Annotated in this window: 48 protein-coding genes (1 of these 48 running past the window's edge); 30 read left to right on the top strand and 18 right to left on the bottom strand. The window is 38.5% G+C overall.

What is annotated here, in order from left to right:
• The 4 genes from AB669_RS20755 to AB669_RS20740 form a co-directional block, all read left to right on the top strand.
• A protein-coding gene (locus tag AB669_RS20755; protein ID WP_197082462.1) for a SusC/RagA family TonB-linked outer membrane protein crosses the window boundary here: on the top strand, window positions 1-1982 show its 3' portion. 1312 nt of this gene lie to the left of the window's left edge; only the last 1982 of its 3294 coding nucleotides appear in the window; the start codon falls outside the window, past its left edge; its stop codon occupies window positions 1980-1982.
• Window positions 1983-1994: 12 nt separating this feature from the next.
• Entirely contained in the window at window positions 1995-3380 is a 1386-nt protein-coding gene (locus AB669_RS20750) for a RagB/SusD family nutrient uptake outer membrane protein (protein ID WP_053058521.1), read from the top strand.
• Between the two features lie 68 nt (window positions 3381-3448).
• Window positions 3449-4939, top strand: coding sequence for a TlpA disulfide reductase family protein (locus AB669_RS21695; RefSeq protein WP_197082461.1), 1491 nt, complete (start codon window positions 3449-3451; stop codon window positions 4937-4939).
• A gap of 150 nt (window positions 4940-5089) precedes the next feature.
• Window positions 5090-6061, top strand: a complete 972-nt coding sequence (locus AB669_RS20740; protein ID WP_047801288.1) for a Gfo/Idh/MocA family protein — start codon at window positions 5090-5092, stop codon at window positions 6059-6061.
• A gap of 86 nt (window positions 6062-6147) precedes the next feature.
• Here AB669_RS20740 and AB669_RS20735 read toward each other — a convergent pair whose 3' ends face one another.
• The 3 genes from AB669_RS20735 to AB669_RS20725 form a co-directional block, all read right to left on the bottom strand.
• The gene (locus AB669_RS20735) at window positions 6148-7347 is read right to left on the bottom strand and encodes an acetate/propionate family kinase (protein WP_047801287.1); all 1200 of its coding nucleotides are present in this window, start codon (window positions 7345-7347) and stop codon (window positions 6148-6150) included.
• A gap of 3 nt (window positions 7348-7350) precedes the next feature.
• Complete coding sequence (pta, locus tag AB669_RS20730) at window positions 7351-9438, bottom strand: phosphate acetyltransferase (protein ID WP_047801286.1); 2088 nt, start codon at window positions 9436-9438, stop codon at window positions 7351-7353.
• Between the two features lie 137 nt (window positions 9439-9575).
• Complete coding sequence (locus AB669_RS20725) at window positions 9576-10274, bottom strand: NUDIX domain-containing protein (RefSeq protein WP_047801285.1); 699 nt, start codon at window positions 10272-10274, stop codon at window positions 9576-9578.
• Window positions 10275-10431: 157 nt separating this feature from the next.
• Between AB669_RS20725 and AB669_RS20720 the strand changes: the two genes are divergently transcribed.
• Genes AB669_RS20720 through AB669_RS20710 form a run of 3 tightly spaced genes read left to right on the top strand, consistent with a single transcriptional unit; the run spans window position 10432 to window position 14362 of the window.
• The gene (locus AB669_RS20720) at window positions 10432-11493 is read left to right on the top strand and encodes a UDP-glucose--hexose-1-phosphate uridylyltransferase (protein ID WP_047801284.1); all 1062 of its coding nucleotides are present in this window, start codon (window positions 10432-10434) and stop codon (window positions 11491-11493) included.
• 11 nt (window positions 11494-11504) lie between these two features.
• Complete coding sequence (locus tag AB669_RS20715; RefSeq protein ID WP_047801283.1) at window positions 11505-12656, top strand: galactokinase; 1152 nt, start codon at window positions 11505-11507, stop codon at window positions 12654-12656.
• A gap of 29 nt (window positions 12657-12685) precedes the next feature.
• Window positions 12686-14362, top strand: coding sequence for a sodium/solute symporter (locus tag AB669_RS20710; protein WP_047801282.1), 1677 nt, complete (start codon window positions 12686-12688; stop codon window positions 14360-14362).
• A gap of 235 nt (window positions 14363-14597) precedes the next feature.
• Here AB669_RS20710 and AB669_RS20705 read toward each other — a convergent pair whose 3' ends face one another.
• Window positions 14598-14921 (bottom strand): RNA-binding protein, encoded by a 324-nt coding sequence (locus AB669_RS20705; RefSeq protein ID WP_047801281.1) that lies wholly within the window; start codon window positions 14919-14921, stop codon window positions 14598-14600.
• Between the two features lie 344 nt (window positions 14922-15265).
• Here AB669_RS20705 and AB669_RS20700 point away from each other — a divergent pair, with 344 nt between their 5' ends.
• The 7 genes from AB669_RS20700 (at window position 15266) to AB669_RS20670 (ending at window position 24228) form a co-directional block, all read left to right on the top strand.
• Window positions 15266-17779, top strand: a complete 2514-nt coding sequence (locus AB669_RS20700; protein ID WP_053058519.1) for a beta-L-arabinofuranosidase domain-containing protein — start codon at window positions 15266-15268, stop codon at window positions 17777-17779.
• A 72-nt stretch (window positions 17780-17851) separates the two neighbouring features.
• Window positions 17852-18715 carry an OmpA family protein gene (locus AB669_RS20695; protein ID WP_047801280.1) on the top strand — a complete coding sequence of 288 codons (864 nt, stop codon included), beginning with the start codon at window positions 17852-17854 and terminating at the stop codon, window positions 18713-18715.
• 297 nt (window positions 18716-19012) lie between these two features.
• Complete coding sequence (locus tag AB669_RS20690; protein ID WP_047801279.1) at window positions 19013-19660, top strand: Crp/Fnr family transcriptional regulator; 648 nt, start codon at window positions 19013-19015, stop codon at window positions 19658-19660.
• 481 nt (window positions 19661-20141) lie between these two features.
• Entirely contained in the window at window positions 20142-20717 is a 576-nt protein-coding gene (locus AB669_RS20685) for a UbiX family flavin prenyltransferase (protein ID WP_047801278.1), read from the top strand.
• A gap of 106 nt (window positions 20718-20823) precedes the next feature.
• The gene (gene mtaB, locus AB669_RS20680) at window positions 20824-22152 is read left to right on the top strand and encodes a tRNA (N(6)-L-threonylcarbamoyladenosine(37)-C(2))-methylthiotransferase MtaB (RefSeq protein WP_047801277.1); all 1329 of its coding nucleotides are present in this window, start codon (window positions 20824-20826) and stop codon (window positions 22150-22152) included.
• An 86-nt stretch (window positions 22153-22238) separates the two neighbouring features.
• On the top strand, window positions 22239-23390 hold the full coding sequence (locus AB669_RS20675; RefSeq protein WP_047801276.1) for a prolipoprotein diacylglyceryl transferase: 1152 nt from the start codon (window positions 22239-22241) through the stop codon (window positions 23388-23390).
• Between the two features lie 46 nt (window positions 23391-23436).
• Window positions 23437-24228, top strand: a complete 792-nt coding sequence (locus tag AB669_RS20670) for an inositol monophosphatase family protein (protein ID WP_047801275.1) — start codon at window positions 23437-23439, stop codon at window positions 24226-24228.
• Between the two features lie 122 nt (window positions 24229-24350).
• Here the strand turns inward: AB669_RS20670 and AB669_RS20665 are convergent, their stop codons facing one another.
• The 6 genes from AB669_RS20665 to AB669_RS22440 all read right to left on the bottom strand — a co-directional run bounded on the left by AB669_RS20665 (window position 24351) and on the right by AB669_RS22440 (window position 27998).
• Window positions 24351-24902, bottom strand: a complete 552-nt coding sequence (locus AB669_RS20665) for a NifU family protein (RefSeq protein ID WP_047801274.1) — start codon at window positions 24900-24902, stop codon at window positions 24351-24353.
• An 87-nt stretch (window positions 24903-24989) separates the two neighbouring features.
• The gene (gene purB, locus AB669_RS20660; RefSeq protein ID WP_047801273.1) at window positions 24990-26336 is read right to left on the bottom strand and encodes an adenylosuccinate lyase; all 1347 of its coding nucleotides are present in this window, start codon (window positions 26334-26336) and stop codon (window positions 24990-24992) included.
• Window positions 26337-26459: 123 nt separating this feature from the next.
• Window positions 26460-26660, bottom strand: a complete 201-nt coding sequence (locus AB669_RS20655) for a hypothetical protein (RefSeq protein WP_047801272.1) — start codon at window positions 26658-26660, stop codon at window positions 26460-26462.
• Window positions 26661-26919: 259 nt separating this feature from the next.
• Window positions 26920-27138: a hypothetical protein gene (locus AB669_RS20650; protein ID WP_047801271.1), complete on the bottom strand. Its 219-nt coding sequence runs from the start codon at window positions 27136-27138 to the stop codon at window positions 26920-26922.
• 146 nt (window positions 27139-27284) lie between these two features.
• Window positions 27285-27506, bottom strand: a complete 222-nt coding sequence (locus tag AB669_RS20645) for a hypothetical protein (protein WP_047801270.1) — start codon at window positions 27504-27506, stop codon at window positions 27285-27287.
• A gap of 144 nt (window positions 27507-27650) precedes the next feature.
• Complete coding sequence (locus tag AB669_RS22440) at window positions 27651-27998, bottom strand: hypothetical protein (protein ID WP_231582726.1); 348 nt, start codon at window positions 27996-27998, stop codon at window positions 27651-27653.
• An 81-nt stretch (window positions 27999-28079) separates the two neighbouring features.
• Here AB669_RS22440 and AB669_RS20635 point away from each other — a divergent pair, with 81 nt between their 5' ends.
• The 4 genes from AB669_RS20635 to AB669_RS20620 all read left to right on the top strand — a co-directional run bounded on the left by AB669_RS20635 (window position 28080) and on the right by AB669_RS20620 (window position 30944).
• On the top strand, window positions 28080-28646 hold the full coding sequence (locus tag AB669_RS20635; protein ID WP_047801269.1) for an RNA polymerase sigma factor: 567 nt from the start codon (window positions 28080-28082) through the stop codon (window positions 28644-28646).
• An 8-nt stretch (window positions 28647-28654) separates the two neighbouring features.
• Window positions 28655-29752, top strand: coding sequence for a serine protease (locus AB669_RS20630; RefSeq protein ID WP_047801268.1), 1098 nt, complete (start codon window positions 28655-28657; stop codon window positions 29750-29752).
• A 160-nt stretch (window positions 29753-29912) separates the two neighbouring features.
• Complete coding sequence (locus AB669_RS20625) at window positions 29913-30548, top strand: peroxiredoxin (RefSeq protein WP_047801267.1); 636 nt, start codon at window positions 29913-29915, stop codon at window positions 30546-30548.
• A 198-nt stretch (window positions 30549-30746) separates the two neighbouring features.
• The gene (locus AB669_RS20620; RefSeq protein ID WP_047801266.1) at window positions 30747-30944 is read left to right on the top strand and encodes a cold-shock protein; all 198 of its coding nucleotides are present in this window, start codon (window positions 30747-30749) and stop codon (window positions 30942-30944) included.
• 60 nt (window positions 30945-31004) lie between these two features.
• Here AB669_RS20620 and AB669_RS20615 read toward each other — a convergent pair whose 3' ends face one another.
• The 4 genes from AB669_RS20615 to AB669_RS20600 are packed head-to-tail and all read right to left on the bottom strand — an operon-like array spanning window position 31005 to window position 34633.
• On the bottom strand, window positions 31005-32189 hold the full coding sequence (locus tag AB669_RS20615; RefSeq protein WP_047801265.1) for a class I SAM-dependent methyltransferase: 1185 nt from the start codon (window positions 32187-32189) through the stop codon (window positions 31005-31007).
• Between the two features lie 2 nt (window positions 32190-32191).
• Window positions 32192-33463, bottom strand: a complete 1272-nt coding sequence (locus tag AB669_RS20610; protein WP_047801264.1) for an aspartate kinase — start codon at window positions 33461-33463, stop codon at window positions 32192-32194.
• Window positions 33464-33466: 3 nt separating this feature from the next.
• On the bottom strand, window positions 33467-33934 hold the full coding sequence (locus AB669_RS20605) for a GNAT family N-acetyltransferase (protein WP_047801263.1): 468 nt from the start codon (window positions 33932-33934) through the stop codon (window positions 33467-33469).
• Window positions 33935-34633 (bottom strand): YggS family pyridoxal phosphate-dependent enzyme, encoded by a 699-nt coding sequence (locus AB669_RS20600; protein WP_047801262.1) that lies wholly within the window; start codon window positions 34631-34633, stop codon window positions 33935-33937.
• Window positions 34634-34701: 68 nt separating this feature from the next.
• Here AB669_RS20600 and AB669_RS20595 point away from each other — a divergent pair, with 68 nt between their 5' ends.
• From AB669_RS20595 to AB669_RS20580, 4 genes are all read left to right on the top strand, one after another.
• Window positions 34702-35256 (top strand): DUF4296 domain-containing protein, encoded by a 555-nt coding sequence (locus tag AB669_RS20595; RefSeq protein WP_047801261.1) that lies wholly within the window; start codon window positions 34702-34704, stop codon window positions 35254-35256.
• A gap of 1 nt (window position 35257) precedes the next feature.
• Window positions 35258-37636, top strand: a complete 2379-nt coding sequence (locus AB669_RS20590; protein ID WP_047801260.1) for an endonuclease MutS2 — start codon at window positions 35258-35260, stop codon at window positions 37634-37636.
• 359 nt (window positions 37637-37995) lie between these two features.
• Window positions 37996-38709 (top strand): CoA transferase subunit A, encoded by a 714-nt coding sequence (locus AB669_RS20585; RefSeq protein WP_047801259.1) that lies wholly within the window; start codon window positions 37996-37998, stop codon window positions 38707-38709.
• A gap of 30 nt (window positions 38710-38739) precedes the next feature.
• Complete coding sequence (locus AB669_RS20580) at window positions 38740-39402, top strand: CoA transferase subunit B (protein ID WP_047801258.1); 663 nt, start codon at window positions 38740-38742, stop codon at window positions 39400-39402.
• Window positions 39403-39446: 44 nt separating this feature from the next.
• Here AB669_RS20580 and AB669_RS20575 read toward each other — a convergent pair whose 3' ends face one another.
• Both AB669_RS20575 and AB669_RS20570 read right to left on the bottom strand, forming a co-directional pair.
• Window positions 39447-40094: a uridine kinase gene (locus AB669_RS20575; RefSeq protein WP_047801257.1), complete on the bottom strand. Its 648-nt coding sequence runs from the start codon at window positions 40092-40094 to the stop codon at window positions 39447-39449.
• Window positions 40091-41611 carry a LysM peptidoglycan-binding domain-containing protein gene (locus AB669_RS20570; RefSeq protein WP_047801256.1) on the bottom strand — a complete coding sequence of 507 codons (1521 nt, stop codon included), beginning with the start codon at window positions 41609-41611 and terminating at the stop codon, window positions 40091-40093. The genes AB669_RS20575 and AB669_RS20570 overlap by 4 nt, the downstream gene beginning before the upstream one ends.
• 281 nt (window positions 41612-41892) lie before the next feature.
• On the opposite strand from AB669_RS20570, the gene AB669_RS20565 reads away from it, so the two are divergent.
• The 3 genes from AB669_RS20565 (at window position 41893) to AB669_RS20555 (ending at window position 46767) form a co-directional block, all read left to right on the top strand.
• Window positions 41893-42372 (top strand): Dps family protein, encoded by a 480-nt coding sequence (locus AB669_RS20565; RefSeq protein WP_047801255.1) that lies wholly within the window; start codon window positions 41893-41895, stop codon window positions 42370-42372.
• A gap of 105 nt (window positions 42373-42477) precedes the next feature.
• Complete coding sequence (locus AB669_RS20560; protein WP_047801254.1) at window positions 42478-44313, top strand: UbiD family decarboxylase; 1836 nt, start codon at window positions 42478-42480, stop codon at window positions 44311-44313.
• A gap of 48 nt (window positions 44314-44361) precedes the next feature.
• The gene (locus tag AB669_RS20555) at window positions 44362-46767 is read left to right on the top strand and encodes a hypothetical protein (RefSeq protein ID WP_047801253.1); all 2406 of its coding nucleotides are present in this window, start codon (window positions 44362-44364) and stop codon (window positions 46765-46767) included.
• A gap of 72 nt (window positions 46768-46839) precedes the next feature.
• Here AB669_RS20555 and AB669_RS21690 read toward each other — a convergent pair whose 3' ends face one another.
• Entirely contained in the window at window positions 46840-48342 is a 1503-nt protein-coding gene (locus AB669_RS21690) for an OmpP1/FadL family transporter (RefSeq protein WP_053058518.1), read from the bottom strand.
• A gap of 18 nt (window positions 48343-48360) precedes the next feature.
• Entirely contained in the window at window positions 48361-49311 is a 951-nt protein-coding gene (locus tag AB669_RS20545; protein WP_047801251.1) for a hypothetical protein, read from the bottom strand.
• 194 nt (window positions 49312-49505) lie between these two features.
• Here AB669_RS20545 and proS point away from each other — a divergent pair, with 194 nt between their 5' ends.
• The 5 genes from proS to AB669_RS20515 all read left to right on the top strand — a co-directional run.
• Window positions 49506-50978: a proline--tRNA ligase gene (gene proS, locus AB669_RS20540; protein WP_047801250.1), complete on the top strand. Its 1473-nt coding sequence runs from the start codon at window positions 49506-49508 to the stop codon at window positions 50976-50978.
• 83 nt (window positions 50979-51061) lie between these two features.
• Complete coding sequence (locus tag AB669_RS20535) at window positions 51062-52201, top strand: cystathionine gamma-synthase (protein ID WP_047801249.1); 1140 nt, start codon at window positions 51062-51064, stop codon at window positions 52199-52201.
• Between the two features lie 91 nt (window positions 52202-52292).
• Window positions 52293-53060 carry a TIGR02757 family protein gene (locus AB669_RS20530; RefSeq protein WP_047801248.1) on the top strand — a complete coding sequence of 256 codons (768 nt, stop codon included), beginning with the start codon at window positions 52293-52295 and terminating at the stop codon, window positions 53058-53060.
• A 117-nt stretch (window positions 53061-53177) separates the two neighbouring features.
• Window positions 53178-53792 carry a Crp/Fnr family transcriptional regulator gene (locus tag AB669_RS20525; protein ID WP_053058517.1) on the top strand — a complete coding sequence of 205 codons (615 nt, stop codon included), beginning with the start codon at window positions 53178-53180 and terminating at the stop codon, window positions 53790-53792.
• A 493-nt stretch (window positions 53793-54285) separates the two neighbouring features.
• Window positions 54286-57671: hypothetical protein (locus AB669_RS20515; protein ID WP_047801246.1), on the top strand; the 3386-nt coding region annotated here is incomplete at its 3' end.

Raw genomic sequence — 57671 nt, 5'->3', positions numbered from 1 at the left:
AAAATTCTTTCATGTTCTCATCAACCTATCGCAAACAGGGTACAGTATATGGAGGCGATTTTGGTGCCACGACATTTTCAAGCAGGTTGAGTGCAGGACACAAAAGTGCAGATGGTAAGTTCAATATTGACGGCTCGGTTAACTATGCCTACATGAAAAACCTGATGCCGAATACAGATTTAAGTACCATCTATACCTTAGCACCAAATTATCCATTATACAATGCAAACGGGTCGGTAAACTGGACTTCAACCAGTCCACTGTCTTATTACCCTAAAACTACTGATGCACAAACAAGTAACCTGATCTCTAACGTTAATCTTTCGTATAAGATTATTAATGAATTGACAGTAAAAGCTAATTTAGGCTACAGTACCACGAGATTGAGGCAGCAGCAAATTAATCCTGCCAGCTCTCAGAATCCTGCGGCTTCACAGATAAGTTCGTTAAGATATACAGATAATAGCAATACGAACTATATTATAGAACCTCAGTTGCTTTATAATAAAAAAATAGGGGAAGGAAGTTTTGAAGCGTTAATAGGTATTACATTTCAGCAAACCAATACCGAGGGGATTTCATTAACTGGTACAGGTTATAGTAACGAAGCTCTGATTAATTCCCTTTTAGGTGCCTCTGCTGTTACTACAAATCTAAATTCCAATTCCATTTACAAATACAATGCAGTTTTTGGTCGTTTAAACTATAACTGGAAAGGGAAGTATATCGTTGACGGCACTTTCAGAAGAGATGGTTCTTCACGCTTTGGTAACAATAACAAATTCGGGAATTTTGGTGCTTTAGGAGCTTCATGGATATTTACTGAAGAAAACTTTATGAAAGATTTAACCTTTTTAAGTTTTGGTAAATTAAGAGCCAGTTACGGTGTAACAGGTAATGATCAGATTCCAAATTACCTGTATTATTCGCTTTATACGACATCGGGAACAAGCAGCAATTATGATGGAAACTCAACGTATGTTGCTTCAAATATTGAAAATCAGGACTTGAAATGGGAAAGCACTAAAAAGCTTGACATTGCTATCGAATTGGGATTTCTTAAGGACAGAATTTTACTAAAGGCCGATTATTATCGCAACAGGACTTCTAATATGTTGAACTATATCAGTACTCCTCTGCAAATTGGAACTTCAGGATATTATGCAAATCTTGATGCAACTGTTCAGAATAAAGGCTTCGAGTTTGAGTTGAATACCGTAAATGTTGCATCAGGCGACTTCAGATGGTCGACCAATATCAACATGACCATGTTGCGCAACAAGTTGCTGAAATTTGATAATCTGGCGAATACATCTTATGCCAGCAGTTATGTAATTGGTTTGCCGGTAGATATAACAAAAAGATACCAATACAATGGAGTAAATCCTCAAACGGGCTTGCCCACTTATCAGGACATAAATGGTGATGGTACCATTACTTTTGCAGGTGACAGGTATATTGTAAAATATGGACATCCTTATTTTGGTGGCATCAATAATAGTTTTAGCTATAAAGGATTAACGCTTGATTTTATGTTTCAATACAATCATCGTTATGGTGTGCTTAACCCAACTTTAACCTCAAGCCCTGCCGGTATTAATTATGTAAATCAAAGTACTGCAATATTGAACCGCTGGTCGGCCGTTGGTGATGTGGCATTGTATCCTGCGGCATCAACTTCTTCTGATGCGTCATATAATAACTTAACCTCATCAGATTTAAACTGGGGTGATGCTTCTTACTGGAAATTAAAGACTGTGAGCTTAAACTATACGCTTCCAAAGCAAATTGTGAGCAAGCTTAAATTATCAAACCTTAGTGTCTATGTACAGGGACAAAATATTTATACCTGGGCGAAACAAAAGTATGTATATGATCCGGATACGACGGTTCCGGGTACAGGTTCTGGTTTAGGAACAGGACAATATACCGCTATACCTCAGGTCAGAACAATTGTTTTCGGTATAAATTGCTCACTTTAATCTTAAGAAATCATGAAAATTAAATTTAATTTATACATCATAGCTGCTTCACTGTCACTTGTATTGTTGTCTTTTTCATCGTGCAAGAAATATGTTGAGGCAAAGCTGGCTACTAACTTAATTTCAAAAGATGATGCTTTTGCCAGTGATAACTCTGCAACCAGTGCAACATTGTCTCTTTACTCTAATTACTCATTCCTTAATTCTATTCAGTACGAAACATGGGCTTCGGGATTATCGGCTGATGAGTTGCAGAACACAACAGCAGTTTCTGATTATGTTCAATTCACACAAAATGTTGTTTCAACCACAAACGGAACATCCTCAAACTACATTTGGGGTTATTCTTATCAGGTGATCAGGTATGCTAATCTCATTATTGACGGATTGGATAAGACAAGCGGTGTGAGTGCTACTGTAAAAAATCAGCTTACCGGTGAAGCTAAGTTCTTCCGTGCATTTATGTTTCTTAACCTTGTTAATTTGTACGGAGGAGTTCCATTAACCACAGATCCGGTTGAGCTAAACAACGCCACTAAACCCAGGGCTTCTGTAGCTGAGGTTTATGCTCAGGTGATTAGTGATTTGAAGGATGCACAAAATCTGCTTCCAACAGCTTACGTGGGAACTGCTGCGCTTAGGGTGAGGGTAAATAAATGGGCAGCAACTGCACTTCTTGCAAGGGCATATCTTTACAATAAAGATTATGTAAATGCGGAAGCTGAAGCGACAAAAGTAATTGGCGCCGGTACTTATACTATGGCTACAACTGCAAATGCTTTTATAAATACCAGTAGTGAGACCATTTTACAATTATCTTCGTTATACGGTGCATCAGGGTTTACATCATACCGTACTACGAGTTCTGCGAACAACATTGTGCCTCCAATCTTTGTTTTGTCTGGTGCGTTCACAAAAGATTTTGAAATGAATGACAATCGTAAAACAACCTGGGTTGACTCTACCACTTATAACGCGGTAAAATATTACAGAATTAATAAATACAAGGTTCAAACGGCTACGGCGTCCACTTTAGGTAATGAATATACTGTGTTATTGCGTTTAGCAGAGCAATATTTAATCAGGGCAGAGGCCAGAGCGCAACAATCGAATATCACAGGTGCACAGGCTGATATTAACATTATTAGAGCCAGAGCTGGTTTAGGTAATACAACCGCATCTACTACCGCAGGATTACTTACCGCAGTGGCCAAGGAAAGAAAATTGGAATTATTCGGTGAATATAGTCACAGATGGTTTGATTTAAAAAGAATGGGATTAGCAGATGCTGTTTTGGGTTCGTTAAAGACCACGTATAAATCGAGCGCCCAATTATTCCCAATCCCATCAGACCAGATATTGCTAAACGCTAACCTTACCCAAAACCCGGGATATTAAATATTCTTCCCGCCGTTCTGTAATGATTGAATGGCGGGTTTTTAAATCAACTCTAAATGAAAAATAATATGAAACTCTTAAGAACCACCGGCTTGTATCTACTGGCAAATGCTGTATTGATTTCAGTGAATGCACAGGATAAAAAAACTACGGATACTACAGCACAGTACCTCAATAAACTGGTTTTATCAAAAGATACAGCCGATAAAATACAGCTGAGAAGTAAACTTGCCGAATTATCTGATGGCAAAACAGAAGCTACCGTATTAATGGCAGCAAATTACTACTATCGGATTGGAGATCAGAAAAGATCAGAGCAGTTATATAATGATGTAGTGACGCGTTTTCCTTTAGGCACACAGGCCAGAAGTGCAGCATCCAAAGATTTTTACCTGCTAAAAACAGCTAATGAAGCAGAATCTGCCTACAAAGGCTGGATTAAAAAATTTCCACCGGCTAATTATCCCAATGTAAAAGTTGATGATCGTTTGGCATATGATTATGTAAGAGCAAATGTAGCCGGTAAATTTGCCGCAGAAAAAAATGTTGTCAAGGCAAATGAATATGCAAATATGCTTGAAGTAGACTTTTGGAAAGGCAATGCCTACTCTGGCATCACTACTGCTTTTTATAAAAATGGTGATCTTGCGAATGCAGAGATCTATGCGAAGAAAGCAATGGATAATGCTTTTTCTTATATTGATGGCAAAAAGGGAAATGAAAACTGGGCAAAGTTCTCTGCTTCGGGTTATCCGGGATTAACGAGTACTTATGCTAATATTTTGTTCGAAAGGAAAAAGTATGATGAGGCATTGAAATATTCTGAAATGGCCTATGCTAAATCGCAGGGTTTAAACCCACCTTTAAATTATCGCTATGCTCAGATTTTGATGGGATTGAACAGAAATCAGGAAGCTTATGATAAACTGGAAGAAGTGGTAAAGGCAGGAAAAGCTACTCCGGCAATGGCCGATGACTTTAAAAAGCTTTATGTGAAAGTTAAAGGAAGTGATAAAGGATACGAAGAGTACGCTGCTGCAACCCGTAAAAGTTATCTCGAAGCTTTAAGCAAAAAACTGACTAAAGACATGGTTAACGAAACGGCAGCAGGTTTTACGCTAACAGATTTAAATGGTAAACAGGTTTCTTTAGCCGACTACAAAGGTAAAACAGTGATTCTGGATTTCTGGGCAACCTGGTGTGGGCCATGTAAAGCCTCTTTCCCGGCAATGCAGATGGCTGTTGATAAATACAAAGCAGATGATAACGTGAAGTTTTTATTCATTCATACGTGGGAAAAAGTAGCCGACCCTGTTAAAGATGCCGGAGATTATATCAAAAGCATGAAATATAATTTTGAAGTGTTGATGGATTTAAAAGATGCACAAACTAAAGTAAATAAGGTAGTAAGTAGTTATAAGGTTAACGGAATCCCAGCCAAATTTGTTATTGATGCCAATGGAAATGTAAGGTTTAAATTAACCGGTTTTGATGGAAGTAATGAAGCTGCCGTTGATGAGCTTACCATGATGATTAATATGTGTAAAACCGGGTCATAGCTAAATTGATCGCTGGTGATCCACAAATTAGGTTAGCCACGGAAGCACAGAATACACGGAGTTTGTTAGTTTTTCGTGGTTTCTGTGTTTCAGTGGCTATTTTATTTGCAGTACAATGAATCTGCGGCTTTCATTTATTAACTTGCCTTTATGAGTTTAAAAGAAATAAAGTGGGGCATTATTGGTTGTGGCGATGTGACCGAAGTTAAAAGTGGTCCCGCTTTCAATAAAATAAAAAATTCTTCCTTAGTGGCAGTGATGCGGAGAGATGCCGCAAAGGCGGAAGATTATGCTAAACGTCATGGTGTGCCGACATGGTATATTAATGCAGATGATCTGATTAATGATACTGAAGTAAATGCCATTTACATTGCAACGCCTCCAGGAAGTCATGAAGAATATACTTTAAAAGCGATTGCGTCTGGAAAACCGGTTTACGTGGAAAAGCCAATGACGCTTAATGCAGAATCTGCAAAGCGAATGACAGAAGCCGCAAATGGAAGCGGCATCAAGCTTACCATCGCACATTACAGGCGGGCGCAACCCATGTTTCTAAAAATAAAAAAACTTATTGATGAAGCTGTAATAGGCGATATCCGTTTTGTAAAACTGGAAATGTATCAAAGCTCCACTAATGAACTGATTGCCAAAAGCGATGAAGACTGGCGAAGAAATCCTGAGGTTTCAGGTGGCGGACTTTTTCATGATCTTGCACCACATCAGCTAGACCTAATGTATTATTTCTTTGGGGAAATCGAGTCGTTTAGTGGATTGGAACTCAATCAGGCCCGTTTATCTGCTGCGGATGATTTTGTAACCCGGCAAATTAAATTTAAAAATGGTGTGGTATTCAATGGAACCTGGTGTTTTACTGTGGCAGCTGCAGATCAAAATGATGTTTGCGAAATCTATGGTTCACAAGGAAAAATCAGTTTTTCCATATTCGGGAATACCGTTACCGTATCTGTTCGTGAAAAAAAAGAAAATATTGTATTCGATTCTATTCCTCATGTTGAGCAACCCATGATCGAAAAAGTGGTAAATTATTTTCTGGAGCAAGGCCCCAATCCATGTCCACCGGAAGATGGAGTGCTATCCATGATTCTGTTGGATGGTAGGTAAAGAGTGCCTGCGAAAGCCTGGAAGATGTCAAAAAAAATAGCCCCAGATTCACAGATATTGGGAGACTGCGGCAAAAATTAAAATATTTATTCAGCCAGTAATTTATAGCTTTGGTGAGCAATTTCATATTCTTCATTAGTAGGAACAACCAGGATTTTTGCTTTTGAACCTAATGAGCTTACATCCATAATGCCGCCTGAGTAGCTATTGTTCTTTGCTACGTCAAGCTCAATCCCCAGATAATCCAATTCGCCGCAAGCGGCTTCGCGCATGGCTTTATCATTTTCGCCAACACCGGCAGTAAAAATCAATGCATCTACACCATTAAGGATAGCGGTATAGGTACCAATAAATTTCTTAATGCGGTAGGCATAAAGTGCTAAAGCCAGAATAGCTCCTTCATTACCTTCAGCAGCTAGCTTCCTGATGTCGCGCATGTCGCTTGAACCACCAACGCCGAGTAATCCCGACTGTTTGTTAAACAATGCACTCAACTGTGCATGGGTATATCCGGCATGTTCAATCAGGTGAAATATTACCGAAGGATCGATGTCGCCCGATCTGGTACCCATTACCAGTCCGCTTAAAGGGCCAAAGCCCATGCTGGTGTCAATTGATTTTCCGTTTCTGATTGCTGTCATACTGCATCCGTTTCCTAAATGAATACTGATGATTTTAGCCTCTTTTTTATCCAGCCAATTGATAGCTTGTTCACTAACATACTTATGGCTGGTACCATGAAAGCCATAAACGCGAATCCCATCTTCCTTATAATATTTCTCAGGGATAGCATATCTGAAGGCTTCAACCGGAATGGTCTGGTGAAAAGCAGTATCAAAAACAGCTATCTGTTTAGCTTTTGGAAAGGTTTGTTCAGCAACTTCAATACAGGTTAAATTCACAGGATTATGCAAAGGTGCAAGGGAAAATAATTTTCTGATTAATGACTTAACTTCTGCTGTAATTAAGGTAGGCCCTGAAAAGTGTTCACCACCATGCACTACACGGTGACCTACGGCAGCAATATCATCTGAACTACTAATTACCGACTGATCCCCCTCGATGAGCATGAATAAAACCTGGCTAAGGGCTTCGTTATGATCGCTGATAAAGCCAGACTTTTCGTTTACTGACTTTTTACCTCCGTTGAATACGGTATGTTTGATATAGGAACCCTCAATGCCAATCCGTTCTACCAATCCGCTACAAACCGGTGATGGGTTGGGCATATTGAAGAGCTGGTATTTGAGGGAACTACTTCCAGAGTTGATGACTAAAATATTCATTTATTAGATTTCCTGACATTGAATGGCTGTAATGACAACCGTGTTAAATATATCGTCGACTGTACAGCCGCGGCTTAAATCGTTGATGGGTTTGTTCAATCCTTGTAGCATAGGGCCAATGGCTAATGCACCTGTTTCCCTTTGAACGGCTTTGTAAGTGTTATTTCCGGTATTTAGATCGGGAAATATTAAAACACTGGCGCGGCCGGCAACTTCAGAATCGGGTAGTTTCTGACGGCCAATTGCGGGATCTACAGCGGCATCATACTGTATAGGGCCTTCAATTTTTAACTCCGGGAAACGCTCGCGCACAATTGCTGTGGCTTCGCGAACCCTTTCTACATCCTCACCTTCTCCGGACGTACCTGAAGAGTAGGAGAGCATGGCAATCCGGGGCTCTATTCCGAACCGGGCACTACTTTCTGCAGATGAAATGGCAATTTCTGCGAGTTGCTGGGCTGTTGGATTCGGATTTACAGCGCAGTCGCCGAATATGGCTACCCGTTCAGGGAGGCACATAAAAAAGATCGATGATACAACAGATACACCTGGCTTGGTTTTTACAAATTGCAGGGCCGGCCTGATGGTATGTTGAGTTGTGTGCACCGCTCCGGAAACCATTCCGTCGGCATCCCCTTTGTAAACCATCATGGTACCGAAATATGAAACATCGGTCATCATATCTGTGGCCATTTCCATGTTTACATTTTTTGCTTTGCGCAATTCGTATAGCGTTTCAACATATTGATCATAGTGTGGCGAATGGGTAGGTTGATGAATCTGAATGGCGTTGATATCGAGGTTTAAGCCCAGTCGCTTGATGGAGTTACCAATTTCAAGCGGATCACCCAGCAGGGTAATGTCTACAATGTCCTGAGCGATCAGTTTTTCTGTTGCCTTTAAAATGCGGTCGTCGTTTCCTTCGGGTAAAACAATATGCTTTTTCTCCCGCTTAGCCCATTTGACCAGCTGATACTGGAACATATGAGGGGTAATGCCCTGATAACTGAAGGTGATTATTTTATCATCGAGCGCTTTAAGGTCGACATGCCTCTCGAAAATATCTATGGCCAACTCAATCTTCTTTTTATTATCAATGGTGATTTTCGAATGAATACTACCAATGGTTGTTGTGGTTTCAAATGTACCCTTCTGCACGGAAATAATCGGAATGATGGTTTGCAGACCTTCAATCAGTTTAATCATGGGTTCATCCGGTAAACTTCCTGCAGTGAGTACAATCCCGGCAATTTTTGGATAATTGGCTGATAGGTTGGCCTGCAGGGATCCAATAATAATGTCGCCACGATCGCCTGGGGTTACAATAAGCAGGTTATCTTTAATGTGCCTTAAAAAGTTTGGCAACATCATTGCGCCAGTAACAAAGTTATCTACCTGGTTATCGAGCAAATCGGCACCAAAAAGAATGTCAGCATCCAGCGCGGTAGCAATTTCTTTCATGGTCGGACTTTGAAGTCCGCTTTCTATAGGAATCACTGCAATTAGCAATTCTGGTGGTAGCTGGTTGGTGAGTGCTTGTTTAATTCTTTCTGCTTCTTCAGGGTTAACCATGTTGGCTACTACACCCAATACCTGCACGTCTCTAAGTAAGAAATTACGGTAAATATTAATAGCAGATTTAAACAGCTGGCTGGCAGTTTTATTTTTCCCAGATACCACAATTAAAACAGGTGCCCCCAGGTTTTTGGCCATTAATGCGTTTGATTCAAACTCAAAGGCGCTGCCTTCACCTAAAAAGTCGCTTCCCTCGATAACAGTGAAGTCATAGTTATCTTCCAGCTTTTTGTATTTACTGATGATGGTATTAATAATGCTGCCACTATCTTCTGACTGGTGCAACATATCCTGACGGGTGAAGGCAAATGCATCTTCATAAGGTAAGGGAAGTGAGAAGTAATCGAGCATAGCCTGAACGTGCTCATCCTTTTGATTTGGATCTTCCTGTGCGATAATAGGTTTGAAATAACCAACCTTCTGGGTTTTAGCCAGAAGCATATTGATCATCCCAAACGCAATAACCGATTTTCCGGTATAGGGTTCTGCTGATGCTATAAAGATGTTCTTCGTCATGATTTTGATAGTAAGTGATATTAACCAACAACGACGAAGATAGTTGTTATAAAACTAAATTTATTACAGTATTGTCAGGGATTGGTCTTATTTTAGATCGATTCTAAATAGCATGAATGCTATTTATATAGATTTTTTTAAGTCTTTGCGTTTGGAATTAAGCTTAAATATGCCTGGGCATTCGCTGCATATTTCTTTTTATCAAGCTTAAAATAGTAAGCCCCCTTTTTTGATCCTGTTTTATCTTTTTCATCTAATTTGATGAGCAAGCCTGTGGACGTAATTTTTCGACTAAAATTTCGGGTATCTATTTTGGTATCGTTTACTTCTTCAAAAAGGATATGAAGCTGTGGAATAGTAAACTTTTTGGGTAGCATTTCGAATAGGATAGGGTGTTGAGCGGCTTTGTATCTGAGTTTTTTACGGGCATCGGAAACCATCTGTTCGTGATCGAAAATTAGTTTAGGACGATCGTTGATCAGAAACCATTCCGCTTTATGGTCATTGTTCAGCTGCGCTTCATATTTATGAATATCAATCAGTGCGAAGTAGCCCACTGAAAGTGTACGTTCGATTGGATCCCGGTCTGGCGCTCCATAAACCTGGAGCTGTTCCAGATAAACACCTTCCAAACCTGTGGTTTTTTTAAGTACCCTATTGGCCGCATCGTCTGGAGTTTCATCTGGCCCGAGAAATCCGCCCATTAAACTCCATTTGTTTATTTCAGGTTCAAGCCCCCTTTTTACCAATAGAATTTTCAGGTGTTCGCCATCAAATCCAAATACAATGCAATCTACAGCAACAAGGTAATGTGGCTGCTTAGAATACTCTTTCATTTAACAATACTATTTTGAAAGCTTTAAGATGTTCATTTTTTTACGAATATAAAAATTATTATTAAATGTCTGCTTGACAATTAATAATAATTTTATAATTTGCGCCATAGATATTTTAACCAAAAAAGAGGCTAAATTCTGACAGCACAAACACAATATGAATTCTACATTTGAATTAGACAACAATCCGCATACCCGTTTAAATATTTTAACAGGCGAATGGGTTTTGGTTTCACCACACCGCACTAAAAGGCCCTGGCAAGGAAAAGTTGAGGATTTAACACCAGACAACCGTCCGGAATATGACCCAAAATGCTACTTATGTCCGGGAAATGGCAGGGCTGATGGGGATACCAATCCCGATTATAAGGAAAGTTTTGTTTTTAACAACGATTTCGCAGCATTGCTATCTGATACGCCTGATGGTGGACTAAATGAAGATAACCTTTTGGTTGCCAACAACCAGAAAGGTATATGCAGGGTGATCAGTTTCAGTCCGAAGCATAACCTAACCTTACCTGAAATGAGTGCTGAGGGGATTACGGCAGTTGTTGAAGTGTGGCAGAATGAATTCAATAAGCTTGCAGAGCAGGAGTGGATTAAATATATTCAGATTTTTGAAAACAAGGGTGAGATTATGGGTTGCAGCAATCCGCATCCACATGGTCAAATATGGTCGCAAAGCGATATCCCATTGGAAATTGTGAAGGAGACTGGTCGTCAGAAAACACATTTTGCCGTTCACCGCAGAAGTTTGTTAGGGGATTATTTGAAACTGGAGCTTAAAAAATCGGAACGTATTGTATTTGAGAATGATCATTTCGTTGCGCTCGTTCCATTTTGGGCAGTTTGGCCATACGAGGTGATGATTGTGAGCAAACGCCATATCAATAGCATTAAACTCTTTACCAATGCTGAAAAGAGAGCGTTGGCCGAAACCATCAAAGTGGTGACTACTAAGTACGATAATTTATTCGAAGCCTCATTTCCTTATTCAGCCGGTATGCATCAGGCGCCCGTAAATAATGGCGACTACCCTGAATGGCACTGGCATATGCATTTCTATCCACCACTTTTACGCTCAGCAAGTGTGAAGAAATTTATGGTGGGTTATGAGATGCTGGCAAACCCTCAGCGTGATATTACACCTGAATTTGCTGCAAACCGACTAAGAGAAATGTCAACAGTTCATTATAAAACCAGCAAAGCTGAAAACTAAATATTTCAAATATGAATTTGGAAAATCTTAAATCTATATTTAAAGGCATTTTTAATGCTGATCCATTAATAGTACGTTCTCCTGGCAGAATTAACATTATCGGAGAACACACTGATTACAACGAGGGTTTTGTAATGCCAGCAGCCATAGATAAGGCCATTTATGTAGGGATTTCTAAGCGGGATGATCATGAAGTTCACCTCTTCTCTGAGGGCTATCAGCAGCTTGATGTTTCATCAATTAAGGATCTGAAAAAATCTGAAAACGATTGGGCTAATTACATTCTTGGTGTTGCGGATCAAATCCAAAAAAGAGGTTACAGTCTTGGAGGCTTCAACTTCTATATTGATGGAAATGTGCCATTAGGAGCCGGTTTATCTTCATCGGCCGCAGTGGAATGTGCTACAGGTTATGCACTTGATCAATTGTTCAATCTGGAAATTCCGAAAATGGATATCGCCCTTATCGGGCAAAAGGCTGAGCATACGTTTGCAGGTGTAAACTGTGGGATAATGGATCAGTTTGCTTCGGTGTTTGGAAAGAAAGACCATGCGGTTATGCTCGATTGCCGTTCGATGAAATACATTTATATTCCTTTAAAACTGGATGGATATAAGTTGGTATTATTGAACACTAACGTTAAGCACTCTTTAGCCGATTCGGCCTATAATAAAAGAAGAGCCTCATGCGAGCAGGGGGTGGCATGGGTAAAAGAAGCCTACCCAAGTGTAAACAGCCTGCGCGACGTTGATTTAGCCATGCTGGAACAATATGTGAAACCCAAAGACCTGGATGTTTACAATAAGTGCCGTTTCGTGATTGAAGAGATTGAACGCTTGCTTACCGCTGCAGAGCAACTTAAGAATGGCAACCTTGATGGCCTTGGTCAGCTGATGTATCAAACCCATCACGGATTGAGTGTTGATTACGAAGTGAGCTGTGCCGAGCTCGATTTTCTTGTTGATTCGGTAAAAGAGCTTGATTATGTTTTGGGGGCCAGAATGATGGGTGGCGGTTTTGGAGGCTGTACCATTAACATCGTTAGGGATGAAAAGATTGATGATCTGATTGAAAACCTCAGCTCCAGATATGAAGAGAAATTCGGTCTCAGCCTTGCAGCATATGTAGTTACGACAGATCAGGGAACTAGTGTAATTAGCTAGAAATAAATAAAAATAACCAAATAAATAAAATGAAAGAAAACATCTTGGACACTAAGGATTACATTGTTTTTGCAGTGTATTTCATCATTGTGGGCGCTTACGGACTTTACATCTACAACAAAAAGAAATCAGAATCTACAGGTTCTAAAGATTATTTTTTAGCTGAAGGATCTTTAACATGGTGGGCGATCGGGGCATCACTTATCGCATCGAACATATCTGCTGAGCAGTTTATCGGCATGAGCGGCTCGGGTTTTAAAATGGGTTTGGCCATCGCATCTTACGAATGGATGGGGGCAGTTACCTTGCTCGTGGTAGCTGTATTTTTTATGCCGGTTTACCTGAAGAATAAAATTGCAACTATGCCGCAGTTCCTCCACGAACGTTATAATGGCACTGTAGCTATGATTATGGCGGTGTTTTGGCTATTACTTTATGTAGTGGTGAATTTAACCTCCATCCTATACTTAGGTGCCCTGGCAGTAAGTAGTATTTCAGGATTCAATCTGGAATTCTGTATGTATGCCATTGCCGTTTTTGCTATCATTATTACCCTTGGGGGGATGAAGGTAATAGGTTACACTGACGTTATACAGGTATTCTTTTTAATACTTGGTGGTCTTGCCACTACTTATTTAGCTTTAAATTTAGTGTCAACACATTATGGCACTTCGGGGATTTTGGAAGGGTATAGCTTAATGACTACTAAAGCTTCCGAGCATTTTCACATGATATTTAAGCCAGACAATGAAAACTATATCGACTTACCTGGTTTAAGTGTGTTGATAGGAGGGATGTGGATTGTTAACCTGAATTACTTTGGCTGTAACCAGTATATTACTCAACGTGCTTTAGGTGCTAACTTAGAGACTGCCCGAGGCGGCTTATTGTTTGCTGCATTATTAAAACTATTAATGCCAATTATAGTGGTGTTGCCTGGTATCGCTGCTTATGTATTGTATAAGGATGGTGCTTTTCAAACGGAGATGCTTCAGGACGGTACGGTAAATCCAGATCGTGCTTATCCGGTGCTCTTGAATTTACTTCCGGCCGGATTGAAAGGATTGTCATTTGCAGCTTTAACTGCTGCTGTTGTGGCATCTTTAGCTGGTAAAGCAAATAGTATTGCTACCATTTTCACTTTAGATATCTATAAAAAAGTGCTTAAGGTAGATGCTACTGAGAAAAATCTGGTTAACACAGGGAAGGTATCTATTGTTGTAGCCATGATTTTAGGTGTGTTGATTGCACCACATTTGGGTATCGACAAGAAAGGTGGTTTCCAATACATTCAGGAATACACAGGTTTCGTTTCTCCGGGTATTTTTGCCATGTTTATTTTAGGTTTTTTCTGGAAAAGGACAACCTCTGCGGCAGCATTATTTGCAACCATTGGTGGATTCTTATTGTCGATTGTACTAAAGGTATTGCCAGGTCTTACCGATTTATCGTGGCTTTCTGGAATGGGATTCAGTGTGAAAACTGCTTCCGGTGTATATGAGATACCGTTTTTAGATAGAATGGGTTTCGTGTTTGTATTCTGTATTTTGGGAATGATCATCATTAGCAGTTTATCAAATAAGGCGGAAGCAGAGGCAAAAGGACTTGAAATTGATATTAAGATGTTTAAAACCTCGAGTGCATTTGCAGTGGGTGCGTTGCTTGTGTTAGGTTTAATCGTAGCACTTTATAGTGTTTACTGGTAAGAAATATTTGTAAAATAAATGATTAGTTAGGGGTAAAGTCTTTCAGGCTTTATCCCTTTTTCATAATTGGTTATTTGATGATGGAAGGGGGAGAATGCAGTGTGGCTTTGCGACGGACCTGGTTAAACTACACGGTATTAACTGTGAAAATCGATTAGCCTAAATTAAAAATATTTACTAAAAGGAATTAGTTTTAAATGAAGAAGAACGCTCAAGCAAACGAATTTAGGGGTAACTAGCGTTGTACCCTTGGTCTTTTGCTTTTGAAACCTGTACTTTGTCCGGTTGGTTTTGGTTTTAAAGCTTTTTTCGGAGCTTCTTCGGCGCAAAGTTTAACAGTGATTACATTGCCCTTAAAAGTTTCGCCATCAAGCATGGAAATAATATTTTTAGCATCATCCAAACTTAAAAGCTCAATGAATGCATATCCTTTACACTTTTTTGTAGCGCGATCACGTACCACCTTAATCGTTTCTATTTTTCCATGAAGACTAACAAAAATTGCAATATCCATTTCCTGAATATTCTCAGCCAGACCGCCAATAAAAATCTTTACCATTTAACTTTGCGTTTTTAGAACAAACCAGCTTCAACTATATTTCAAGAAATAGTATTCAGGTAGTTTATAATGGTGCAAAATAAGCAAATTGCCTCGCCTAGTCAAAATATTTAATAAAAATATGTTGATTTTAATTTCTTTTTACGCTTGTGAAGTTATTAATGAAATTTGATCGTAATAGTATAGACCAAATGTGGTGTTTATCACAAATAAAATTTATTTGAAGAGTTCGTGCCATTGTATGTACCAGACCTGATTATTTTAAGCGGAAGGAAAGCTAAAACGTTTTATTAATTCAAGAGGAATTGTTAGTTTAGCAAAAATATCTAACCGGGTTTTCTTATATGAGCATAATTCTTAAATCGCTTTGCGTTACACTGACATGTTTGGCTGTATTGGAGGTAAAAGGTCAATCAAAATCAAACGAATTCAACAGGCTACCACTGAAACAAGATGTTTATGTTCAGTTACCAATAGGAAGTATAAAGGCTAAGGGCTGGTTATTGAAACAACTGGAACAACAACGCGATGGTGCTACGGGGTTTGCCGAAGCGCTTTATCCGGAAGATGACAATCTGGGTAAAAATACAGATTGGTTAGGTGGTACAGGCAATGGATGGGAGCGGGTACCTTATTATGTAAAAGGTTTGGTTGCCCTGGCTTATACGCTTGATGATGCAGGTTTAAAGGCAAAAGCGCAAAAGTATATCGACTGGACACTGAACAGCCAGCAGGAAAATGGTTTATTCGGGCCTGGGAAAATGAAAGACTGGTGGCCACGGATGCCCATGATGTATGCACTTCAAAGCTATTATGAGGCTACACTAGATAAAAGGGTGATCCCATTTTTGACCCGTTATTTTGATTATGAACTGGCTAACCTGGATGCTGACCCACTTAAGGAATGGGGCAAATCAAGAGCTGGTGATAATATGGAAATCGCCATTTGGTTATATAACAAAACCGGTGATTCCAAATTACTCAGGCTGGTAGAAAAACTGAATCAGCAGGCGTATCCCTGGGTTGATATCTATAGCAACAACGAGTTTTATTTCTTTGGAGATGACTTTCAGCCAAAACATATGGTAAATGTGGCGCAGGCACTCAAGTATCCGGTAATTTATGCTCAACTAAACGAAACGAAAGCCAATATGGATGCGTTTTCAAAAGGGATTGAGCACATCATGAACGACCATGGACAGCCTCAGGGTCTTGGTTCGGGCACTGAATTTCTTGCCGGTAGAAACTCTACGGGCGGTGTTGAAACCTGCACTGTAGTGGAATGGATGCAGAGCCTGGAAACTGCAGTACGGATTATTCACGACTCCAGTATTGGAGATCAATTAGAGAAGATTGCCTTCAACGCACTACCTGCTCAGTTTAGCAGGGACTTTAAAAACCATTCTTATTACACGCTGCCAAACCAGGTAATGAGTGCTTATGGAGAATTGGGATTCAATCAGGATTATGGTTCTGGTATTGTTTTAAGCCCATACTCGGGCTACGGTTGCTGCAGGTATAATATGCATATGGGTTGGCCATACTTTGTTAAAAATGCTGTTGTAGCTACCCCGGACAAAGGTTTGGCAATAGTTACTTATGGGCCTATGGAAATTGAAAGATTTGTTGCAAATGATAAGATTAAAATCACCGAAGAAACAGATTATCCTTTTGATGAGCAGATTAGACTTAAACTTTCACTGAACGGTACGGTAGCATTTCCGTTGATTCTAAGAATCCCGGCATGGTGCAACTTACCTGTGGTGAAGCTTAATGGAGTAGTATTAAAAGGGGTTAAGCCTGGCGAATTTCTTAAAATAAACCGGCAATGGAAAGATGCTGATCAACTAGAACTTAATTTTCCAATGCACATTGTTACACCAAACCAGGTAAACAATTCTGTTAGCATTGAGCGAGGTCCTTTAGTGTATGCACTGGAGATCAAGGCTGAGAAAAGCATTACGAAAACACATGCAGTGGCCGGTTTTACGGATTATGAAATTTATCCAAAGTCGGCATGGAACTATGGTCTTGCCTTTGATAAAAACAATGTAGCTGGGTCGATCAAAGTAGAAAAAGGATTAATTCCCATAAATCCCTTCATTGCAGAAACCTCACCCATTAAGCTAAAAGTGAAGGCGAAAAAAATACCCTCCTGGGGTTTGGCGCCTAATAAACTTACTGCATTTGATGTACCTGTAAGTCCTGTATTTTCTAAAGAAAAAACTGAAGAAGTTACCTTGGTGCCTTATGGTTCAGAAAACATTCGTTTGAGCCTCTTTCCAACCATTGGTCAACCGAAAAAAATAACAGGTAATCTTATCGAAAATTTTGAAAAAGGAATGCCTGATAACTGGGTTTTCTACGGTGGTGGCTGGTTCTTTAAAGGTGGAACAATTCAAGCTGCTTCTAATGCTGGTTCGGGCGGCTACGGCATGAACGGATCAAAATATATAGCCAATAATACCAATTTTAAAGATTTCAGTTACGTGGCAGATATTAAAGTTAAAACAGATGGGGATGCCGGACTGATTTTCCGGGTGTCGAACCCTGCAATTGGTGCTGATGCCTATCAGGGTTATTATGTTGGTTTGAGTGCAAACAATAGTCAGATTCAAATCGGTAAGGCAGTGAGTCAAAAATGGATTCCTTTAGCAACAGTAAAATATCCGGTAAAATTAAATTCCACTTACCGGCTTAAAGTTGTAGCTAAAGGAACTAAAATTGAAGTGTTTGTAGATGGAGCATCGCGTGCCATAGTTTCAGTAATTGATGGTGAATACCAGTCAGGAAGTATCGGGTTTAGAACTTACAAGGCTTTGGCGTCTTTCGATTCGTTGGAGATTAACACGCTTTAACAATGCGGAAAGGTTCGTGCAAACATTGCGGCAAGGAAATTGTTATGCTATAATCTTAAAAAATAAAAGATTATGAAATTTTATAGATCAATCCCCATAATGCTGTTAGCAGGAGTCTTGATTTCTGGTTGCGTGAGCAATAAGAAATATGCAGAACTTCAGGATACCTACTCAAAGCTGAGAGAAAGGAATCAGGAATTAAGTAATAAATATCAGGATAGTCAGAGAGAACTTTCTGGCTCTACCAGTAGGGTCAAGAGTTTGGAAGAGCAGATTGCTTCTGAAAAAGCCAACGTTACTGCTTTGCAAGATGCCTTAAATAAATGTTTAAATTCCAGTAATCAGGGAAATGTGAATATTTCTAAATTGGTTGATGAGATCAATAGTTCAAACAAATACATCAAGCAGCTGGTTAACGCTAAGAACAAAAGCGACTCTCTTAATATGGTATTAACAAACAACTTAACACGATCGCTAAGTAGGGAAGAGTTAAGTGATGTAGATGTACAGGTATTAAAAGGTGTAGTTTACATTTCACTGGCTGATAACATGCTTTATAAGTCTGGCAGCTTCGAAGTATCAGATAAAGCGGGGGAAACGCTAAATAAAATTGCGAAAATCATTAAGGATTACAATACCTACGACGTTTTGATTGAAGGTAATACGGATAACGTACCTATTACTCAACCCAACATACGCAATAATTGGGACTTAAGTGCTTTACGTGCATCATCCGTTGTGCAGGTACTGCAATCCAAATATGCAGTTGATCCCAAACGTTTAACCGCAGGTGGAAGAGGGGAGTATAATCCTATAGCCGACAATTCTACCCCAGCCGGAAAAGCCAAGAACAGACGTACCCAAATTATTATTACACCTAAGTTGGATCAGTTTATGGATTTAATTGGCAAGGCCCCGGAACAATCTCAGAAGTAATATCAGAGATATATCGTGTTAATGAGAGGCAGGCCATTTTGGCCTGCTTTTTTTTGTTCAATTTTCCCGCATCTGCCTCTCATTGCCGCATTTAACAAAGACCTGGCTGAAACGGGGGCATTTCCGTTAATTATTCACAAATAATGGGTACCTTGTCCTTAAGAGAGAAACAATACGAAATACCTATTCCTCACGGCAAAATTGTTTTTTCATATAAATAGGATAAATAACCAGTTATAGCTTAAATTTGCATTATAACTCTCATCTGTTTTTCCATTATTGAGGACATCATAAATTATGAATCCCGAAAGAAAAGTTACTAAAGATAAGTGGGCTGATTTCAATGGATTCTCCCCCTTGATTACTGTGTTTAGAAATTTTCATGATTTAACTCCAGAAATCGAATTCATTATCAACAACCAGACTTTTCCAGTAGTTTATAAGAAGAACAAATTTATTTCTTCTCCATTACATCGCAATAAGTATATCTTTCTTTTGCTTAAAGGAGTGGCAAGAGGATATATGAAAGAAGAAAATAAGGAAATCACCACATGGATCGCATCTGAGTATGAACTGGTAGGGAACATACGTAACTTATGGGAGGAAGATATAGATACTGAAGAGTACGTGCAGGCCATCGAAGATGTGATAGCCATCGCAGTTCCGCACAGTATGTCGCGGCAGCTTTATTTAAATTTTGATATTGCAAATTACGTGGGGAGGAAGATGACGCAGATCCATTACCTTGCTGCATGCGAAAGGGCTTATATATCAAGACTGCAATCTGCTGAAAAAAGATATCTTCGATTTACTAAATCGTATCCTGATCTAGTAAACAGGGTACCGCTAAAACACATCGCATCATTTTTATGCATGAGACTTGAAACTTTGAGCAGGATCAGGTCGAAGTTAACGGGTATTGCCGCTCATAAAACCAATCAATAGGCGGTTTTCTTTTTACTCGTTTAGCTGAAAATCACTTAAAGACTCTGGTTTTAATAATCCTGCAATTGCAGTTCATTGCCTCTTTTTGAGTCAATAAATATGGCCGGCTTTAGATGGTGTCATGATTCAAATTATTATTTATAGGCAAAGAATGTCTGTTAAGTATAATTTACATCTCAAAAACAGCTAATTTATTATACAAAACATTGCTGTTAAATAACAATCAGTGCTATTTTAATTATCATTTTTAGTACTTAAGATTATTTTTTATGAAATTAATTTATTGATTTACAGTGTTTTGTTTTTATTTTTAAAAATATCTTGAACAATAGCACTATTTAACGTTTCACAATTATCTTTTTTTAAAAAAATATATATATTTGTTCTTACCCTTTCGAGGGTATGTTTTTCATAGGTAGATGTAGGGTCAGAACATTGTTCTGGCCCTTTTTTTATGGCCTGGAATAGCTACTTTTGTATAATGAATAAAAAGAAAGTAATTGTGGCGGTAACTGGTGCAAGCGGGGCTATTTATGCAAAAGTTTTATTTGATCATTTGCATCAATTGAAAGATCAGATTACATCAGTGGGCGTAGTGATGAGCGATAATGCTAAAGAAGTTTGGGAATTTGAGCTGGGTAACAAGCGTTTTAACGATTACAATGACTTTACTTTTTATAGCAAAAACGACTTCAATGCACCTTTCGCTTCCGGTTCTGCAAAATACGACACGATGATTATTATTCCGTGTTCTATGGGAACGCTTGGAAGGATAGCGCATGGGATCTCTAATGATTTGATTTCGAGAGCTGCTGATGTTATTTTAAAAGAACGCAGAAAACTGATTGCTGTTGTTCGTGATACCCCTTTTAGTTTAATCCATATTAACAACATGAAAATGGTAACGGAAGCCGGGGGAATCATTTGTCCTGCAAATCCTTCTTTTTACAGCTTACCAAAAACTATCGAAGAAGTTGCAGGTACCGTTGTAAACCGTGTGATCGATTTGGCTGGCTTTGAGCAGGAAAGTTATCGTTGGAATGATAAATCGGATTAAATAGTTAGTGGTTCGTTAAATGGAATGTTATTTCACTGTAATTTACCTCTAATGACGAAACCTACGTCTTAATACTCAAATCTAATTTCCTATCTTTGCAGGCTAGATGAAAAAGGTCGCATTTTATACATTAGGTTGTAAGTTAAACTATTCAGAAACTTCTACCATTGGTCGTTTATTTACCGACGCAGGTTATGCCGTGGTAGAATTTCAGGATAAAGCCGATGTTTATGTGATCAATACTTGTTCTGTTACCGATCATGCAGATAAAAAGTGCCGCAAGGTTGTTAAGGAGGCATTAAAATACTCACCAAATGCCTTTGTAACCATTGTTGGCTGTTATGCCCAGCTGAAACCACAGGAAATTGCGGAAATCGAAGGTGTGGATATGGTTTTGGGAGCAGCTGAAAAATTCAGAATTGTTGAATACATTACCGACCTGACCAAAAATCCAAAAACAGTTGTTCATCAGCAAAATATCGAAAAAGTAAATCACAACTTCATTGCCTCTTATTCAATTGGCGATAGAACCAGAACTTTCTTGAAAGTTCAGGATGGTTGTGATTACCCTTGTACCTATTGTACTATCCCGCTTGCCCGGGGCGCCAGCAGGAGCGATACCATCGAAAATGTGATTAATCGTGCGAAATCGATAGCTGAAAGTGGTGTTAAAGAAATTGTTTTAACGGGAGTAAACCTTGGAGATTTTGGTATTCGCAATGGCGAGCGAGAGGATAAGTTTTTTGATCTGGTTAAAGCGCTGGATGAAGTTGAAGGTATTGAAAGAATTCGTATTTCGTCGATTGAGCCTAACTTGTTAAGTAATGAGATCATTGAATTTGTTTCCACTTCAAAGCGATTTGTTCCGCATTTTCATATCCCTTTGCAATCGGGTTCTGATAAGATATTAGGATTGATGCGCCGCCGGTACCGGACAGATTTGTATGTGGAGCGGGTGGCAAAAATCAAGGAAGTGATGCCACATTGCTGTATAGGTGTAGATGTGATCGTTGGTTTTCCGGGTGAAACAAAAGCGGATTTTCTTGATACTTTTCAATTTTTAAATGAGCTTAATATATCATATCTGCATGTTTTTACCTATTCTGAAAGGGAGTTAACAGTAGCTGCTGAAATGAAAGGCGTTGTGTCAGGTAGCGAACGTAACGAACGTAGTAAAATGTTGCATATTCTCTCTGACAAAAAACGCAGGGCGTTTTACCAATCGCAGATTGGTACAGAAGGAGAGGTATTATTTGAAGCTGACCAGAAAATGGGCTATATGCATGGTTTTACCAAAAACTATGTTAAAGTCCGCGCCAAATATGATCCATTAATGGTGAATGAGTTAAAAGCAGTTAAGCTACTTGCGCTAACTGCAGAGGGTGAAGTCGAAGTTGCAGAACTTGAAACGTTTACGCACATCATTAATCGTTAATATCGGAATGTGATCAGGTCGCAAATATCAATTTGCTGTACTAAAACTTTGACCTTTCTTTCCTATCTTCGCTGCAAATTATTATTATGTTTCCTACCGTATCTCATTTTTTAGAATACTTACTAGGCATCAATTTGCCTTTACCATTTAATACCTTTGGTGTTTTTGTTGCCCTTGCTTTTGTTGCAGGTTATTGGGCTTTTACCAAGGAATTAAAGCGTAAGGAAAGTCTAGGCGTTTTACATCCATTTCAAAGGAACGTTGTAATAGGACAAAAAGCGACCACTTCAGATCTGATCATGAATGGCCTTTTTGGATTTATCATTGGTTATAAATTGATTTATGCCCTGGTAAATTATTCCATGTTTGTGAATGATGCGCAGGCTATTTTGATGTCGGCAAAAGGAAATATTTTCGGAGGATTATTCTTTGCCGGGCTTTTTGCCTACTGGGATTACAAAGAAAAAGATAAGCATAAATTAGATAAACCAAAAGAAACAGAAGTTACAGTACATCCGTATCAGATTATGAGTAATCTCATTGTGTGGGCAGCTGTATGGGGATTTTTGGGGGCTAAGTTTTTTGATAACCTTGAATACTGGGATGATTTCGTACAGCATCCGATAGAGCGCCTGTTGTCGTTTAGTGGTTTAACTTTCTATGGCGGGTTAATCTGTGGTGGTGCTGCAGTGCTGATTATAGCTAAACGCAATGGAATTAAGCCTTTGCATATGCTGGACGTAGGTGGGCCTGGAATGATGTTAGCCTATGCGGTTGGCAGGATTGGTTGTCACCTGGCAGGGGATGGTGACTGGGGTATTGTTAATGCAAATCCAAAACCTTTTTCGTGGCTACCTGACTGGCTATGGTCTTACCAATATCCCAACAATGTGGTGGGAGAGGGTATTCCGATTGCGGGGTGCACCGGTAAGTTCTGCAATGAACTGGCTCAGGGAGTTTATCCTACTCCGATCTACGAAGTAATTATATGTTTTATTCTTTTTGCATTTCTATGGAGTGTACGCGATAAGATTAAAGCGCCAGGACTTATGTTCGGAATTTATATGATTTTAAATGGTGTTGAGCGTTTTTGTATCGAGTTAATCCGGGTAAACTCTAAATACCATGTATTCGGTTTATCGTTCACACAAGCAGAAATGATATCTACTTTTCTTGTTCTAGGTGGCATTGCCTTAAGCGCTTATGCCTTAAGGAATAAAAATAATTTCGCACAATAATTTCATTAAAATGACAACAACCCATCCGGGGATTTGTTAAACGGCTATGAATTACGAATTACTATGCAATAAAGTGATCTCAATTGTACGACTCACAGGAAATTTTATCCGTAAAGAGTCGATGCAGTTTGACGTCAATAAAATTGAATACAAAGGTTTAAATGACATGGTTTCTTACGTTGATAAAACGGCAGAACAGAAATTGGTGCAGAACCTGGAAAAATTGATACCTGACGCAGGCTTTATCACTGAGGAGAAAACGGTGAACCGAGATGGTAAAACCTATACCTGGATTATCGATCCGCTGGACGGAACTACCAATTTTATACATGGGATTCCGGCTTATGGTATCAGTGTAGCACTTTATGAAGATGGTGTTCCGGTTATAGGAGTGGTTTGCGAGTTAAACCGAGGCGAAATGTTTTATGCATACAAAGGTGGGTCGGCCTATTTGAATAAAAAAGAAATCGGGGTTTCTGCTAATCCGGATATAAAATCAAGCCTGCTAGCCACAGGATTTCCCTATTACCAGTTCGATAAACAAGCTCAGTATTTAAAGTTGCTGGAAGAGATGATGCAAAAAAGTCATGGCGTTCGCCGGATCGGTGCAGCAGCTATTGATCTTGTCTACACAGCTTGTGGTCGTTTCGATGCATTCTTCGAATATAATCTCCAGCAGTGGGATTTTGCAGCAGGGTGCTTCATCGTGCAGCAGGCAGGTGGTGAGGTATTCGATTTTTCCGGAGGTAATGATTATTTTGTTAAAAGGGAGATATTGGCAACCAACGGTAAATTAACAGATGAAATGCTGGAAGCTATTAAAAGATATTTCAAATAGTTTTACAACCTGTCCCATCAGGAAGGAAATAGCTGGGGCAATAAAAAAAAATGTGTAAACAAAGAATGGCCAGCTAAATTAGCTGGCCATTCTGATATAGGTACTATGAAAAATGCGCTATATTAAAGTGCTTCAGAAACAACCTCTGTAACTTCTGGTACCATCCTCTGTAACAAATTCTGAATACCTGATTTTAAGGTAATTGTTGATGAGGGGCACCCACTGCATGAACCGCGTAATTCCACGGTAACAACGCCTTCGTCAAACGATTTGTAGGTAATCGCACCACCGTCTTGCTCTACAGCCGGACGAACATAATCATGGAGAATCTGCTGAATTTTAATTTCGGTTTCAGAACCTTCAAAAGCTGGTGCTTCATCAGTACTTACTTCTTTGATCTTTAATTCAGATTCTACTGCTCCTTTTACAAACTCCTTTAAAATCGCTTCGATATCAGCCCAGTCTGCATCATCTGTTTTGGTAATTGTTACAAAGTTGCTGGCGAAAAATACACCAGAAACAAAGTTGAACTTAAATAATTCTTTCGCGAAAGGAGATTGCTCAGCACTTTCCTTGGTTGCAAAATCCTCACTTCCGTTAATCAACAGCTTGTTGACCATGAATTTCATGGTAGCTGGATTAGGGGTTTGTTCTGTATATACGTTAATCGTCATGTCTTAATCAATTTGAATAAACAAAATTAAGAATTACTCATCAATAATCTTTTTTAAGGCTGTCTGTTTAGCGTCAATTTAATGCACTTAAAAAATACCCGTATAATTAAATGGGGTAATTGTTCTCAATTGTACTTTCACCTCTTCAGTTACAGTCAATCCTTCAATAAACGCAGCAATACTTGCAGCGTTGATTTTGGTGTTTGTTCTGGTGAGCTCTTTTAAAGCTTCATAAGGGTTTGGAAAGTTTTGTCTGCGTAACACCGTCTGAATGGCTTCAGCTACCACTGCCCAGTTATCTTCTAAATCAGCATGTAGAGTGGATTCATTCAGCAAAATTTTATTAAGGCCTCTTAAGGTAGCGTTAATTGCAATTAACGTGTGACCAAATGGAACACCAATATTTCTTAAAACTGTGGAGTCGGTTAAATCCCTTTGCAATCTTGAAATGGGAAGTTTAGCAGCAAAAAATTCGAATAATGCATTTGCAATACCTGCATTTCCCTCTGCATTTTCGAAGTCGATTGGGTTCACTTTATGTGGCATAGCTGATGAACCGATTTCTCCAGCTTTAATTTTTTGTTTAAAATAATTTTTTGAAATATAAGTCCAGATATCCCGGTCTAAATCAATGATAATGTTATTAATTCTCTTCAAAGCATCACATTGTGCCGCGAACTGATCGTAATGCTCAATTTGAGTAGTATGTTGCGCTCTTGTTAAGCCTAATGTTTCATTAACGAACTGGTTTGAAAAAGTGACCCAGTTTACTTCAGGATAAGCAATGTGGTGTGCATTAAAGTTTCCTGTTGCTCCACCAAATTTTGCACTGTTAGGGATTGATTTCAAAGTATCAAGCTGTATGCTCAGTCGATCAGCGAATACCAGAAATTCCTTCCCTAATTTAGTCGGTGAGGCCGGTTGCCCGTGAGTGTGGGCGAGCATAGGAATGTGGGCCCATTCTACAGCTAGCTCATTTATTTTTGTGATTAATGATTCAATAGCTGGATAGTAGGTTTCATTCAATGCCAATTTCACAGAATATGGGATTGCTGTATTGTTAATATCCTGCGAAGTTAATCCAAAATGAATGAATTCTTTGTATTCTTGTAGCGAAAGCGTGTCAAATTTTGATTTGATAAAATACTCAACTGCTTTAACGTCGTGATTAGTTACTTTTTCCGTTTCTTTAATTTCCAATGCATCAACTTCGGAGAAATTTTCATGAATTTGACGTAGATTGGGATAAAGGCTTTTATCGAAGTTTTCCAAGCCAGCTATATTGATTTCGCACAACGCAATAAAATACTCTATTTCTACAAAAATACGGTATTTAATTAAAGCTTCTTCCGAAAAATAGGCAGACAGATTTTCGGTTGTCCTTCTATAACGACCATCTATGGGTGAGATTGCTTGTAGCGATGTTAAATTCATTATGCGGTTTATAATTTTGCCGCAAATTTACTATAAAATGTCGGTTAATAATTCATCTCTATGGTATAAAAACAAAAAAGGCCCTGGTTATTACCCAAAGCCTTTCTGTAATTTCTAAAAAGATTACATTTTCGTAGCTGTATCAGTGGTCGTTGAGTCTTTCATCATTGTATCAACAGCTGTAGTGTCTTTTACAGTGGTATCAACAACGGTGCTGTCGGTTGTAGTAGAATCTGCGCCATCAGCTTTTTTGTCTGAACTGCAGGCAACTACTGATAAAGATAGAGAAAGGGCTAAAAAGCCTAATTTGAATGCATTTTTCATTTTGTCTTTTGTTTTTGTTGTGGTTCTGATTAATTAATGGCTAATTTATGTAAAAAAATAGATGATAGCGATTAATTATGGTAAAAGCATTTATATTTTCTGCTTTTTCATTTTTATTTGTGTGATCGTACCTGAATTTAATTAAAATTTCATTCTTTATTAATTGTTTCAATAATTTAAGCCTCATTTGAGGCAAATTTTTATCAATAAAAAAAGGCTTTAAGAAACTTAAAGCCTTTTTTATAAATTAAAGTTAAAACTAGTGTTTAACTTCAGTTTTTTCAGTAGTTACAGCAACTGTAGTATCTTTAACAGTAGAATCTTTTACTGTAGTGTCAGTAGCAGTTGTATCAGTTACAATAGCTGAAGAATCGGTTAAAGTTGTGTCAGCACCATCAGCTTTTTTTTCTGAGTTACAAGCTACAACTGATAAAGATAAAGCTAAAGCTAAAAAGCCTAATTTGAATGCATTTTTCATGTTGAAATTTCTTTAAGTAATTAATTAATTTATTGTTAATACGGGAAACCTTAAAAGGTAACCCTATAAAATGGAGAAAAAAGTAAAATAAATAAAAATGGCCTTGATAATTAAATCAAAGCCATTTTTTTATGGGTGAAGTCAGACTAGTGTTTAACTTCTTCTGTAGTAGTTGTAGTAGCTTTTACGGTAGTATCTTTAACTGTAGAATCTTTTACTGTAGTGTCAACAGCAGTAGTATCAGTAACGATAGTTGAAGAATCTGTTAATGTAGTATCAGCGCCATCAGCTTTTTTTTCTGAATTACAAGCAACAACTGATAAAGATAAAGCTAAAGCTAAAAAGCCTAATTTGAATGCATTTTTCATTTTGAAATTTCTTTTAAGTAATTAATTAATTTATTGTTAATACGTGAAAAGTGAAAAGGTAACCCGCTAAACTCAAAAAAAATGAACAAAATAAAAATGGCCTTGATAATTAAATCAAGGCCATTTTTTATGGGTAAAGTTGAACTAGTGTTTAACTTCTTCTGTAGTAGTTGTAGTAGCTTTTACAGTAGTATCTTTAACTGTAGAATCTTTTACTGTAGTATCAACAGCAGTAGTATCAGTAACGATAGTTGAAGAATCAGTTAAAGTAGTATCAGCACCTTCAGCTTTTTTCTCTGAGTTACAAGCAACAACTGATAAAGATAAAGCTAAAGCTAAAAAGCCTAATTTGAATGCATTTTTCATTTTCTTGAATTTTTTTAAGTAATTAATTTTCTTGTTAATGCCGCAAAGGTAAAAAGGTAACCCGATAATTTTACAAAAAGTTGAAATATTTTTTATTTGTGAAGTTGGGTTACCGAGTGCGTGCATAATGTATTAATCAAACATAGTAGCTATAAATATTTTTTTCTCTAATATTGGGTTACTATTTATCGAAAAATGTATTAACTAGTGAATAACAGTTTAAAGAGTTCAGTTCCAACAGATAGAGAAGTTATTTTAGGTATTCTAAATAACTCGGAAGACATACTTAATAAGTTATACAAGGCATATTATCCGATGGCTTTGCAGTTCATTCTCAATAATAACGGAGATGAAGACGATGCAAAAGATGTTTATCAGGAAACCATTATTGTTTTGTACAATAAAATTAAGGCCGGTGATTTTGAGTTGAGCAGCAAACTAAAAACGTATATCTATTCAGTTTGCAGGCGCACTTGGTTAAAGAAATTGAGTCAGAATAGTAAAAAGGCAGGCAGCATTACTGATTATGAGGAAGTGTTTGCTGTTGAAGAGGATGTTGAGCAACATGAGGAAAAGGATGCTGCATTTGTTAAAATGCAATCAGCTCTTGAACACCTTGGCGAACCTTGTAAGACTATTATTCAGGATTTTTATATACACAATATGTCGATGCAGGATATATGTGAAAAGTTTGGTTATACCAATACGGATAATGCCAAGACACAGAAGTATAAGTGTCTGCAACGTTTAAAGAAAATATTTTTTCAACCATAGAAAGTGAAATGAGAAACGATTTGGAGTTAGATGCAATTATTGAAGATTATCTGCTGGGTGGGTTGAGTGCTCAGGAAACAGCTGCTTTTGAAGCTCTGCGTGCGAATGATGCTGGCGTTGATCATAAAGTTGTTTCACATAAGTTCTTTCTGGAGTCTATGGAAGCTTTTGCTGCACAAACACGTTTAAAAGAGCAGTTGAATAATATCCATGCGGAGATCGATGTGGAAACTTTAGCTGAGGTTTTTAAACCCCATCCATCAAAAGTGGTACAGCTTTGGCGTAAACACAAGTCGGCGATCGCTGTTGCGGCTTCATTTCTTATACTTTCCCTGGTGTCTGTTTACTCCATACAGCATAATACGAGACAAAAAGAACAACTTATTTTATTAAGCACTCAGGTTAACAAAGCCATAAAAACCCAGAACAGCCTCATTCGCAAGATAAATAGTACGTCTGCCGCGGCGGGCAAACCAGCAGTACAGAATAGTGTTGGCGGAACAGGGTTTGCGGTGTCTACAAATGGATATATCTTAACCAATCTCCATGTGATTAACGGAGCTGATTCTCTTTATGTACAAAATAGTAAAGGCGAATCCTTTAAAGTGAAATCGGTATATACAGATCCGCAAAATGACATCGCGATATTGAAAATCAGTGACAAGAATTTCTCAAACTTATCATCTATTCCTTACACAATCAAGAAGAGTACAAGTAGTATTGGCGAAATGGTATATACTTTAGGCTATCCCAAAGATGATGCAGTTTTGGGTGAAGGTTATGTGAGTTCGAAAAATGGCTTTGTGGGTGATACTACTCAATACCAGGTGGCAATTTCGGTTAATCCGGGCAATAGCGGAGGGCCTGTTTTGGATGATAGCGGAAATTTGATTGGTATCATCAGCAGTAAACCAGATCAAACTGAGGGGGCAGCTTTTGCAGTTAAATCAAAGTATATCCTCGAAGCGATGAGGGCAATTCCCCAGGACTCACTTGGTAAAAACAAACTATCAGCAAATAAACGCAGTACGCTTTCTGGTTTAAAGCGTACTAAACAGATCGAAAAAATACAGGATTATGTATTTATGATTAAGGCTTATAATTAATTTCCCAAATAAATTAATATTCTTGAAAACCTTGTAGAACTATATCTGCAGGGTTTTTTTTATAGAATTATAATTTCATTGTATTAAATGGATATAATGCCTATGTATTTACTATAGTTATGTTTAGATTTGTTTTAATCAAATTTAAAAATATAATATTATGAGTATCAGATTAGGCGATATTGCACCAGATTTCCGGGCAACTACTTCAATAGGTGAAATTGATTTTTACGAATACCTTGGTGATAGCTGGGGTGTTTTGTTCTCCCATCCTGCAGATTATACACCGGTTTGTACCACCGAACTTGGACGTACAGCAGCATTGAAGGATGAATTTGCGAAAAGAAATGTAAAAGTTCTTGCACTTAGTGTTGATTCTGCGGAATCGCATAAAGGGTGGATTAGCGATATTAACGAAACACAAAATACTTCGGTTGAATTTCCCATTATAGCTGATCCCGATCGTACAGTTGCAACTTTGTATGACATGATTCATCCGAATGCTTCAGAAACATTAACAGTGAGGTCTCTTTTTGTAATCAGTCCTGATAAGAAAGTGAAACTAATCATTACTTATCCTGCATCAACTGGTAGAAACTTTAATGAGGTATTGAGGGTTATTGATTCGCTTCAGCTAACGGCTAATTACAGCGTGGCTACACCAGCTGATTGGACAGATGGAGAGGATGTTATTGTAGTGAATAGCATCAAAACTGAAGACATTCCTGCAAAATTTCCAAAAGGTCATCAGGTTATTAAGCCATATTTGAGAACAACACCACAACCAAACAAATAATTATATTTGAATCGCAACTTTATTGTGTGATTGGCTTTACTTTGATGAAATAATTGATCTAATTATTATATTTGGTTAGTTTTGTTATGATTAACGCTTAATCTGGTTATTTATTTGCTGTAAATAATAAAAATGGTTAAATGAAATGCTGATGAAGGTGTTAAAAATTTATTTTGTTCATTTATTTTTTTATTTTTTATGGCAATAGGTAAAGTAAAGTGGTTTAATACTCAAAAAGGTTTTGGATTTATCGTTCAGGAAGATAATAAAGACTTATTTGTTCACTTTAAAGATGTTTTAGGCGGAATAGATAGTTTACAGGAAAACGATAATGTTGAGTTCGAAGTTGCTGAAGGCAGAAAAGGCTTACAGGCAGTAAACGTTAAGAAACTGTAGCTAGCTATTACGTATCTGCGTTAAAACCAAAGGCTTTCCATTATTGAAAGGCCTTTGTTTTTAGTAATACTGTTTAATGGATCCCACTAAAATAATATTATCTCCATTTGATATTTTTGTGAAAATCAAAAACTGTAGCGCAGACGGTTTTATCTTATATTTTTTAACCAATTCCTCTGCTTTGGCGGGATAGTTTCGCACGATAACATTTCCTTTCAGTGTTTTTCTTTTCTTGAGTTCTGTAGTTGTCAGCATCTCTTCAATCCTAAAGATACGCCCCGGAAAACTATCGTTTACGCTTTTCGAAACATATAGTTGCGTTTGAGGATGCAGTTTTTTCAGCTGATAGTGTTGGCCAATAAAATTAAATGCTCCGGACTTTAAAAGAGCTGCATCTGGCTCATATAAGTAATCTCCTGTTGTAAATTCATTTGTAAAGATTACCGTGGTGTTTTGATTTGACTTATTGATCATCAAACACTTTTCATGTTCATTTAAGGTTGTAGCAATGATTTCTACATCTCCGGTATAATCTTTGTCAATGATCCATAAAAGCTCTTTGCATTCGTTTTTAATGCTCACAATATGAATCTGACTAACATGCTGCAATTCTGCTAGTCCCGCAGAAAGATCTAGCAGAGGAGCTGTTTTGATAATAATCCGGGTAGTTTTATTGAGCAGCTCAATCAGGTTGCCCGCAATATCAGGAGTACAGTCTTTCAGCATAAATACCTTGCCCTTTTCTGCGCGCCTTGCAGGATCTACATAAATAGTATCAAAAACAGCTGAACCAGTTTTAACGTGCTCAATACCATCTTTATTTTTAAACTCAATATTCTGTGTATCAAGTACTCCGCCGTTGTACTTTGCGATCTCTGATAAGGAAGGGTCAATTTCACAATGTACAACCTGAGCTACTTTTTTTGAAAAATAATATGCATCTACTCCAAAACCACCTGTTAAATCGATAAGAGATGCACCCCTGGCTAATTTGGCTTTATATGCTGCTGTAATTTCAGACGAAGTTTGTTCTATGGATAGTGGAGAGGGGAAATATACTCCCTTGGTATTAAACCAGGTTGGTAACTTTTTTTCGGCTTTTTTTCTGGCCTGTATCTGGCCTGCCAATTGAGCAGCACTGATACACTCGAAAGGACTTTTAGCCAGGGCAATATCATTCGCATCTGCATTTTGATTTTTATGCAAGTACTCTTGAACAGCTTCAGCTAAAATTTTTGAATTCATCTCTATGTTAAATATCTGTTTTTCATTACCATCTGGCAGGTATGTCTGCTTTTCACTTCCAGCAGAATATCTTTATCAATAGTTACACGATCGATGGTTTGCTGGTTATAATAGCGAATGGTAACTAATTCCAACCCCTTATTATATTTTACGGTAAACTCGCCTGATAAGTCGTTAATCAGTTTTTCGATTTGCCCCGCATGGTCATCAACACTCACTGAGAAACTAATTGCAGAGTTTAGCATGGTATTGATTTTGATTTTATGCTTATGGAAAAGTTCGAATATGTTACTTAGATTTTCTTCGATGATAAACGAATAGTCTTTCGGAAAGATAGATACGAGCGCCTGGTTTACCTTGAAAATAAAGGAGGGTACCGGCAACGGGTTATTATCTTTTGTGATGGCTGTGCCTGAACCTTTCGGCTCGATAAAAGATCTTACAAATAATGGAATGCCCTTGTTTTGAAGAGGTTTAATTGTTTTAGGATGTATTACCGTTGCTCCGTAATAGGTGAGTTCGATGGCATCATGATAAGATAACTGGGCGATTTTCTCCGTTTCATCGAACCATTTTGGATCTGCATTCAGCACTCCTGGAACATCTTTCCATATCGTTAATGCAGCCGCATCCAGGCAAGACGCAAAAATCGCGGCTGAATAATCCGATCCCTCTCTACCCAGCGTTGTGGTGTAATTTTCACTTGTACCGCCAATGAAACCCTGTGTTACCACGATTTGGTCAGCTAACAGGGGCACCAGATCTTTTTGGATCGTCTGATTGGTTTTAGCCCAGTCTACTTTACCTTCTTTATATGTGTTGTCGGTTTGGATATAATTTCTCGCGTCTGCCCATAGCGTTTTGCTACCCGTTTCATTGAGCCAGGCAGCAATAATTTTTGTCGAAACAACTTCGCCAATGGATACGATCTGATCGTAGATATATTCAGCATTTTCATCTGCCTCATCTTCGATGAGCCATTCAATTTCAACGAAGGTGTTCGCTACGTCGTCGAAAACCGGGTTTGGCTTTCCTTTAAAAAGTTCTTCGATTATACTAAAGTGAAAAAGTTTAATTTCCTCAAATATGTTGTGTGTATCTTCACTTTGCGACAGAAATGCATCATTGAGATCTTCAAGCCGATTAGTGATTTTGCCCATTGCAGAAACTACAACAAGTAAATTTCCCTTTTTATAGTCTCTTATAATGTTAGCTACATTTCTTACGCCGTCTGCATTTTTAATTGATGCGCCCCCAAACTTAAATATGTCCATAAACTAAAAAGCTTTTACCTGTTCAGTAGAAAGTGATGCATTTAACCAACCACTTTCCAGGTTTGCATTGTATTTATTGTAAAAATTAATCGCAGGTTCATTCCAGTCCAACACCTGCCAAACCATCCCGTTGTAGTTGCCGTTTTTAGATTCTTCAATAACCGTGTCGAAAAGAACTTTGCCAATTCCTTTTCCACGCATATTTTCCGTAACAATAAAATCTTCAAGATATAACCTAGAGCCTTTCCATGTGGAATAACGCGTATAAAACAAGGCAAATCCAACTACTTGATTGTCTACTTCAGCAACGAATGCTTTCCATACCGGATTTGAGCCAAAACCAGCATCAATAAAATGATCAGGTTCAACAGTTACTTCAGCGGGAGCATTTTCGTATGCTGCCAGTTCATTAATGAGGTCCAGTATTCGGAGACAATCGTCTTTTACAGCAATTCTGATATTTAGCTTCATTTAATTTGCAGAGATATTTTTAAAATGTTTGATCACTCTTTTTCCAAAAATACTTGAGCCTATTCTTACCATTGTACTTCCTTCTTCTATTGCAATTTTATAATCCGCGCTCATACCGGTAGATATTTCAGAGAAGGTTTCGCTGTCTTTAAAAAAGCTGTCCTTAAGTCCATCAAAGAATACTTTTAACTCGTTAAACTCAATTGTTATCTGTTTCTCGTTTGTAGTATTGGTTGCAATAGCCATTAAACCAACAATGCGAATATTTTTCAGCTCCTGATACGCTTCCGATCGCAATAATTCAATAACTTCATCATAACCCAATCCAAATTTAGTATCCTCATCTGCAATGTATACTTGCAAAAGGCAATCAATAATACGCTTGTTTTTTAAAGCTTGCTTGTTGATTTCCTGCAGTAATTTCAGGCTGTCAACCCCATGGATCAGGTTAACAAAGGGAGCAATATATTTCACTTTATTTGATTGCAAATGGCCAATCATGTGCCACTCAACATCATTAGGGAGTTGTGATTGCTTATCAACCATTTCCTGTACATGGTTTTCCCCAAATGCCCGTTGTCCCGCATCGTAAGCTTCCTTTATCAGCTCGGTAGCTTGCGTTTTGGATACTGCAATAAGCTTTACACCATCAGATTCTACCTCACTTTTATATTTTTTAAGATTATCAGCTATGCTCATTTATAACTATTTTTGGTAAAATTAATAACCTTGCCGCAATTTGGGCAATAAATAACGATTAATTAATAATGAAGAAACTAATATGGGTATTAATGATTGGTATATTCTGGCTCGGATGCAAACCCGGAGTACCCGCTAATGTTATCCAGCCAGATAAAATGGAGAAGATTTTGTTTGATATACACGTAGTTGATGGTTATCTTTCTACCATTTATATACAAGATTCTGCAAAAAAGGTAGCGTCGGGTTACTATAACGGAATATATAAAAAGTTCTCTACCGATTCAACTGAATATCACACTAGTTTAATCTGGTACAACAATCATCCTGCAGAACTGGAACAGATGTATAAAAGAATCCAGTCTGGCTTATCTAAACAAAAAAAAGCTATGGAAATAGCTGACAGGATGATTAGAAAGAAACAGTTTAGAAGTGACTCTACTAAAATCGCCAAGAAATTTAAGGCTGATTCATTGGAGATCAGAAAAAAGATGAAACCTGATTCTTTATCAAAAGTAAAAGCCCTGGGACAGATTGCCAGGAAAAAGAAACAGGCAGATTCGTTAATCAATTTAAAAAAGGCGGCCGAACCTCTGTTGGTTCCGGCGCAAGCAGTACAATAATATGTTATATCCCGATAATTGCTTAGAACGTTTAGGATTTGTTGAAATCAGGCAACTGATCAGTAAACATTGTTTGAGCCCTATGGGCCAGGTAATGGTGCAAAAGATGCAGGTAATGAACCGTTTTGATCAGATTGATAAATTTTTACGGCAAACAAACGAGTTTAAAAGTATCCTGCAAAACCAGGAGCCTTTGCAAATCAATACTTTTTTTGATATTAAATCACTTGTAGATAAGATTAGGGTGGAAGGAACGTACCTTCTGGAAGATGAATGGTTTCAGGTTTACACTTCATTACAAACGGTATTCTCTGTTCTACGGTTTTTCGAAGAGCGTGCTGAAGTTTATCCCACCCTCGAAGCACTTTTCGAGCATTTACCCATTGAAAAAAGCATCTTAAGGAAAATTGAGACCGTTATCGATCCGAAAGGAAAAATAAAACCTAATGCTTCAAAAGAACTGCAGGAGATTACTGCTGCAATTTCAAGGACTGAGCAGGATGTACGCAAGCGAATGGATTCCATTTATAAGCAAGCAATTGCCAACAATTGGGTAGCCGATGGTAGTTTGACTATTCGCGATGGCAGGATGTGTATCCCGGTTCTGGCAGAAAATAAACGTAAATTAAAGGGCTTTGTACATGATGAATCTGCAACGGGCCAAACAGTTTATATTGAACCGGAAGAGGTATTTACACTCAATAACAAGCTCCGCGATCTGGAGTTTGATAAACGTAGAGAAATTATCAAAATACTTATCTCACTAACTGATGACCTGCGTCCCTATTCTCCGCTTTTGCTTTCCTATCATGGCTTTTTAACTAAGCTTGATTTCGTACGGGCAAAGGCTTTATTTGCTTTGGATATTGAAGCTGAGATGCCGGGATTGCTAAAAGAGCCGAAAACAAAACTAATTAATGCAAGACATCCACTTTTGTCCATTTCTTTTGCCAGCGAAAAGAAAACGGTAACGCCGCTAAATATTCATATTGACGCAGAAACCCGTGTTGTGTTGGTTTCCGGTCCTAATGCCGGCGGTAAATCTGTTTGTATGAAAACGGTAGGGCTCCTTCAAATTATGTTACAAACCGGGCTGCTTATTCCGGTTGACGCTAATAGCGAAGTTGGAATTTTTGAGAATATCTTTGCCGATATTGGAGATGATCAGTCCATTGAAAGTGATTTAAGTACCTACAGTGCCCACCTGAAAAAAATGAGGTATTTCGTAGAGCATGCTTCGCCAAAAACAATGGTTTTGATTGATGAATTCGGAACAGGTACCGATCCCCAGTTTGGAGGGCCTATGGCCGAAGCGGTATTAGAGGTACTGAACAATAAAAAGGTACGTGGTGTAATTACTACCCACTATTCTAACCTGAAGCTTTTTGCAGGAAATACTCCGGGCCTTGAAAATGCTTCTATGCTTTTTGATAACGCACGCATGAAACCGCTGTATATATTGGAAATGGGTAAGCCGGGAAGCTCTTATGCTTTTGAAATTGCTCAGAATATAGGGCTGCCTAAAGAAGTTATTGCATTGGCAAAAGAGAAAACTGGCTCTAATCAGAACAGGGTGGATACAATGCTGGTTGATCTGGAACGGGAAAAGAAAAATGTTTATGATGCAAAAGTAAGTTTGGCCAATCAGCAAAATAAGGCCAGGAACCTGGTTGCCGAAAATGAAAAACTCAAAGCATTTTTAGATGAAAATCGCAAGGTATTAATTAAGGAAGCCAAGCAGGAAGCGCAGACTATTATTAAAAATGCCAATAAACTCGTTGAAAACACAATAGCAGAAATTAAAGAAAAGCAGGCTGATAAATTGGTTACTAAAGAGTTGCGTCAAAATCTTCAGCGTGAGCTGATCAATAATGCTGTTCCGAAAGAACAAGCCAAACCAGTTCAGGTTATTGTTGGTGGAGAGGTTGTAGTGGGCGATTGGGTAAAATTTACCGATAGTGAAACCACGGCCCAGGTATTGGAAATTAACCGTAACGAACTGATACTGGCTATTGGCGATCTACGTTCAACGGTTAAAAAGAACCGTGTTCAAAGAATTAGTAACAAAGAAGCGAAAAAGGTGATTCAAAGTAGTGGTGGCTCTTTCGCTGGCCGTATGAACGATGCTGTTTCTGGTTTTCGGGCCGAGCTTGACCTACGTGGAAAACGTACTGAGGATGCCTTATTTGAAGTGGAAAAATATCTCGATAAAGCGATAATGCTTGGTTTTCCATCAATTAAAATTATTCACGGTAAAGGTGATGGGATTTTGAGGAAAATGATTAGAGAGTATTTGAGAAAATACAGTCAGGTTAACAGGATGGAGGATGAACACGCAGACAGGGGCGGAGATGGAATTACCTATGTTTATCTTAATTAACAAAAATAATACTTAAACAGAAGTGGCTAGCCCGATTATTAGTTAGCTACTTCTGAAAATATCAACGGTTACTTTTTGTTACCGGGGCATTTCTTACAGCGTTTACCTTTCTTAAATTTCTCGCAGCATTTTTTATGCTCTGCGCTACAACTTAAAATGAACCCCATTCCTTTTTGAAATTCAGGATCGCTTGGGATAATAAATGTTTTGTCGTCTCTCTCGTAAATCATTGCATTACAAAGGTAATAGATGTTATGGTTATTTCCAATTAAAACTGAATCTAAACAAATTCGGAGTGTTTTTGTAACGTATATTGATTCGGATTTATTATTTTAGGAGTCTAACCAAAATTCGTAAAAATGATCAATAAAGTTGTATCGGGTGCCGATGAGGCTGTCAGAGATATTTTTGATGGCGCTACAATTATGCTCGGAGGTTTCGGTTTGTGTGGCATTCCGGAAAATTGTATCACTGCTCTCGTAGCTAAAGAGATAAAATCGCTTACCTGTATATCAAATAATGCCGGAGTTGATGACTTCGGAATTGGTTTGATGCTTAAAAAGCGTATGGTCAAAAAGATGATTTCTTCTTATGTGGGTGAGAATGCGGAATTCGAACGTCAGCTTTTGAGTGGCGAATTGGAGGTTGATCTCATTCCACAGGGAACCCTTGCTACGCGCTGCATGGCCGCAGGCTACGGTATGCCTGCTATTTTTACACCAGCAGGGGTAGGAACCGAGGTTGCAGAAGGTAAGGAGATTAGAAACTTTCACGGTAAAGATTATTTATTGGAATATGCTTTCGATGCAGACTTTGCCATTGTAAAAGCATGGAAAGGAGATACAGCAGGTAATCTGATATTCAGGTCGACAAGCAGAAATTTTAATCCTGTAATGGCCATGGCAGGCAAAATTACCATTGCCGAAGTTGAAGAACTTGTAGAAGCCGGCGAACTCAATCCCGACCACATTCATACACCTGGAATATATGTTCACCGTATTTTTCAGGGCAAGGACTATGAAAAACGAATTGAGCAAAGGACAACCAGGATAGTCAATCAGCCAAATAAGTAACACATTTGTTTTCTAATTCAATCATTCATTATGCCATTCACAAAAGAAGAAATCGCCCAGCGTATTGCTAAGGAAATAAAAGACGGATACTACGTAAACCTGGGAATAGGTATCCCGACGCTGGTGGCCAATTACATCCCTGATCATATTAATATCGTTTTACAATCTGAAAATGGCTTACTTGGAATGGGTCCTTTTCCAATTGAAGGTGAAGAAGATCCCGATTTAATTAATGCCGGAAAACAAACCATTACCACTCTACCTGGTTCTTCGATATTTGATTCGGCGATGAGCTTTGGAATGATCAGGGCCCAAAAAGTCGATCTTACCATTCTCGGAGCAATGGAGGTTTCTGAAAATGGTGATATTGCCAACTGGAAAATTCCGGGTAAAATGGTAAAGGGGATGGGCGGAGCGATGGATCTGGTAGCCTCTGCAAAGAATATTATTGTTGCCATGCAGCATGTTAATAAAGCTGGAGAAAGTAAACTACTACCAAAATGCACGCTCCCGTTAACTGGTGTAAGGTGCATAAAAAAAATAGTGACTGAACTTGCCGTTTTAGATGTGTTGCCTGAAGGCGGTTTTAAGCTTTTGGAAAGGGCACCCGGTGTAAGTATAGATTTTATCAGACAATCAACTGCCGGGCGATTAGTTATAGAAGGGGAGATACCAGAAATGAATCTGGATTAAAACAAAAAAGTCAGACTGGATAAGTCTGACTTTAAAAAAGAATTTTAAACATCAATCAGAATACTATTTCGCAAATTATTAGAAATATCTTCGGTAATCGCAATAATTTCATCAGGCTCATTGGTATTGTTCATCACTACTTTATGGCATTGTTCTCGATACGGTAATAAGTATTCCTTGTATGCAGGAACAACATGATTTTGCCATTTATATAGAACGTCTTCTTCCGGATAGCCACGTTCCAAACCATCGCGCTTGATGCGCCGATCGAGCGCTATCTGTTCATCCGAATCTACAAATATGGTATGGTCTAGTAAATTGGCTATCTCTTTAAAGTGTAGGATAAAAAGCCCTTCAACAATTATAATAGGGGCAGATTTAATTTCCAGAATTTTCACAACCGCTAATGGGTTATTAAAATTATATTCCTTCTTATAAACCACCTCACCATTTATCAGTTGCTTGATATCTTTTAAAAACTGTTCACTATCAATGGTTGACGGCAGATCGAAGTTATAAAGTTTATTCTCTTCCTGGGTCATTTCACCTGCAGGGATATAATAGTCGTCCTGCGATACCAACGTAACCTCATCCTGTTTGAAATGATGTAGAAAGCAGTTTAAGAAAAATGTTTTACCCGATCCACTACCTCCGGCAATACCAATTATAAAAGGCTTTTTAATTGAACTCATTGAGCAGCACTGTATGTTAAGTTGCAGAAAAAACGCTTATCTAAAGCTCCCAAAGAGTCGGCTACAGCTTTAGTCATTACAATGATAACATCTTTTGTTGATTCATTCTCAGTAAATTTACCAACAACCTTCGCAAAAGTTGTTTTGTTAGTCATCGGATTGGTAATTTTAATTACACGTCCAACGGGTGCAGTACGGTGTAAAACCAACATCTTTGTTCCATCCAAATCTGCATCAGCAATCCAGATTGCAGTTCCTTTTTCCTCGATCTGGCTCAAACCGTAAACACTAGGGTCACGACGGAGTTTCGGATCATTAATTACCGTGCTATCCGGCTCATTTTCCTGTGCTTCTTTCGATAAATCATTAACTGATTTAGGCTGAGGTGGCGTAGGTATAATAAGCTTCTGACCAACTTTCAAAATATTGTCGTCCATTTTGTTGGCTACCCTGATTTGATAAGCGGTGAGGTTATATTTTTTTGCTATGCTGAAAATGTTTTCTCCGTCAACAACTGTATGAATAAAACTCTCTTCTTTAGCAGTTATTGGGGTTGTTTGTTTAGCCTGCTCTCCCTGTTTATCTTTCGGTACCTGAACTTCCATTACTATTCCACCCGGAACTTTTATTACCTGCCCGATGTTCAGATTGTTATCTGGTAAATCATTAAGTTTTCTCAGTTGGTAGGCAGTAACACCGTACTGCTTGGCAATGGTGAAAATAGTTTCGTTTCTTAATACGGTATGGCTTCCGGCAGCATCAGCTGTCTTTGCCGCTTCTGTTTGAGGTTGCTCGGCTACACTTACAATTTTATTCTCCTCAACGTTTTTTGTTGCCGGAATCTTTAGCTTTTGTCCTATTCTAAGGTTATTGCCTGATAGATTATTCGCTTTTTTAACCTCATCAACCGTAGTTCCATATTTCTCTGCTATTTTTCCCAGAAACTCTTTTGGTGCGACCGTATGTTCGATCATGGTTTGATCGGTTGTTGTATTTTCTTGCTGAGGTTGTGGTGCGGTTACTTTAGCCGGGGCATTTTCGGTTTGCTGAACTGACTGGCTGGTGGTTTTAGAAGAAATTTTTAATACCTGTCCGATGCTGAGATTGTTTCCCGAAAGATTGTTTAATCTTTTAATTTCATTCACCGTTGTACCGTATTTCTCCGCCAGCATATTCAGGTTTTCTTTTGCTTTCACCGTATGCTCAATAATTCCTCCTTCTACATTAGCCGGTGTTTGAGCGGCCGCAGTGGCTGATCCAAAGGGGGTATTTGTAGGCACTTTAATGACTACCCCAATCTGGAGATATTTATTGTCATTATAGGTCATGATGTCTTTTGGAGCTACATTGTATCTTCTCCCTATTGAATAGTAAGTGTCTTTGGCTACGATCTGATGAATGATAAGTTTTTTGCCGTTATTATTTTCTACGCCGATAGAGTCTCTTGCTGAATTAGCCTTTGCATTTGCGATGTTTATCGCAAATAAAACTACAGCAGATAAATATATTTTGTGCATTTATTTTTATGTAAATTCTAAGTCAAAGAAAGCAATTATACGAATAATATTATAAATGAAAGGGTATACAGGGTAAGCAACATCAGCCGGGAACTCACATTTCTAGCTTTGATTAGATTGTATTTTATTCATTTCTAATAACTTGTAAAATTGGTGTTTGTTATGATGTCGATTAATAAACGAGCGAATAATAATGGTATTGTTTAAAGTGAAAAATACATTAAAACTTTTGTAAGCCTGATTTGTTAATCACACAATAAAAACAATATAAACAAAAGAAAATGGACGCTAAAGAGATAAGCTTAAACGAAAAGGAAGTTAAACCTGTGGTTGATCTTTTAAATGATTATTTAGCTAATTATCACATTCATTACCAAAAGTTGAGAGGTTGTCACTGGAATATTAAGGGACAAAACTTCTTCACACTGCATATTAAATTTGAAGAATTATATACGAATGCACAGGTTACCATCGACGAAATCGCGGAGCGTGTGCTAACTTTAGGTAAACCACCTCACAGCCGTTTTGCCGATTACATCAGCGAATCACAAATTAAGGAAATCGATACCATCGGTATGAAAGACCTTGATATGGTTGAAGCATTACTTGATGACATGTCTAAATTGATCGAGATTGAACGCGTGGTGATGGAAGCTGCTGATCAGGCGGGTGATGATGGGACGAATGACATGGTAAACAAATTCATGCAGTTCAAAGAAAAAACAATCTGGATGTTACGCTCATTTGCAGGTAAGAAATAGCAAATTGAATAAAAATTCTTTGCCCCGGATAAATAGATGAATATTAAAATCTGTTTATCCGGGGCTTTTTGTTTTATAGCATAAGTAATTAATTATCTTTGGTGCATGGCATATAAAAGTTTGGCAGACTGTATTGCAGACCTCGAAAAGCATGGTCATTTAATTCGTATTAAAGAAGAGGTAGACCCTTACCTGGAAATGGCAACCATCCATTTAAGGGTTTATGAAAAACAGGGTCCTGCGTTATTTTTTGAAAACGTGAAAGGGAGCCCGTTCCCTGCAGTTTCAAATCTATTCGGTACGCTGGAAAGATCTAAATTCATATTTAGAGATACTTTGCCAAAAGTGCAACAATTGGTTTCTTTACGTAACGATCCTATTAAGGCCCTTAAGAATCCTTTTAAATACGCGGGTTCAGCAATGTCGGCATTGTCAGCCCTACCGTTAAAAACGCCGTCAGCAAGGCATAACTTTCTAAAAACAAGTATTAGTCAATTACCGCAAATCGTAAATTGGCCAATGGATGGTGGACCCTTTGTCACCATGCCACAAGTATACACAGAAGATGTAGAGAAAAAAGGGGTGCTTAACGCTAATTTGGGTATGTATCGTATCCAGTTAGGTGGTAACGATTACATTCAGGATAAAGAAATCGGATTACACTATCAGATTCATCGTGGAATTGGTGTTCACCAATCTAAAGCTAATAAATTGGGTTTACCACTAAAGGTAAGTATCTTCGTTGGAGGTCCTCCATCACATCCACTTGCTGCTGTGATGCCTTTGCCTGAAGGATTGTCTGAAATGACTTTCGCCGGCGCATTGGGCGATAGACGGTTCAGGTATTTTTATGATGAGGAAGGATTCTGTATCTCTGCGGATGCCGATTTTATCATTACTGGAACTGTCCATCCAAATGAGAATAAACCAGAAGGACCGTTCGGGGATCATTTAGGCTATTACAGTTTAACACACCCCTTCCCTTTGATGAAGGTGCACAATGTGTACCATAAAAAAGATGCCATCTGGTCGTTTACTGTAGTTGGACGCCCTCCACAGGAAGATACCAGCTTTGGCGCACTTATTCATGAAATTACGGGATCTGCCATTCCTCAGGAAATTCATGGTCTCAAAGAAGTTCATGCTGTAGATGCAGCAGGTGTTCATCCCTTATTGTTTGCTATCGGAAGTGAGCGATATACCCCATACTTAAAGGAAAGAAGACCCCAGGAAATACTAACCATCGCCAACCATATTTTGGGCAAAAATCAGCTTAGTCTGGCTAAATATGTTTTTATTGCTGCAAAAGAGGACGATGAAACCCTAAACACTCATGATATTAAGGGCTTCTTATCCCATATTCTTGAGCGTATTGATTTTACCAGAGATGTACATTTCTACACAAATACCACAATTGATACATTGGATTACAGTGGGGATGGGCTAAACAGCGGATCTAAAGTAGTTATTGCAGCGGCCGGCGAAAAAAAACGTGAACTATGGGAAGCACTTCCCGAAAACCTCAAATTGGGAGACGGCTGTTATAGGGCTGAAGTGGCCATCGCTGGAGTGCTGATACTGGAGTGCGACAAGTTTATAAGCGCAGAGAAAACGGCAGTTGAAATCGCAAAATTAAATATCTCATTGATTGATCAGGATCTGAGTGGATTTCCTTTACTCATTTTAGCTGATGATGCCGAATTTACAGCAGCAAATATTGATAACCTGGTCTGGATCACATTTACCCGAAGCAATCCCGCTGCCGATATTTATGGCATAAATGATTTTACAATTAATAAACACTGGGGATGTAAAGGTTCTTTAATTATCGATGCCAGGAAAAAACCCCATCATGCCCCAGAACTAGTCAAAAACTCAGATGTAGAAAATAAAGTAGATCAGATGGGGCAGCCTGGTGCTATATTAGCTGGAATAATTTAGTTTTAAATATTTAATGTTTTATTGATCTGAGAAAGAAAGGTTAATATAATGCCTAAGCTATTTCGATTCTTCATTTTGCTGCCAGTGCTTTTATGCACATCACAGTCGTATGGTCAAAAGCTGGATAGCATCGCCGATAACCTACATCATTATGGAAAGCATCATATAAAATCAACCTTGTTCGTTCACTTTGATAAGAATGTATACACCAATAATGATCAGGTTTGGTTTACCGGTTATTTGTTGAAAGGTGTAACAGATCTGGCTAATTACCACACGCTATATATATCATTAGTAAATAACCTCGATAGTACTGTTGTTCTGCAAGATAAGTTTCTTATTGAAAAAGGAATTTGCTTCGGTAATCTCACCCTGCCTGATTCTATAACTGGTGGAAACTACCGTTTCGTTATCAATGCCAATGTCATCGTCAATGGTAAGTCTGATGTTGAATTTATCCAGCCCATTACGATAAAATCTACAATAGTTAATAAATTAACAGCTACTGTCGCTATTTTTAACAGAAATCAGGAAAATAATAAAACGGGAACAGCTTTATTAAAAGTGCTTACAAGTGATAACCGCTTTGTAGAAAATGCCGAGATTAACTATACTATCGGAAGGTCTGAAATACTAAAAAGAGGTACCGCGAAAAGTAGTGTCATCGGAGAATTAATGATTGATTACCCATCTGCCGCAATTACAGCAGAAAATAATTTGCTTTCCATCACCGTTAATAAAGGCAATGATACTCGGTACATCAACTATGATTTGCCTTACACAAATCAACAACAATATCAGGTTAGATTTTTTCCCGAAGGTGGTTATCTGGTAAACGGAATAACAAGTAGAGTTGGTTTTGAAATCAAAGGATTGAATGATGCATCAATCAAAGCCAGAGCATTATTGTTTCGGGATAACGAAGTACTTGATACCATTTCTACCAATTCGCATGGCTTTGGTTTCTTTAACCTTTACCCCAACTTAAAGTCCAAATATTATATTAAGATTTTAAGCGGTGACGGTTCGGGCCAAACTATACTCTTGCCAGAAATACTTAGAACCGGGATTACCTTGTCTGCTACAGAAAGCATCTGCGACAATATATTGCGAATTCATTTAAAGAGTAATTTAGATGCAAAAGTCCACCTTGTATTACATAATTATTCCGGTATTTTTCTTCATACAAATTTGATGCTTAAGGCCAATATGTCACAGCCAGTAAAGTTCCAGCTTGATTCGGTACCTGCTGGGCTTAACAGCATAACCGTTCTGGATAGTTTGTACCGGCCATTGGCCGAGAAAGCAATCTTCGCACACCATGACCAAATAAGTAAAATTAATATAGAAACCGATAAAGAAATATATTCAACCCGTGACAGTGTTCATCTGGAACTTGATTTGCAGTCTCAACTTCCATGGAAAAGCGGTTTTGTTTCCATTGCATGTGTCCAGGCAAATCGTTTAACACTTATAAATGAAAGAAACATAGTTGATTATTACTTATTAGAGAAAGAATTAGGTGTGCTCCCCTCCAATTTGTCTGGAATAAGGTTTTCTGATCGGGCATTTCTGAATGAGCTATTGATGATCAAAGGATGGACCCGTTACAGGTGGCCGGTCGAAAAACTAGAGTATCGTGACTCCATTTCGAGCATGGAACTAACTGGTCAGGTAAAGAAAGGGAAAAAAAATCTGAAAGTACCTGTCAGCCTTTTCACAATTGCAGCCAATAACGTTAATGTATTCAAAACGGATAATGCCGGTTATTTTACAATACCAGTAGAGTATCTGCTCGCAAAAGATAAGGGGAAAGTATGGCTAAATTTGCAGGAAAAGAATTCATCGGGTTATGACCTGAGTTTTAACGATCCTTTAAATAGGATAAAAAAAGAGCTGCGGTTGCAAGGCTACAAAATGGATTCCTCCCAAATGATTTCCATAAATGATCTAAACGATTCGCAGTCACATACCGGGGATATTAAATTAAAAGAGGTCATCATTACCGCAAATCGTAATAATGGCTTATCTCATCAGCATGCCAATGAATGTGGCGACTATGTATGTCAATACAATATTCTCAATTGTCCAAATCATCCCGGAGATTCTGGTAACCGTGCACCGGTAAAAGGGAGAACCTATGGAAATGGCGGTAGGGGAGGCAATATAGTATATATAGGATGTACAGGTTATGAACCGAAACCAAATGTCTATGTCTTGAATGGTGTTAAACTTCCAAAAGAATTTTATATTTCGGATGTCACAAACAAAAATGAACCGATAAACTTTGCAACAGTATATTGGAACTATCAAACGCCATTAACTGCTGATAAGCCGACTGTTATCAAATTCAATACCGGAGATTTAACTGGAAAATTCAAGGTGGTGGTACAAGGCGTCGCAGATAATGGATTGATTTACGGGGAAAAGATAATTACAGTCCAGCGGAAATAAAAAATGCCTCCAATAAGCGTTTAGCTTTTTGGAGGCAATATTAAATACCTATATGTTTTTGAGTATTTGTTATTAAAACCTAACACCGAAAGTTAAGAATACATTGTTTCTTTTGCTGTTAACGTCAGCAACAGGTTCAGAATAATCGTTAAGCTCATAAGGAGCAGAACTGAAATTAGTTTTGTAATTCTGGTAAGCCAAATCGAAGTAATAATTATCAACACGATAACCAATTCCACCAGTGAAATACTGACCTTGATAAAACGAATTATCTCCACCTTTAACACCATTTCCATTTACACCATAACCGCCTCTGATACTAACTTCAGGACTCACCTTAACCTCAGCTCCTACACGGTAGTTCACTGCTTCTTTGTAAGAATTTTTAATAAAGGTGTTCGAGCTATTGATTGTCGCCGGATCTGAACCATTGTCTGATGAGAAGCGCATCGAAGCGTAATCAATATAGTCAACATCTGCCGAGATTAGTGCCGTTCCCGCAATCACATAACTTAAACCCGCTGATGCTTTCAATGGTGTGCGCAGATTATAGGTAAAGGTGTAATTTCTGCTTGGGTTGTTTGAGGAATAGCCAGCTAACTGACTGTTGACAGTTTCGCTGGTATTATCCTGAATATTCATCCACGTTGGTGTTTGAAAATTCAAGCCGATTCTAAATTCACTAACCGGTCTGAAAATCATTCCCAGTTTCAGGTTAAAGCCGCCACCTTTTGTTTCCTGGTTTCTAAAATGTGTAAGGTTATAATTTTCGTTACCTGCGTATCCATCAGTAGCATCATAGGTGTTTACCAGGCCACTTTCAGTAAATGTAGCCTCGCTAACATATCTAACATTTACAAAGCTCGCGGTAGCGCCAATGTAGACCTTATTACCAAAGTTCAAAGCACCGGCAACGTTAAACTCAGATGTCGACCCAAGTCGCGCTTCATTCCAATTCTGGTTAAAGCTCGTACCGGTGTAAGGCTCTGCAGAAAAACCGTTAGGGAAATTAGTAGCATTTCTGTTTATTAAATAACTGTCATAAGCATCACCGGCAACAGTATTATCAATCCCATAAGCATTTGCCTGTTCAGCATATGCATCTCTGATTGAACTATTGGTATTTACACCACCATAGTTGATGTTATTTAAAAAATCATTGTTTCGGGTATAGCTTAAACCAAAAACAGTACTTACCAATCCCTTATTTACGTCGCTTCCCTTAGCTTTATAGGCTGGGTTGTAAAATACAACTCCAATGTTATTCAGATTAATCTGGTTTTTAGTAGCCTTGGTGTCTGTTCCTAAAAATGAACTGTTATTCGAAACCGAATTAAATTCGGGAGTTAAGCTGAATTCAGATTTTGTAAATAGACCCAATCCCGCCGGATTGGCATTAATAGATCCCATGTCTCCGCCTACACCAATCTGAGCACCTCCCATTCCTTTAAAACGGGCCGAACTGCCATAGTTAGTTTGTGAAAAACGAAAAGCATCGGGCGCGTAACTTTGAGCGTATGATGTTCCTATAGTAGCTACTGTAGCTACTATGGAAGCCAGTATATATTTTTTCATGTTGTGTGTTTCGCTAAATTAACCTCTTCCTGCTCTTGATGGTCTGCCACCACCGCCGCCACCACCGCCGCTTGAACCAGAACCTGATCCGCTGCTAGCAGGAGGGGAGTAACTCGGAGCACTCTCAGTTCTAGTAGGACGACTCATTTGAGTAGGACGTTCGCTGGGTGTGTAAGTGTTTCCATTATTTGTCGGCTGATAACTTCTTGTTGGTCTGCCGCTACCATTAGGATTGGTAGAACTGATAGATCCGTTACCATTACCGGTATAACCAGATCTGCTTGGGCGACCGTAGTTTGGATTTACACCCGCTACAGAAGTTCTTGGAACGCCAGTATCATTGCTTCCAGGTCTTGGTCTGTAATTACCGCGGTTGGTAGCAACACCACCTCCATAGTAACCACCACCTACACCCCATCCGCCGCCATACCAGCCGCCACCCCAACCGAAACGATCGTAGTAGGAGTAAGGACCCCATGAGTTCCAGCCATATAAACCGCTGTTCCATCCAAAGCCCGAATTACCATAATAGAATGGATTATTCCAGATGCTACCGTAGTAATTTCCACCCCAGCCTCCTAATCCATAACCATTACCCCAGCCGATGCCGTATCCAAGATAATTAGAAGCACCGTAACTATTGCCATAATAGTAATTGTCAAAATAAGGATCATAATAACCCTGGAAACTGTAACCATTGTAGAAACGGTTAATTCTTGAAGAATAATCCATATCGTAATAAGGATTACTTGTTCCATAATACTCATCGTAGTTCTCAGTCTGGCCTTGCTGCGTTTGAGCCTGAACCTGATTTTGAGTTGGAATATATTGTTCAACTTCCTGTGCTTTCGCAACAGAGTTGTACACATCATCAACTGGCTTATTGCTAGCCAATTTTGATGTAGAACATGACGCTACCAACCCAGCGGCAGCAATCATCACTACGGGTAAAAATTTAATTGGTTTCATTGTGTTTATATTTAGTTGTGTGTGTTCACGGATAAATAAACAAATCAAAAGTATTACTAACTATTTATTTAGGGAATAAAATATATAAATTTAACAGCTAGTCAATGTTAATCGCATTTGTTAGGCATAAATTTATAAATTTGTGCGCTAATTTTACACTATTTAACACACAAATTACGTTCCAAATACATAATATGAGCAAAGAAATTACAAGTAGAGAAGCCGATTATTCCCAGTGGTATAATGATATTGTATTAAAAGCTGACCTGGCAGAGCACTCTGCAGTTCGTGGCTGCATGGTTATCAAGCCTAATGGCTATGCTATATGGGAAAAAATGCAGGCAGTTTTGGATAAGATGTTTAAGGATACGGGTCATCAGAATGCGTATTTTCCATTATTCATTCCAAAGTCATTTTTTTCTAAGGAAGCTTCTCACGTTGAGGGTTTTGCAACAGAATGTGCGGTTGTGACACATTATCGTCTAAAAAATGATGGTAATGGAAATATTGTAGTTGACGAAACGGCAAAGCTGGAAGAAGAACTTATTGTTCGTCCAACTTCCGAAACCATTATCTGGAACACATACAAAGGTTGGATTCAGTCCTATCGTGACTTGCCTATACTGATCAATCAATGGGCAAACGTAGTTAGATGGGAAATGCGTACCCGTTTGTTTTTACGCACTGCAGAGTTTTTGTGGCAGGAAGGACACACTGCTCACGCCACGGCTGAAGAGGCTATCGAGGAGACTGAACGCATGCTTCACATTTACGCTGATTTTGCTGAAAACTGGCTTGCTGTTCCTGTGGTAAGAGGAAGGAAATCTCCGAATGAAAGATTCGCTGGTGCAATTGATACCTACTGCATTGAGGCTCTAATGCAAGATGGCAAGGCACTTCAAGCGGGTACATCACACTTTTTAGGCCAGAATTTCGCTAAAGCATTCGATGTTAAGTTCACCGGTAAAGATGGAAAGTTGGATCACGTTTGGGCCACTTCATGGGGTGTTTCAACCCGTTTGATGGGAGCACTGATCATGGCCCACAGTGATGACTCAGGCTTAATTATTCCACCAAAACTCGCTCCGATTCAGGTAGTAATTGTTCCAATTTATAAAGGAGATGAAGACCTGGCAAAAATTTCTGCTTACGTAAATGAGCTTACCATGCGACTGCGTGGCATGGGTATTTCGGTAAAATACGATGACAGGGATACACAACGTCCAGGTTATAAGTTTGCAGATTACGAATTGAAAGGTGTTCCGGTTCGTATTGCTATAGGTGGAAGGGATCTGGAAAATAAAACGGTAGAAATTGCCCGAAGGGATATTAAGATAAAACAAACCGTACCTCAGGAAGGCCTGGATATTTATATTGTTAAATTGTTGGAGGATATCCAGACGAGTATGTTTAATAAGGCATTGGCTTACAGAGATGAACACATTACTGAGGCAAATACCTATCAGGAGTTTAAAGATCTATTGGATGGTAAAGCAGGTTTTATTTCTGCACACTGGGATGGAACCTCTGAAACCGAACAGAAAATCAAAGAAGAAACAAAAGCAACGATCCGTTGTATTCCTTTGGATAATAAGTTGGAAGATGGCGTTTGTATTTATTCAGGCAAACCATCTACACGAAGGGTATTGTTCGCAAGAGCATATTAATTAGATTTGAGATTTGAGAAACCGGGTTGAGCGTGAATCTCAACTCGTTAACTCCAATCTCAGATCTCAGATCACAATAAGAAATGAAATTCGCAACAAAAGCAATACATGCAGGTCAGGAACCTGATCCAACAACGGGTGCGGTTATGACACCCATATACCAAACGTCCACATACTGGCAAAAATCTCCTGGCGATAATAAAGGCTATGAGTATTCCAGAGGAACAAATCCAACGCGGAAAGCGCTTGAAGACTGCTTGGCGGCCTTAGAAAATGCGAAATATGGTTTAGCATTCTCAAGCGGAATGGGGGCTACAGATGCCGTTTTAAAACTTCTTCAGCCAGGCGATGAGGTGATCACTGGTAACGATCTCTACGGTGGTTCTTACCGCATCTTTACCAAAATTTTCACTAAGTACGGTATCAAATTTCATTTTCTGGACCTTTCTAAGCCAGAAAATATGTTGCCATACATTAATGAAAAAACAAAATTGGTTTGGATTGAAACGCCTACTAATCCAACTATGCAGATCATTGATATTGAAGGGGTAGCTAAAATTACCAAAAAGAAGAATTTAATTCTCACGGTTGATAATACATTTGCCTCTCCCTACTTGCAAAACCCAATCGATTTAGGTGCTGACATAGTTATGCACTCGGTAACCAAGTATATTGGTGGTCACTCGGATGTGGTAATGGGCGCACTGGTAACCAGTAATGAGCAATTGTATAAAGACCTTTGGTTTATATATAATGCATGCGGCGCAACACCAGGTCCCCAGGATTCATTTCTGGTACTAAGAGGTATAAAAACACTGCATTTGCGTATGAAGGCACATTGCGAGAACGGTGAGCGAATAGCACATTACTTAAAAACTCATCCCAAAGTAGATAAGATATACTGGCCAGGATTTGAAGATCATCCAAATCACGACGTTGCCAAAAAACAAATGCGGGGCTTTGGAGGCATGATTTCCATTACGTTAAAAGGCGCAGATCTTGCTGAAACATTCAGGGTATCCTCTAACTTCAAAGTGTTTACCTTGGCAGAATCGTTGGGAGGAGTAGAATCATTAATCAATCACCCTGCAACGATGACTCATGGGTCTATTCCAAAAGAAGAAAGAGAAAAAGTTGGCGTTACAGATAATTTACTTCGCTTAAGTGTTGGTGTAGAAGATATTGACGACCTTTTGGAAGATCTCGAGAATGCACTTTCTTAATAAAAACAATCAGGCAAATTAGGCTTTGCCTGATTGTTTTAACCACTTTCAATAGCAGCAATAGCTGCTATTTTTATTTTATTTTGGCCATATGGAATTTCTCGAACTCAAGAATTTTCTTGACAGAAAAGTTGAACAATATAATACACCAGATTTTATTGTTAATGATCCGGTTTGCATTCCTCATCTTTTTCAGCAAAAGCAGGATATTGAAATTTCTGCCTTTTTTGCTGCGGTGCTAGCCTGGGGACAACGTAAAACGATCATCAATAAATGTAGAGAGTTATTAAATCGTATGGATAACGCCCCTTATGATTTTGTATTGAACCACACCGATGACGATTTAAAGCGGTTACTCTTTTTTAAGCACCGAACATTTAACGATACTGATCTGCTTTATTTTATCTCATTCTTCAAAATGCACTACGGCAAATTTGATACTTTCGAGCAGGCATTCATTCCGGCAACAGGCGCATTTAGTATTGAAGATTCGTTAAATCACTTCAGAAGTTACTTTTTTTCACTTGAAGATTTTCCACATCGTACCAGAAAACACATTTCATCGCCGCAACAGAAATCTACGTGTAAACGATTAAATATGTTTCTACGATGGATGGTGAGGAAAGATGACAAGGGTGTAGATTTTGGCATGTGGAAAACCATTCGACCCGAGGATCTGGTGTGCCCTTGCGATGTACATGTAGATCGGGTAGGCAGATTGCTCGGACTAATCACCAGAAAACAGACAGATTGGTCGACCGCAGTGGAGTTAACCACACAGCTCAAGCAATTCGATGAGCTTGATCCTGTTAAATATGATTTTGCGCTATTTGGTCTTGGAGTGGAAAAAGTTTTGTGATATTTTTCTGTATTAGAAAAATAACCTCAAACCTTCGTTTTTCCCTTGAAACTTCCTATCATTACATACTGATTTTACATTTGATGTAAGTTGCGTCTATCGCTAAGCTAAACAAACATGATTGCAGTTAATTTATCTGATGAAGATAGGTGGAGGAAATACAATAATTCCTCACCATTGATTTCTGTTTTTAAACACTTTCATCCTCTTAATGATGAGATCGAACAGCGAATTAATCAGCATACTTTTCCAATTAGTTATAAAAAGAATAAATTTCTTGTTTCTCCTGTAGATCATAATAAATATCTGTTTTTAATTGTAAAAGGAATAGTAAGGGGATTTATCAAAGATGGCAAAACGGAAATTACTACGTGGATTGCAAAAGAAAATGAGGTAGTCGGTACTATCCGCAATTTATGGATTGATGGCGATTCAGAAGAATACCTACAGGCGCTGGAAGATGTTGAGCTAATTGCGATTCCGCACGTGTTATCGGAATATCTTTACGAGAACTTTCCGGAGGCAAATATTGTAGGTCGAAAAATGATGGAACTCTATTACCGGTCAGCCGAAGAAAGGGCATATTTGTGCCGTATATCATCCGCAGAGAAAAGATATAAAAGATTTCTCTCCTCATTCCCCGATTTAATTAACCGGGTATCCCTAAAATATATCGCTTCGTTCCTGGCAGTGCGGCTCGAAACACTTAGCCGGATACGGGCCAAACTATAAGTTTCAAATTTCTTCGTATTTAGAACGTGGAGCTATGCTTAACAAAATCGTAGCCTTATTGTTTTGTAAAAAAAGCATTTCAGTTCCTGATTCTGTATGATTAATACTACTTTTTAAAGAAATTTTGTTGATTATTATCAAATAATGCAGGCCATATGGGTTTACTTGAATTACGATGACAAATTGTAACATTGTTTTTTAGTTAATTTGTAGTATTGATAATACAGTATTTAAAGCTTTAAGTATTATTTCTGTCCCCGGATTCGAATTTTTGTTTAGAATCAGGAAATGAACTTAGCTTAAAGAAGTCGTCTATCTAAAAACGCTGAATCCAGTACGTTCTTTGACCCATGGTTATTTAACTATCTCGATATAAGCTTTTTAATAAGGTATAAGTTCTCTTCAAACCCAATCCAGGTGTAGAAAACTCCCCCGACCATTTCTTAAGGGGCATTCAAATGCTGAAAATTGATGCTCATATATTACAATTGAAATGAAAAAACAACTATCTCTCAGTTTAGTTCTTGTATTAAGTGTTTTTGGAGCCTTGGCTCAACAAAAAATGAAAGATGGCACGGTTACATATGGTAATCTGCCTAATAAGGATGCCATTCTGGAATTAGAAAGCACAAATAAAGGATTACTATTTTCGAGAGTAGCACTTAAGGATTCCAGGGATCCGGCTCCATTATCTGCGCACATTGCAGGTATGATGGTATATAATACGCAAACGGCATCAGATGTGGTACCGGGAATCTATTATAATGATGGAAGCAAATGGATACTTGCCCGTCAGGGTCAGGCTACAAACCTATCTTATAACCCTACAACTTATACTTTAAGTTTCCTCGACCCTTCAAGCAATGCTGCCGTACTGATTGATCTGCGCGACGTTGTCAAGAAAAACGAAACATTAACTTCTTTGGTAAAACAGGAAAACGGAACCTATGTTTACACTGCAGAAGATGGCGCGAAAACCACGATCAATGTTCCAGCAGACGTAATTAACAACTTTCAAACCATTGCCAACACATTATCGGTAAAACAGATCATCGAAAATATTGTCAAAAATACTGCCGGCAACGTATTTTTTGATGGTACAAATTTGACATATATTGATAAAAGCGGTGCTACACAAATAATCAATCTTACACAGATTGTAAAGGGTGGAGAAACCGTAACTACATTGGTAAAGAATACAGATGGTAGCTATACCTACACTAATGAGAAAAACGATAAGGTAACTTTTAACGTGATAGGCGATATAAATACGAATATCATTAATGAAGGTGCACTCTATACCACCATTAAAAATGTTATAGATAAGGAAGAAACAGTTACTAGTCTGGTGTATGACGTGGTTAAAAATACCCTGACATACTCTGATGAAAATAAAATTGTCAATACTATTGATATAGCAAAACTGGTTACAAAAAATCAACTTACAACATCGTTATCAAACAGTGAAACTACAGAAGTAGCTTCAAACACTATCTTAAATAACACAAGTTATAAAGTTGAGGTTAAGAATGGTGCCATTAGTACTGTAAAGTTAGCTAATGAGGCTGTTACCACTGAAAAGATAGGCAAAGGCGCCGTTACGGGTGATCAGGTTGCAGTTAAGGTGATTAGTGCCGACAAACTTGTTGCCAATCCAACAGATAAAGGAATGGTTGGCGTTGTACAGGCAGATGGAACCATTGTTTATCAGACTCTATCTTCGTCAAACATTTCAGGTAAAGACTTAACGGCGGAAGATGGTTCAATCGCCGTAGCGAATGGAATTGGTGCTACCTTAGTTAACGCCAAGCTGAAAGTTGCTGACGGAGGCATTACCACGTCTAAATTAGCTGATGGTGCAGTAACCAATGTTAAAGTTGGTGCCGATGCAATTACAACGGATAAAATCAAAGATGGTGAAGTTAAGACGGCTGATCTCGGTGATAAGACTGTCACCGGCGATAAGATTGCTGATAAAACAGTTACCGCTGATAAGTTAATCGCGAACCCTGCAGATAAAGATAAAGTAGGTGTGGTTCAGGCAGACGGAAGCATTGTTTATCAAACATTATCTGGTGGTAACATAAAAGGAAAGGATCTTACAGCTGAAGATGGTTCAATCGCAGTAACTGATGGAGCTGGTGCAACGCTGGTAAACTCAAAAGTGAAGGTTGCCGATGGTGGTATTAATACTGCTAAATTGGCTGATGGTGCAGTAACCAACGTTAAAGTTGGTGCTGACGCAATCACCACAGATAAAATCAAAGATGGTGAAATTAAAACTGCTGATGTTGCTGATAAAAACATTACCGCTGCAAAACTTGACGCGGGAACAGGAACAGCGGGTCGTTTGGCTATTGCTGATGCCACGGGAGCTGTAACTTATTCTAACACTATCCCGAGTGGATCAATTACCGGTGAGAATGTAACTGCCGGAAGCAATAAAGTAGCCTTAGGTGGAACGCCGACAGGTGCTGCATTAAAATCCTTTTCTGTTGACGTGGACGAAGCCAATTTAAACTTAGCTAATATTGGAGGTAAAGTAACCAACAATCAGATCATCACAGGAACAGCAAACCAGATATTAGTGACCAATGCTGCTGGAACAGCCACAGAATGGATTGATAAATCAGCTGCAACTTCAGTTAGTAATGCTTCAACAGGAAATATCATCACAACCACGGTTAATGGTACAACAGGTGCTGCAGTAAACATCATCAACACTAATGTAACGAGTCTTGATGCCGGAAATAAGCTGATCACCACCGTTAACGGCGTAGCAAGTACCCCATTGGATATTTCAACAGCGGTTGTCGCTACACAAAAAACCACGACATTGTCTAATGGCAGCAACACCACTGCTACCGTAACCACAACAGGAAATGTTACCGATTACAAGGTAAATGTAAATAATGCTACGGCAACAACAACCGGAGCTGTTAAACCAGGCGCTGGTTTAACAGTAGATGGAACAGGAACACTTTTGGTTGATGCTTCGGCAATTGTCACTGGAAAAGCCTTGTCATCAAATGATTTAACAATCTCTGCAAACGGCTCGACTTCCTTATTAAAAGATGTTAATATCGATATCAAAAACGGTGCGGTTACGACTGCTAAATTAGCTGATGGTGCAGTAACTAATGTTAAAGTTGGTGCTGATGCGATTACAACAGACAAAATTAAAGATGGAGAAGTAAAAACTGCTGATCTCGGCGATAAAGCAGTAACGGGAGATAAAATTGCTGATAAAACAGTAACTGCTGAAAAGCTTACAGCTAATCCTGCTGACAAAGATAAAGTAGGCGTGGTTCAGGCTGATGGGAGTATTGTTTATCAAACCTTATCAGCTACCAACATCTCAGGTAAAAACCTGACTGCAGAAGACAATTCAATCGCAGTAACCGATGGAACTGGAGCAACATTGGTAAATTCAAAATTGAAAGTTGCTGATGGCGGTATCACGACTGCGAAACTTGCTGACGGTGCGGTAACTACCACTAAAATAGCTGACGGATCAGTAACTAACGCTAAAGTTGGAGCTGATGCGATCACAACAGATAAAATAAAAGACGGTGAAGTTAAAACTGCTGATGTAGCAGATAAAAACATTACTGCAGCGAAACTAGATGCAACTGGCGCAACAGCTGGACAAGTGGCTACTGCTAATGCTAACGGAATAGTTACTTATCAAACTTTATCAGAAACTAACTTAACCAGTACAAAAGGGATTACTGCTACAGGAATCACGGTCACTGGTGGCGCAGGTTCAACATTGAAAGATGTTACTTTGGCCATTACCGATGGTGCAATTACGAGTGCTAAACTCGCTGATGGTGCTGTTACTACTGTTAAAGTTGCTGACGGATCAGTAACTAACGC

Origin of the sequence: Pedobacter sp. BMA (assembly GCF_001027745.1) — a bacterium.
Lineage (GTDB): Bacteria > Bacteroidota > Bacteroidia > Sphingobacteriales > Sphingobacteriaceae > Pedobacter.
Note: the sequence above shows the minus strand (reverse complement) of the source record. Positions and strands in the feature narration are given on the sequence as shown.

Excerpts from the sequence above, each read along its gene's own strand:
- AB669_RS20750 (WP_053058521.1), top strand. The coding sequence starts at position 1,995 with ATGAAAATTAAATTTAATTTATACATCATAGCTGCTTCACTGTCACTT.
- AB669_RS21695 (WP_197082461.1), top strand. The coding sequence starts at position 3,449 with ATGAAACTCTTAAGAACCACCGGCTTGTATCTACTGGCAAATGCTGTA.
- AB669_RS20740 (WP_047801288.1), top strand. The coding sequence starts at position 5,090 with ATGAGTTTAAAAGAAATAAAGTGGGGCATTATTGGTTGTGGCGATGTG.
- AB669_RS20735 (WP_047801287.1), bottom strand. The coding sequence starts at position 7,347 with ATGAATATTTTAGTCATCAACTCTGGAAGTAGTTCCCTCAAATACCAG.
- pta (WP_047801286.1), bottom strand. The coding sequence starts at position 9,438 with ATGACGAAGAACATCTTTATAGCATCAGCAGAACCCTATACCGGAAAA.
- AB669_RS20725 (WP_047801285.1), bottom strand. The coding sequence starts at position 10,274 with ATGAAAGAGTATTCTAAGCAGCCACATTACCTTGTTGCTGTAGATTGC.
- AB669_RS20720 (WP_047801284.1), top strand. The coding sequence starts at position 10,432 with ATGAATTCTACATTTGAATTAGACAACAATCCGCATACCCGTTTAAAT.
- AB669_RS20715 (WP_047801283.1), top strand. The coding sequence starts at position 11,505 with ATGAATTTGGAAAATCTTAAATCTATATTTAAAGGCATTTTTAATGCT.
- AB669_RS20710 (WP_047801282.1), top strand. The coding sequence starts at position 12,686 with ATGAAAGAAAACATCTTGGACACTAAGGATTACATTGTTTTTGCAGTG.
- AB669_RS20705 (WP_047801281.1), bottom strand. The coding sequence starts at position 14,921 with ATGGTAAAGATTTTTATTGGCGGTCTGGCTGAGAATATTCAGGAAATG.
- AB669_RS20700 (WP_053058519.1), top strand. The coding sequence starts at position 15,266 with ATGAGCATAATTCTTAAATCGCTTTGCGTTACACTGACATGTTTGGCT.
- AB669_RS20695 (WP_047801280.1), top strand. The coding sequence starts at position 17,852 with ATGAAATTTTATAGATCAATCCCCATAATGCTGTTAGCAGGAGTCTTG.
- AB669_RS20690 (WP_047801279.1), top strand. The coding sequence starts at position 19,013 with ATGAATCCCGAAAGAAAAGTTACTAAAGATAAGTGGGCTGATTTCAAT.
- AB669_RS20685 (WP_047801278.1), top strand. The coding sequence starts at position 20,142 with ATGAATAAAAAGAAAGTAATTGTGGCGGTAACTGGTGCAAGCGGGGCT.
- mtaB (WP_047801277.1), top strand. The coding sequence starts at position 20,824 with ATGAAAAAGGTCGCATTTTATACATTAGGTTGTAAGTTAAACTATTCA.
- AB669_RS20675 (WP_047801276.1), top strand. The coding sequence starts at position 22,239 with ATGTTTCCTACCGTATCTCATTTTTTAGAATACTTACTAGGCATCAAT.
- AB669_RS20670 (WP_047801275.1), top strand. The coding sequence starts at position 23,437 with ATGAATTACGAATTACTATGCAATAAAGTGATCTCAATTGTACGACTC.
- AB669_RS20665 (WP_047801274.1), bottom strand. The coding sequence starts at position 24,902 with ATGACGATTAACGTATATACAGAACAAACCCCTAATCCAGCTACCATG.
- purB (WP_047801273.1), bottom strand. The coding sequence starts at position 26,336 with ATGAATTTAACATCGCTACAAGCAATCTCACCCATAGATGGTCGTTAT.
- AB669_RS20655 (WP_047801272.1), bottom strand. The coding sequence starts at position 26,660 with ATGAAAAATGCATTCAAATTAGGCTTTTTAGCCCTTTCTCTATCTTTA.
- AB669_RS20650 (WP_047801271.1), bottom strand. The coding sequence starts at position 27,138 with ATGAAAAATGCATTCAAATTAGGCTTTTTAGCTTTAGCTTTATCTTTA.
- AB669_RS20645 (WP_047801270.1), bottom strand. The coding sequence starts at position 27,506 with ATGAAAAATGCATTCAAATTAGGCTTTTTAGCTTTAGCTTTATCTTTA.
- AB669_RS22440 (WP_231582726.1), bottom strand. The coding sequence starts at position 27,998 with ATGCACGCACTCGGTAACCCAACTTCACAAATAAAAAATATTTCAACT.
- AB669_RS20630 (WP_047801268.1), top strand. The coding sequence starts at position 28,655 with ATGAGAAACGATTTGGAGTTAGATGCAATTATTGAAGATTATCTGCTG.
- AB669_RS20625 (WP_047801267.1), top strand. The coding sequence starts at position 29,913 with ATGAGTATCAGATTAGGCGATATTGCACCAGATTTCCGGGCAACTACT.
- AB669_RS20620 (WP_047801266.1), top strand. The coding sequence starts at position 30,747 with ATGGCAATAGGTAAAGTAAAGTGGTTTAATACTCAAAAAGGTTTTGGA.
- AB669_RS20615 (WP_047801265.1), bottom strand. The coding sequence starts at position 32,189 with ATGAATTCAAAAATTTTAGCTGAAGCTGTTCAAGAGTACTTGCATAAA.
- AB669_RS20610 (WP_047801264.1), bottom strand. The coding sequence starts at position 33,463 with ATGGACATATTTAAGTTTGGGGGCGCATCAATTAAAAATGCAGACGGC.
- AB669_RS20605 (WP_047801263.1), bottom strand. The coding sequence starts at position 33,934 with ATGAAGCTAAATATCAGAATTGCTGTAAAAGACGATTGTCTCCGAATA.
- AB669_RS20600 (WP_047801262.1), bottom strand. The coding sequence starts at position 34,633 with ATGAGCATAGCTGATAATCTTAAAAAATATAAAAGTGAGGTAGAATCT.
- AB669_RS20595 (WP_047801261.1), top strand. The coding sequence starts at position 34,702 with ATGAAGAAACTAATATGGGTATTAATGATTGGTATATTCTGGCTCGGA.
- AB669_RS20590 (WP_047801260.1), top strand. The coding sequence starts at position 35,258 with ATGTTATATCCCGATAATTGCTTAGAACGTTTAGGATTTGTTGAAATC.
- AB669_RS20585 (WP_047801259.1), top strand. The coding sequence starts at position 37,996 with ATGATCAATAAAGTTGTATCGGGTGCCGATGAGGCTGTCAGAGATATT.
- AB669_RS20580 (WP_047801258.1), top strand. The coding sequence starts at position 38,740 with ATGCCATTCACAAAAGAAGAAATCGCCCAGCGTATTGCTAAGGAAATA.
- AB669_RS20575 (WP_047801257.1), bottom strand. The coding sequence starts at position 40,094 with ATGAGTTCAATTAAAAAGCCTTTTATAATTGGTATTGCCGGAGGTAGT.
- AB669_RS20570 (WP_047801256.1), bottom strand. The coding sequence starts at position 41,611 with ATGCACAAAATATATTTATCTGCTGTAGTTTTATTTGCGATAAACATC.
- AB669_RS20565 (WP_047801255.1), top strand. The coding sequence starts at position 41,893 with ATGGACGCTAAAGAGATAAGCTTAAACGAAAAGGAAGTTAAACCTGTG.
- AB669_RS20560 (WP_047801254.1), top strand. The coding sequence starts at position 42,478 with ATGGCATATAAAAGTTTGGCAGACTGTATTGCAGACCTCGAAAAGCAT.
- AB669_RS20555 (WP_047801253.1), top strand. The coding sequence starts at position 44,362 with ATGCCTAAGCTATTTCGATTCTTCATTTTGCTGCCAGTGCTTTTATGC.
- AB669_RS21690 (WP_053058518.1), bottom strand. The coding sequence starts at position 48,342 with ATGAAAAAATATATACTGGCTTCCATAGTAGCTACAGTAGCTACTATA.
- AB669_RS20545 (WP_047801251.1), bottom strand. The coding sequence starts at position 49,311 with ATGAAACCAATTAAATTTTTACCCGTAGTGATGATTGCTGCCGCTGGG.
- proS (WP_047801250.1), top strand. The coding sequence starts at position 49,506 with ATGAGCAAAGAAATTACAAGTAGAGAAGCCGATTATTCCCAGTGGTAT.
- AB669_RS20535 (WP_047801249.1), top strand. The coding sequence starts at position 51,062 with ATGAAATTCGCAACAAAAGCAATACATGCAGGTCAGGAACCTGATCCA.
- AB669_RS20530 (WP_047801248.1), top strand. The coding sequence starts at position 52,293 with ATGGAATTTCTCGAACTCAAGAATTTTCTTGACAGAAAAGTTGAACAA.
- AB669_RS20525 (WP_053058517.1), top strand. The coding sequence starts at position 53,178 with ATGATTGCAGTTAATTTATCTGATGAAGATAGGTGGAGGAAATACAAT.